The sequence below is a fragment of the Mycobacterium neumannii genome (assembly GCF_002245615.1).
Taxonomy (GTDB): domain Bacteria; phylum Actinomycetota; class Actinomycetes; order Mycobacteriales; family Mycobacteriaceae; genus Mycobacterium; species Mycobacterium neumannii_A.
The window spans coordinates 168,499-226,169 of record NZ_NKCO01000005.1; the positions used below are offsets into that span (position 1 = coordinate 168,499).

Consider the following 57,671-nt stretch of genomic DNA (forward strand, 5'->3'; position numbering starts at 1 on the left):
AAGCGCCAGCGATGCGGCGATCGTGGATTTGCCGGTGCCACCCTTGCCGGTGACGAAGTGCAGTCGAGCCTTGCTCAGCCGAGAGGGCCAGCCGACGGATCTACCGCCATTGGTAGTGGAAGCCACCCGTGCATGCTAGCCAACGCGGTTCCGTGCTCCGCAGATCCGCGGGCGCATAGCGGTCACCGATAAGCTCGGGCGCATGACCGAATCGACCCGTTGGGAATACGCCACCGTCCCGCTGCTGACCCACGCCACCAAGCAGATCCTCGATCAGTGGGGCGAGGACGGCTGGGAGTTGGTGTCTGTGCTGCCGGGGCCCACGGGTGAACAGCACGTCGCTTACCTCAAGCGTCCCAAGTGACACCGTCCGGGCGGCTGGCGGAGCTGGGCATCGAGTTGCCTCCAGTGGTCGCGCCGTTGGCGGCCTACGTGCCTGCAGTGCGCACCGGCAACCTCGTCTACACCGCGGGCCAGCTGCCGATTCGCGACGGCGAACTGGTGCTCACGGGCAAGGTCGGCGGCGGGGTCACCCCCGAGCGGGCCCACGAGCTGGCCCGGGTGTGCGCGCTCAACGCGCTGGCCGCGGTGCATTCGCTGGTCGGCATCGACGCGGTGACCCGCGTGGTCAAGGTGGTCGGGTTCGTCGCCTCCGCGCCGGGATTCCACGGTCAGCCGGGTGTGATCAACGGCGCGTCGGAACTCTTCGGGGAGGTGTTCGGGGAGGTAGGCGCGCATGCTCGCTCCGCAGTTGGGGTGTCCGAGTTGCCGAGGGACGCCCCGGTCGAGGTCGAAGTGATCTTGGAGGTCGCGTGACGCCGGAGCATCCGGCGTACGGACGGCTGCGTCCGGTCACCGACACTGCCTCGGTGCTGCTGTGCGACAACCCCGGCTTGTTGACGCTGGACGGCACCAACACCTGGGTGTTGCGCGGCCCCGGCAGCGACGAGATGGTCGTCGTCGACCCCGGGCCCGACGACGACGAGCACATCGGGCGGATCGCGGAGCTGGGAACGATTCCGTTGGTGCTGATCAGCCACAAACACGAGGACCACACCGGTGCCATCGACAAAATCGTCGACCGCACGGGCGCGGTGGTGCGTTCCGTGGGCAGCGGATTCCTGCGAGGCCTCGGCGGCCCGCTCACCGACGGCGAGGTCATCGAAGCCGCGGGGCTGCTTATCACCGTGATGGCCACCCCGGGCCACACCGTCGACTCGGTGTCGTTCCTGCTCGACGATGCGGTCCTGACGGCCGACACCGTGCTGGGCCGCGGGACGACCGTCATCGACAAGGAGGACGGCAGCCTCGCCGACTACCTGGAGTCACTGCAGCGGCTGCGGGGCCTCGGACCGCGCACCGTGTTGCCCGGGCACGGGCCCGATCTGGAGAACCTCGAAGCCGTGACCGACATGTACCTGGCGCACCGCGAGGAGCGGCTCGAGCAGGTGCGCGCGGCGCTGCGGGTGCTCGGCGACGACGCCACCGTGCGACAGGTCGTCGAGCACGTCTACACCGACGTCGATGAGAAGCTATGGGACGTAGCGGAATGGAGCGTCCAAGCACAGCTCGACTATCTGCGCACCTGAGTGATTTGTGCACATTCTGGAGCGCTCACCGCTCCTCGATGTGCACAATCACTATCGGGCTCGGCGCGCGAGCCGTTCCGAGTCGGAGATCAGAACGCTCTTGCCTTCCAAGCGAATCCACCCGCGATGGGCGAAATCGGCGAGCGCCTTGTTGACGGTCTCCCGCGATGCGCCGACGAGCTGGGCGATCTCCTCCTGAGTGAGGTCATGGGTCACCCGCAGCGCGCCGCCCTCCTGGGTGCCGAACCGCTGCGCCAGCTGAAGCAGCTGCTTGGCCACCCGGCCGGGAACGTCGGTGAAGATCAAGTCGGCGAGGTTGTTGTTGGTGCGGCGCAACCGGCGGGCGAGCACGCGCAACAGCTGCTCGGCGATCTCGGGGCGGTCGGCGATCCACGCCCGCAGCGCGTCGCGGTCCATCGACACCGCGCGAACCTCGGTGATGGTGGTCGCGCTCGACGTCCGCGGACCGGGGTCGAAGATCGAGAGCTCACCGAACATGTCCGACGGGCCCATGATCGTGAGCAGGTTCTCGCGGCCGTCCGGCGAGCGGCGTCCGATCTTGACCTTGCCGGAAATGATGATGTAGAGCCGATCGCCGGGCTCACCCTCGGCGAACACGGTGTGTCCACGGGGGAAGTCGACTGGCTGCAATTGCTTGGTCAGCGCGGTGACGGCGCTGGGTTCGACCCCCTGGAAGATTCCGGCCCGCGCCAGGATCTCGTCCACGTTGCCCCTCTTAAGCTGTTAGGTGAAGCCGACCTCTATCGGTAAGCGAGATAAGTCTAGAGGTACCCGATTTCGTGACCAGCCCACGCTACACACGATCGGCATGTCGGGTCTGCTGAAATTCCGGATTCATCCCGTGCTGGGGATATGGCCGTACCGGCAGATCCGTATCCCGAAAATGCGCCGCTGACCCGCTGGTGAACGCGTGAGCGACGTGCTGGCGATGGCGCAGACCGTCCAGTGCGCGGCTCATTCCGTCCCGCGCCAGCGTGTCGACGTCCAACGGCTCGGCCTGTTCGAAGAAGTGCGCCACATCGGTGGCTGAGACGGTGTCCTGGTGCAGGCCGGCCTCCAGGCGTTGCAGCCCGAGCGTCGCAGCCATCAGCAACCCCGGAATCAGGCCAACGAGCAACCACGACACAAGGCAGAAGTAAACACGCCGAAAGTCTCAGCGGGATCACGAAACGTCACCGGTCCGCAGCAGTTCGGCAGCGCGGTTCGCGGTGGCTTTGAGGTGGCTTTGTCTGGGCGTCTCAGTACCCTGGCATGCGTGACCGTAAGCGAGGCGTCGGCAAAGAACGCGGATAGGCCCAAGCGCGCCCGGAAGCGGGACGGCGAGACGCGGATTGGGCTCGTCCGTCGTGCGCGGCGAATGAATCGCACGCTGGCGCAGGCATTTCCGCACGTGTACTGCGAGCTGGACTTCACCAACCCGCTCGAGCTCACCGTCGCGACGATCCTGTCGGCCCAAAGCACCGACAAGCGGGTCAACCTGACGACACCGGCGCTGTTCAGGAAATATCGCACCGCCCTGGACTACGCGCAGGCCGACCGCACCGAGCTCGAAGAGCTCATCCGGCCCACCGGGTTCTATCGCAACAAGGCCAATTCGCTCATCCGGCTCGGTCAGGAACTCGTCGAGCGGTTCGACGGCGAGGTACCGGCCACCATGGAGGAGCTGGTCAGCCTGCCGGGGGTCGGCCGCAAGACCGCCAACGTCATCCTCGGCAACGCGTTCGGCGTCCCCGGCATCACGGTCGACACCCATTTCGGCAGGCTCGTGCGCCGCTGGGGGTGGACCACCGAAGAGGATCCGGTCAAGGTCGAGCACGCGGTCGGTGAGCTCATCGAGCGCAGCGAGTGGACCGACCTCAGCCATCGGGTGATCTTTCACGGCCGCCGCGTCTGCCACGCGCGCAAGCCGGCGTGTGGGGTCTGCGTGCTGGCCAACGACTGCCCCTCCTTCGGCATCGGGCCCACCGACCCGCTGATCGCCGCGCCGCTGGTCAAGGGACCCGAAACCGAGCATCTGCTGGCTATGGCCGGCCTGTAATCGACACGTCCCCCGAACGACTGTGAGTACCTCGACCCGTTGGACCGTCGTGGTGCTCGTGGTCCTCGTGGCGCTCGGGTGGGCGCTGTGGTCGCAGTTGGACCGTGACACCGACTCCACGGGGGCGCCGTCGCAACACAGCGCGCGCGACCGCCGTGCCGCCGACACCGCCGAAGCGCTGGCCGGCCCGCGGGCCGAGGCCGACCTGCCGCCGTGCCCCGCGCTGGGAGCCGGAGCGGGACCCGAGGCACTGCGCGGGATCACGCTGGAGTGCGCGGGTGACGGAGCGATGGTCGACGTGGCCAAGGCGCTGGCCGGCCGCGTCGTCGTGCTCAACCTGTGGGCGTACTGGTGTGCGCCGTGCGCGGCCGAACTCCCCGCGATGGCCGAATATCAGCAGCGCATGGGCTCGGCCGTGACCGTGCTGACCGTGCACCAGGACGAGAACGAGACGGCGGCGCTGCTGCGGCTGGCCGAACTCGGCGTGCGACTGCCCACCCTGCAGGACGGCAGGCGGTTGATCGCCGCCGCGCTCCGGGTGCCCAACGTCATGCCCGCAACCGTGGTGTTGCGCGCGGACGGTAGCGTTGCGCAGGTCCTACCGCGCTCTTTCACCAGCGCCGATGAGATCGCCGCAGCGGTGGGGCCGCAGGTCGGCGCGAGGACGGGAGAGCCGGGGTGAGCTGGGTCAGCGAGGGTAGCGGTCTGATGCCCGACGCCGCCCCGGCCTGGCTCAAACCGTTGCTGGACAACGCAGGCGACATCAAGCGGGCCTACCGCAGGCGAGTGCCACCCGAGCTGCTCGCGATGGTCACCAGCGAAGGAAAACCGGCGCAGGCCGACGCGCGGGAGGCGGCGGTGCTGGTGTTGTTCTCCGGACCCGCCGACTCCCCGACCGGCGCCGTGCCCGACGAGGCCGACCTTCTGGTCACAGTGCGCGCGGGCACCCTGCGCCACCACGCAGGTCAGGCCGCGTTTCCCGGAGGCGCCGTCGAACCCGGCGACCACAGCCCGGTGCAGACGGCGCTGCGCGAGGCCAACGAGGAGACCGGGATCGACGGGCAGCGGTTACATCCGCTCACCACGATGGAGCGGTTGTTCATCCCGCCGTCGGGGTTCCACGTCGTACCGGTGTTGGCCTACTCGCCGGACCCGGGCCCCGTGGGTGTCGTCGACGAAGCCGAGACCGCGCACGTCGCCCGAGTTCCGGTGCGCGCGTTCATCAACCCCGAGAACCGAATCATGGTGTACCGCAAGGCCAACACGCGGCGCTATGCGGGTCCGGCGTTCCTGCTCAACGAGATGCTGGTGTGGGGTTTCACCGGCCAGGTGATCTCGGCGATGCTCGATGTCGCGGGATGGGCAAAGCCGTGGAATACCGGCGACGTGCGCGAACTGGAGGACGCAATGGCGCTCGTCGGCCGCGGCGCCGGTTACGGTGATGCACAACCATGACATCGTCGCAGTGGGTGGACCTCATTGTCCTCGGCATCGCCTTCGTGGCGGGCATTTCGGGCTGGCGCTCGGGCGCGCTGGGCTCGATGCTGTCGTTCCTCGGGGTGGTCCTCGGCGCCGTGGCCGGGGTGCTGCTGGCGCCCCACTTGGTCGCCAACATCGACGGGCCGCGCACCAAGCTGTTCGTGACGCTGTTCTTGATCCTGGCGTTGGTCGTCGTGGGCGAGATCGCCGGCGTCGTGCTCGGCCGGGCGGTGCGCAGCGCCATCCGCAACCGCTCGCTGCGGACGGTCGACTCGCTGATCGGGGTGGCAATACAAACCTTGGCGGTCCTGGTGGCCGCGTGGATGCTGACGTACCCGCTGCAGTCGTCGGACCAGCCGAACCTCGCCGCGGCCGTGCGTGGCTCGCAGGTGCTCAAGGAAGTCAACGACCTGGCGCCTGCGTGGCTGCGCGAGGTGCCCAAGCGGCTCTCGGCGTTGCTGGACACCTCCGGCCTGCCCGACGTGCTGCAACCGTTCGGGCGTACCCCGATCGTCGCCGTCGACGCGCCCGACGCCGCGCTGGCCGCCGACCCGGTCGTGGCGTCGGCTCGGCCCAGCGTCGTCAAGATCCGCGGGGTCGCCCCCGGCTGCCAGAAGGTTCTCGAAGGGACCGGTTTCGTCGCCGCCAGCAACCGCGTGATCTCCAACGCGCACGTGGTCGCCGGATCGGAGAGCGTCACCGTCGAGGCCGACGGGCAGACCTACGACGCGTTCGTCGTGTCCTACGACCCGCAGGCCGATATCTCGATCCTCGACGTGCCGGACCTGCCGTCGGCGCCTCTGTCGTTCGCCGACACCCCGGCCACCACCGGTACCGACGCCGTGGTGATGGGGTATCCCGGCGGCGGAAACTTCGTCGCCACGCCGGCGCGTGTCCGCGAGATCATCGAGCTGAGCGGCCCCGACATCTATCGCACCACCACTGTCGAGCGCGAGGTCTACACCATCAGAGGCACTGTGCGCCAAGGTAATTCGGGCGGGCCGATGATCGACCGAGAGGGCCGGGTGCTGGGCGTGGTGTTCGGTGCCGCGGTCGACGACGCCGACACCGGTTTCGTGCTCACCGCCAACGAGGTGTCGCAGCAACTGGCCAAGCTCGGCAACACCGAACGGGTGCCCACCGGCGCCTGCGTCGCCTAGCCGTAGACCTGCCCCACGAAGCGAGACAACTGGTCGTTCACCGTGTCCGGCGCCTCCTCGTGGCTGAAATGTGCTGCGCCGTCGATGGATACGTACCTACCGTGCGGTGCGTAACGCTGCGTCCGGTACACCGGATCGGCGAGTACATACGGGTCGGCAACACCGCGCATGTGCAGCACCGGAACGCTGATCGGTCGCTTCATCTCGCGTATGAAGCGCCTGCCCTCACCGCGTAGCTGGCTGCGCACCGCCCACCGCTGGTACTCGAGGGCCGAGTGCGCGGCGCCGGGGATTTGAATGGCGCGGCGCATGTGCGCGATGGTCTCGGAGAAGTCTTCGGTGGCAAGCCATTTGTCGCCGGCGCGGCTGCGCACCAGGCGTTCGAGTTCGGCACCGTCGTTGCGGGTCAACGCCCGCTCGGGCCACATCGGCACCTGGTACCGCAGCATCCACGGCAGCAGCGCGCGGCCCTGGTCGCGACGGCGCAGCGCAGAAGCGCGCAGCGCCGCCGGATGCGGTGAGCTGACCACTGCGATCGCGCTTACGGCGCGCGGATGCAGCACGGCGGTGGCCCAGCACACCAGGCCGCCGTCGGCATGCCCGACCAGCGTCGCGCTCTTATGGCCCAGCGCGCGCACCAGGCCCGCGGTGTCACCGGCCAGCGTCCAGCCGTCGTAGCCTCGCGGCGGCTTGTCGCTGGCACCGTAACCGCGCAGGTCGACCGCGACCACCCGGGCGCCGGACAAGCCGCGCAGTTGGTGGCGCCAGGACCACCAGAACGACCCGAACCCGTGCAGCAGGATCACCAGCGGCCGCTCGGCGCCCGCAGCGGCGTCACCCTCCGCTTCGACCACATGGAAGCGAATTCCGTTGGCGTGCACCTTCAGATGCCGCCACGGTCCGTCGATGCGGACGACCGACGGGGCGGGTGGGGGCACTTACCAGCCCGACGGGTCGGCCGTCGACGCCGGCTTTCCGTCGCCCGAGGCGATCTCCTTGGTCCTGTCGTGGCCCGGCGTCAGCGCCTCGGGGATCTCCTTGACCGATTCGATCGTCTTCTGCGGGCCGCGGATGCGTCGCACCTTGAGATAACCGAGGAACGCGAAGATGGCGGTGACGACGACCATCAGGCCGAACACGATGAGGTACGCCGCCCACTTGACCAGCCACAGGTCGAGCAGCTCACCGAGGAAGAAGAAGAAAAAGAACGTCGAGTAGAACAGCACGACCAACGCGAGGACGAAGAAGACGCTGCCGGTCAGCCCCTTCTTGACGTCTCGCGTGATCTCGGCCTTGGCCAACTCGACCTCGGCGCGCACCAGCGTGGACACCTGCGCGGTCGCGTCCTTGACGAGGTCACCGATCGACGGGTCGGCCTTGGGCGCGTGCGGGTCGACCAGCGGTATCGACGTGACGGTGGTCGGCGCGCCATTCCTGCGATCGCTCACGACGGTTCCTCCCGCATAGGCCGGATCGCCGGATCCCCCGGCGATGGGACCCACTGCCGGCGCCGCCGGCGATGGTGTCGGTCGCGACTCATGTTGCCATGTGGCGTGCGCTCAAACGATCCCGGCCGACGATAGACTGGCCAGATCAGTGGCAGGGCAGGTCGGGGCGCGTCGATAGGGGAAACGTTCACGTGAAGACCAGCGGCCTCCGGCTGTGCCGTCTCGCCACGACCATCGTCGTCGCAGCAGCGGTACTCCTCTCGATGTCCGCCGCAGTGCACGCTCAGGGACCGGTCTCGTTGGGTGGCGGCTCGGGCCTCGTCGTCAACGGCGAGACACTGTGCACGCTCACCGCGATCGGCAACGACAACCGCGGGCGACTCGTGGGCTTCACCTCCGCGCACTGCGGCGGGCCCGGGGCCAAGGTCAGTGCCGAAGGCGTCGACGCCGCAGGCGTGGTGGGCACGATGGTCGCGGGCAACGACGCCCTGGACTACGCGGTCATCGAGTTCGATCCACAGAAGGTGCGCCCGGTCAACAACGTCGACGGGTTCCAGATCGACGGCCTGGGCCCCGATCCGGTAGCCGGCGACATCGCCTGCAAACTCGGCCGCACGACCGGCTACTCCTGCGGCGTGACGTGGGGGCCGGGCGAGGAGCCGGGCACCATCGTCAACCAGGTGTGTGGTCAGCCCGGCGATTCGGGCGCGCCGGTCACCGTCAACAACCGGCTGGTCGGCATGATCCACGGCGCCTTCTCCGAGGCCCTGCCGACGTGCGTCATCAAGTACATCCCGCTGCACACCCCCGCGGTGACCATGTCGTTCAACACGCAGTTGGCTGACATCACGGCCAAGAACCGGCCGGGGACGGGCTTCGTCCCCGTCGGCGCCGCCGCCTGATCCGCGGGGCGCTCGCCTAGCTTTCGGTCTTGCTGGCGCGGATCGCCTCGAACACGTCCGGATCGACCAGTGTCGACGTGTCGCCGAGTTCACGGCCTTCGGCCACGTCCCGCAGAAGCCGGCGCATGATCTTGCCGCTGCGCGTCTTGGGCAGTTCGGGTACGACGTGAATCTCCCTGGGCCGCGCGATCTTTCCGATCTCCTTGGCCACCTGTGCGGAAAGTTCCTGCACCATGTCGTCGCTGTCGTTGGCGTGCGACTCGAGGATGACGAATGCGCAGATACCCTGGCCGGTGGTCTCGTCGCTGGCGCCGACGACCGCGGCCTCGGCGACATGGGAGTGCCCGACCAACGCCGACTCGACCTCCGCGGTCGAAATGCGGTGTCCCGAAACGTTCATCACGTCATCGATGCGGCCGAGCACCCAGATGTCGCCGTCGGCGTCGAGCCTGGCGCCGTCGCCGGCGAAGTACCAACCCTGCTTCTCGAACCGCTTCCAGTAGGTCTCCTTGTACCGTTCCGGGTCCTTCCAGATGCCGCGCAGCATGGCCGGCCACGGTTGATCGAGGACGAGGTAACCGGTGACATGCTCGGCGCCTTCGGCTTCGGACGCCAGTTCCTTGCCCTCGTCGTCGACGATCTTGGCGGTGATACCCGGCAGTGGCGCCATCGCCGCACCCGGCTTGGCTGCCGTCACACCGGGCAGCGGGGAAATCATGATCGCCCCCGTCTCGGTCTGCCACCAGGTATCGACCACCGGAGTCCGGTCGCCGCCGACCACCTTGCGGTACCACCGCCAGGCCTCCGGGTTGATCGGCTCGCCCACCGACCCCAGCAGGCGCAAGCTGGACAGGTCGTGGGCATCGGGAATCTCACGGCCCCACTTCATGAAGGTGCGGATCAGGGTCGGGGCCGTGTAATAGATTGTCACACCGTACTTTTCGATGATCTCGAAGTGGCGGTGCTCGCTGGGCGAATTCGGAGTGCCCTCGTAGACCACCTGTGTGCACCCGTTGGACAGTGGGCCGAACACGATGTAGCTGTGGCCGGTGACCCAGCCGATGTCGGCGGTGCACCAGTACACGTCGGTTTCCGGCTTGGCGTCGAACACGTAGTAGTGGGTGTAGGACGACTGGGTGAGAAATCCGCCGGAGGTGTGCACGATGCCCTTGGGCTTGCCGGTGGTGCCCGACGTGTACAGCAGGAACAGCGGATGTTCGGAATCGAACGCCTCGGGAGTGTGTTCGGTGGAGGCGGCGTCGACGATGTCGTGCCACCAGATGTCGCGGCCCTCGGTCCACGGCACGTCGATGCCGGTGCGTTCCACCACCAGCACGTGTTCGACGGATGCTTGGCCCTGCACCGCTTCGTCGACGCCGGGTTTCAACGGCACCGCCTGACCGCGGCGGTACTGCCCGTCGGTGGTGATGACCAACTTGGCCTCGGCGTCCTCGATGCGGGCCGCCAGGGCCGAAGATGAGAATCCGGCGAAGACCACACTGTGCAGCACCCCGAGACGCGCGCACGCCAGCATCGCAACGATCGCCTCGGGAATCATCGGCATGTAGATGGCGGCCCGGTCCCCCGCACGGAGTCCGAGTTCGGTCAGCGCGTTGGCGGCCTTGCAGACCTCGTCTTTGAGTTGGGCGTAGGTCAGCGCGTGTGAGTCGCCGACCGGTTCGCCCTCCCAGTACAGGGCCACCCTGTCGCCGTGGCCGGCTTCGACGTGCCGGTCCACGCAGTTGTAGGCGACGTTGAGCTTTCCGCCGACGAACCACTTCGCGAACGGTGCATCCGACCAGTCGAGCACCTCGTTGAACGGTGTCTCCCAATCGAGCCGGTTGGCCTGCTCCGCCCAGAACGCCAACCGGTCCTTCTCGGCCTGACGGTAAAGCTCCTCGGTTGCGTTCGCCTGCTCGGCGAACTCCGGAGACGGGGGATAGACGGATGGACCGTGAGCGTGCTGCGCCGATGACTCTGCCATAGCTGTGAGGGTAGTCACCTTGCCGCGCTCATACATTGGCATGCCACAGTCCGCTCCGCCGCCGGCGCGTCTGCAGCGGTGAGCGTCGTGGCTTGCGGGGTCAGCGGTCGGCTAGCGTGTGCTGCCGTGACCGGTGGCTTCGCGAAGGACCCGTTGGCGCCGCTGGCTGACCTGCCCGGCGTCGCGGAGGCCGCCGAGGAGGCCCGTGAAGCGCTGGGCCGCGCACACCGTCACCGAACCAACCTGCGGGGCTGGCCGAAAAGCGCCGCCGAGGCCGCGCTGCGGGCCGCCCGAGCGTCCTCGGTGCTCGACGGCGGTGCGCTTGCGTTGTCCGACGACGGCACCCCGGACCCGGTGCTGGCAGGGGCGCTTCGGGTGTCCGAAGCCGTGGAAGGCGGGGCGACGACCTTGGTCGGCGTCTGGCAGCGGGCCCCGCTGCAGGCCATCGCCCGGCTGCACGCGCTGGCGGCGGCGGACATCGCCGACGACGAACGGTTGGGCCGCCCGCGTCAGGAGGCGCACGTGGGCACGCGGCTGACCCTGCTCGCCGACATCCTCACGGGAGGGACCCGGGTGCCCGCGCCCGTGCTCGCCGGCGTCGTGCACGGCGAACTGCTCACGCTCGCCCCGTTCGGCGCCGCCGACGGCGTGGTGGCGCGGGCGGCGTCGCGGTTGGTGACGATCACCAGCGGGCTCGATCCACACGGGCTCGGCGTGCCGGAGGTTCACTGGATGCGCCGCTCCGGTGACTACGACGCGGCGGCGCGGGGCTTCTCGTCCGGCACCCCCGACGGCCTGACGGCGTGGATCCTGTTGAGCTGCCGCGCATTGCGCGAGGGCGCCCGCGAGGCGCTGTCCATCGCGCAGGCGGCCCCGTCGTCCTGAGGCGTTGCTGAAAGGGGAGCCATCACGGGCCGTCACCCGGTCGCCAACGCGAAGCGGGCGACGCTCCGAACGTGGTTCGGCTCGTCGCCCGCTAACACGGAGACCGGTTACCAAGCGTGCTCTGGTGGGTTGCGTGGGTGGCCTCGGCGTCTTGTCGATGCGCTTCGACTGCAACCCCACCCAAAGGGTCGCTCTAGCCGTCCGCTCTTCGCAAATACGCAGGCCCGCAACACTTTTGCCTATTCCGCGGCATGTGCTCCGCGTGGGTGCCGGGTTCCGTGCTGGGGAGCCTGGAGCGGGAGATTCGAGCCTTCTCTTCCGACTCGATCTTGGCCTCTCCAAGCTTCCGTGACTCCTTTGTACCCCGTGACCGCGATCACATCAAGGGCCAAATCAGCCCTAGTCCGGATCGTTACGCGGAACCCGGGTTGGCGGGTGAGGAGTTGGCTAGAAGGCGAAGCGCCGCAACAGCGAATAGGTCAGCGCGCCGGCGGCCAGAGCGCTGATGCCGACCGCCGCGGTGGTGGCCATGGCCGCGCCTGATGGGGCCGGGATCCGATCCCGCAGCGACACCGGTTTAGAGAAGTCGAGCACGGGCCAACCCCGGGCCGCGGCTTCCTTGCGCAACGTGCGGTCGGGATTGACCACGTGCGGATGGCCGACGGCCTCGAGCATCGGGAGATCGGTGATCGAGTCGGAGTAGGCATAGGAATGCTCGAGCGCGTAACCCTCGCGTGCGGCCAGTTCCCGGATCGCGGCCACCTTCCCCTCGCCGTAGCAGTAGAAGGCGATCTCTCCGGTGTATTTGCCGTCCTCGACGACCATACGGGTGGCCATCGCGTGTGTGGCGCCCAGCGCTCGAGCGATCGGCGCGACGATCTCCTCCCCGGAAGCCGACACCATGACCACGTCACGGCCGCACAGTTTGTGGTCGGCGATCAACTCGGCCGCCTCCGCGAAAACCAACGGGGTGACGACGTCATGCAGGGTTTCGCCAACGATCGACTTCACCTGCTCCACGTCCCAGCCGGCGCACATGTTGGTGACGTACGCGCGCATGCGGTCCATCTGGTCGTGGTCGGCGCCGGACATGAGAAAGAGGAATTGGGCGTACGTGGACTTCAGCACGGCCCGCCGATTCATTAGTCCTTGCGCAAAAAAAGGTTTGCTGAAGGCCAGAGTGCTGCTTTTTGCGATGACCGTTTTATCGAGATCGAAGAAGGCGGCGGTTCGGACCGGACCGTCCGCCGGAGCGCCCGTCGCGGACGCATTCGGCGCCTCGGCCGCCGAACCAGATGCGCTCACGACGCCAGCATAGGGGCCCGCGCGTGACAATCGCCGGGAGAGTGTACAAAGTGGCAGGTTATGACAGGTGTCGGAGACAGGACACTTCCGCAGATTGGGCCACTTTTCTCAGTGCGCAGCACTTGCGCCGAAGCCGACCGGCGTGTGTATAGTGAGCCTTACCCGGCTTATGTCGGGTGTGTATCAGCCCGACCCCCCGGGGCTGATACACGACGACCTCCGCCTCCTCCCCCCCTGGCGGGGGTCGTCCCTTTTTCAGGACCTTTCGCAATCCGGATATGTGCTGCCATTCACATTGGTTGCGGAACGCCGTTTTCGTTTGCGGACTCTCACCTGGGCCATTCACAAGATCGCGTTTATCCACAGACGAGGCGTCGGCGGTAGCGTCGCCGCACGCCCAGGCCACAGGGTTGGAGGGTGGCTTCATCAAGTGGATACCTCGCGCTGATCGCCGACCCGGCACTTCGAGAGGACGTAGACCGGGTGTGCGCGGCCGCGGGTGTGCCGGTTGTCCACGCGTCGGAGCCCTCCAGCCGCAAGGTCTGGACCGAGGCGGCCGCCGTCGTGCTCGACATCACAGGCGCCCGCCGATGCGTGGCCCGCGCGTTGCCGCGGCGTACCCGCGTCGTCTTGGTGGGCCGCGTCGAACCCCGCGGAGCCGACTGGCAGGCGGCGATCGAGGTCGGTGCCCAGCGGGTCCTCACCCTGCCCGAGCAGGACGACGAGCTGATGGCGGAGTTGGCCGAGGCCGCGGAAGGGCTGCACGAGGCGGGCCGTCGCGGTGCGGTGGCGGCCGTCATCGCCGGCCGCGGTGGCGCAGGCGCATCGGTCTTCGCGACCGCGCTGGCGCTGACCGCACCCGAGGCGTTGTTGATCGACGTCGACCCGTGGAGCGGCGGGATCGATCTCGTCGTGGGCGGTGAAGCCGAATCCGGGCTGCGCTGGCCGGATCTGCGTCTGCAGGGCGGACGGTTGAACTACGCGGCGCTGCGGGATGCGTTGCCCCGGGTACGGGGCGTCACCGTGCTGTCCGGCAGCCGCGCCGGCTGCGACGTGGACCCGGTACCGCTCGGTGCCGTGATCGACGCGGGCAGTCGCGGGGGTGCGACCGTCGTTTGCGACGTTCCGAGGCGGTCGACCGCGGCAGCCGAGACCGCCCTGGCCTCCGCCGATCTCGCCGTCGTCGTGACACCTGCCGACGTACGGTCCTGCGCGGCGGCCGACACGGTCGCCCGGTGGGTGTCGACGCTCAATCCGAACTCGGGTGTGGTCGTGCGCGGTCCGGCACCGGGCGGGCTGCGGTCGGCGGAGGTCGCCGAGATCGTCGGGTTGCCTCTGCTGGCGGGGATGCGTCCGCAACCCGGTATGGCGGTCACCCTCGAGCGGGGCGGACTGCGGATCGGCCGTCGGTCGCCGCTTGGCCGCGCGGCGCGCAAGGTGTTGACGATTCTGCAGCAGCACCCGGCGGTCGCCGCATGAGCGACTCGTTGATCGACCGAGTGCGCGAGCGGCTCGCGACCGAATCAGCACCGCTGCGGCCGACGGTCGTGGCCGCGGCGATTCGCGCGGAGTCCGGTGGAGTGCTCGGCGACAGCGAAGTGCTCAGCGGGCTACGCCTGTTGGAGACCGAGCTGACCGGGGCGGGCGTGCTCGAACCGTTGCTGTCGGCCGACGGGACCACCGATGTTCTGGTCACGGCGCCCGACGCGGTGTGGGTGGATGACGGCAACGGGTTGCGCCGCACCGGAATTCGCTTTCCCGACGAGAGCTCCGTGCGCAGGCTCGCACAGCGGTTGGCGCTCGCCGCCGGACGTCGCCTCGACGAGGCGCAGCCATGGGTCGACGGCCAGTTGACCGGGCTCGGCACCGGCGCGTTCACGGTGCGCCTGCACGCGGTCCTGCCGCCGATCGCTTCCGCGGGAACGTGTCTGTCGCTGCGGGTGCTACGGCCCGCGACGCAGGACTTGGCGTCGCTGACCGCCACCGGCGCGATCGAACCGGCCGCGGCCACCCTCCTCGACGGCGTCGTGCGTGCACGGCTGGCGTTCCTGGTCTCGGGAGGCACCGGGGCGGGCAAGACCACCCTGTTGGCCGCCCTGCTCGGTGCGGTTCCCTCGATCGAACGCATCATCTGCGTCGAGGACGCCTCGGAACTCGCACCGCCTCATCCGCATCTGGTGAAGCTGGTGGCGCGCTGCGCCAACGTCGAAGGCGCGGGCGAGGTGGCGGTGCGGGACCTGGTGAGGCAGGCGCTCCGGATGAGGCCCGACCGCATCGTCGTCGGTGAGGTACGCGGCGCCGAGGTCGTCGATCTGCTCGGCGCGCTGAACACCGGTCACGATGGTGGCGCCGGAACCGTGCACGCCAACAGCCCGACGGAGGTGCCCGCGCGCCTCGAGGCGCTGGCCGCGCTCGGTGGGCTCGACCGGGCCGCGTTGCACAGCCAACTCGGCGCCGCTGTGCAAGTGGTGATCCACGTCGGCCGCGACCGGGCGGGCCTGCGCCGACTCGCCGAGATCGCGGTGTTGACCGCCGGGGCCGAGGGCCCGGTCCAAGCCTCCACAGCGTGGCGTCTCGGGCACGGCTTCGGCCCTGGCGCACAGCGGCTCGACGATCTGATCCGTGAGCGAGGTGGCTCGTGAGCGTCGCTGCGCTGGCTCTCGCGCTGGCGCTTCTCACCGCACCAGCTCCGCGGCGGCGCACCCCGGTGGCACGCTCACGCCGCCGGGCGCTACGGCTCCCGTCGCCTCTATGGCTGGTCGCCGTCCTGGTCGCCCTGATGGCCGTTGCGCCGCTCGGTGTCGTAGCGGCCGCGGTGATCGCGGCCGCCACCGTCGAAACCCGCAGCCGGCGCCGGCGCAGAGAGCGGCAGCGGACGAAGGAAGCCGCGGCACTGGAGGGTGCGCTCGACGTACTGGTCGGGGAACTGCGGATCGGCGCCCATCCGGTGACCGCGTTCGACACGGCAGCCAACGAGGCCGACGGTGCCGTCGCGGCAGCACTGCGCACGGTGGCGGCCAGGGCGCGGATGGGAGGCGATGTCGCGGCCGGGATGCTCAGCGTGGCACGGCGGTCGGCGCTGCCGACGTATTGGCAGCGGCTCGCCGTCTGCTGGAATCTGGCTCAGTCGCACGGCCTCGCCATCGCCGCGCTGATGCACACCGCACACCGCGATATCGTTGCGCGGGAGCGGTTCTCGACTCAGGTGAGCGCGGGTATGGCCGGTGCGCGGACCACCGCCACCGTGCTCGCCGTCCTGCCGTTGCTGGGCATCGGACTCGGCGAGATGATCGGCGCCCAACCGCTGCGATTCCTGTTGTCGACGGGCCAATGGCTCCTGGCCATCGGTGCGGCACTGACATGTCTGGGGTTGGTGTGGTCGGACCGGATCACCGGCGGGGTGGTCCGATGACGCTTGCCGCGCTGCTTCTCGCGATCGCTGTGCTTCTCGCAGGCACCGATGGCCGAGCCCGTGTGCGGACTGCCCACAGCCCAAATCCGAAGTCACACCACAAAGTCCGGGCGAACGATCCTCTGGCGTTCGCCTCGGCGCTCGACGTGCTGGCGGCCTGCCTCCATTCGGGTATGGCGGTGGCCGGCGCCGCGTCAGCCGCGGCGCCCTCGGCACCGCCGACGGTGGCCCGAGTGTTGGTCCGTGCCGCGGATCTGCTTGCCCTGGGCGCCGACCCTGCGACCGCGTGGGCCACTGCACCCGAGGGCGATCGCAGCGTCGATGCGTTGTTGCGGCTGGCACGACGGTCGGCGTCCTCGGGAACCGCACTCGCCCAAGGGGTCAGCGCGTTGGCAAGCCGGTCGCGCGACGACGCGGCAGACACCGCGCGCGCCGCGGCCGAACGCGCCTCCGTCTTGATCGCAGGCCCGCTGGGGGTGTGCTACCTGCCGGCGTTCTTCTGCCTGGGCGTCATCCCGGTCGTCGCGGGGCTGGCCTCAGACGTGCTGCAGTCGGGGATTCTGTGAAGGACAACGAGTGGGGAGAAAAGGTGATGGGCAACAGGATTCGAGCGCTTCAGACGCGGCTGACGATGCTGATCGTCGCCGACGAGGGAATGTCGACCGTCGAGTATGCGATCGGCACCATCGCGGCCGCCGCGTTCGGCGCGATCCTCTACACGGTCGTCACCGGCGACTCGATCGTCAGCGCGTTGACCAACATCATCAGCCGCGCCCTCAACACCAACGTCTGACCGGTGAACGTGGCGGCGCCACGATCGAAGCGGCGTTCGCGGTGGCAGCGCTGGTCGCGATCCTCGTCTTGTGTCTGGGCGGGCTCACGGCGGTGTCGATGCACATCAGGTGTGTCGACGCCGCGCGCGAGGCCGCGCGCCTTGCCGCCCGCGGCCACGACGGTAGTGCTGCGGCGCGCGATCTCGCCCCCGAGGGAGCCACCGTCGTCACCCGCCGCGAGGGACAGTTCGTCACCGCCACCGTGCGCGCGCGGTCACCGATACCGCCCGGATTCACCGTCGAGGCGCGCGCAGTGGCGGCGGTGGAACCGGGTGCGGGCTGAGCAGGGTTCGGCCACCCTCATCGCCGCTGCGATGATCGCGATCGTGGTGACGATCGCTATCGGTGCCGCTTGTCTCGGTGTGGCGGTGGCGGCGCGGCACCGCGCACAGGCGGCCGCAGACCTGGGCGCGCTGGCCGCCGCCCACCGGATTGCCGCCGGTGGCGATCAAGCGTGCTCGTGGGCGGCCGCGGTCACCGATGGCATGGACACCGAGATGGCGCGGTGCGAGGTCGACGAACTCGATATCGTTGTCGCCGTTGATGTCCCTGTCACCTTGGGCCGCTTCGGTGTGGGCGTTGCGCGTGCGGTGGCCCGCGCGGGCCCGGCCGATGTCAGCACCTAGGAATCGCGTCGGCCCGCTTCGGCGATCTCGGTGTCATTGGCGCGGCGCAGCGTCGCCAGCGCGGCATACACGTCGTCGTCGAGTTCGACCCGGTTCACCGTCACATGGACCGGTGCCCACTCCTGGCCGCCGACACCGGTCATCCGCAGTACACCGGACGCGATACCGGTCCTGAAATCCACGGCCATTTGCTCCATCTCGGCGCGGTCGTCGGGATGCACCGCGTGTTCGCCCGCCAGGCTGACCCGCCAGTCGAAGAACGGGGCCGGGTCGTCGAGCCACTTCAACAGGGTCCAGTTCGTCGGATCCACCAAGGCGCGGTGCACACCAGGCTGGGCCAGTCCGTTGAGGATCCGCTGGGCGAGGTGATCCTGCTCCGGGTGCTTTTGCTCCCGTTCGCTGCGCCAGTTCATCGCTCGGCACAGCAGCCGATCCGGTCCGTCGTCATCGGATTCCAGCACTGCCCGCGTCACGAACCCGACGCTGATCGCCTCGCCGCGGTGGTCGGTGACGTCCCACGTGCTGCAGAACGCGGCGCCCGGCTCGCGTTTGATCGCCATGGTCAACACCTTGGCTTCGCTGGGGTTGAGTTCACGCATGGGCAGGTCGTCGGCGAAAGTGCGGTTATGGGTCGGTTCCTGAGGCGCTTCCCACCCGCTGTTGGCCAGCGATTCCGGGGTCGCGGTGGCAATGCCGGTGTCGAGGTCCCAGACCAGCGGTCCGGGCACCGGGCGCTCCGGGGGTTCCATATCGGGCGGCCCGATCCACACGTGTACGCCGTGTATCCGACCGTCGGTCATCTGCACGACCTCCGTGCGGATGACACGGTCGTTCTTCGGGGTGATGCTGCTCAAGCCCTGATGCGCGCGCACCGTTTCGCCGATCGCCGTCTGGACCGCCATCAGATGCGGATTGCGCCGAAGGAATCCACTGATCGGGATCAGGTTCTGGGTCCGACGGCCCTGCGCGACCACCGCGGGCTCGCTGCCCAGCGTCTCCACGAGCAGCCAGTCGTGGGTCATGGGGCTACCTTACCGGCGCGCGTGCCCGCCATTCGGTGTGCTGCGCCAGCGGTTGCGACACCCTCAGCTTGAGCGTTGGGATATCTCGCGCAGAACCAACCGCAGCACCCGCACCGCACCCGCCTTGTCCAGCGGATCGTTCCCGTTGCCGCACTTGGGCGACTGCACGCACGACGGGCAGCCCGCCGGACACTCACACGCCTCGATCGCATCGGCCGTCGCGGCCCACCAGGTGGTGAGCCGGTGATAACCACGGTCGGCGAAACCCGCACCGCCCGGGTAGCCGTCGTACACGAAGATCGTCGGCAGCCCCTGCACGGGCCCGACCGCCGTTGACACACCGCCGATGTCGCCGCGATCGCAGCTGGCGACCAACGGCAGCAGGCCGATCGCGGCGTGCTCTGCGGCATGCAGCGCACCGGGCACCCGCAGCAAATCGATGCCGTTGTGCTGTAACGCCTCTGGTGTGATCGTGCACATCACGGCCATGGTGTCCAGTGTGCGGGTGGGCATCTCGAGTTCGACGAAGTCGATCACTTCACCCGTCAGGCGCCTGCGCAGATAACCGGTCACCGTATTGCTCACCGAAACCGGGACGAGCCCAATGGTGACCGCGCCGAACGTCTTTCGCTCACCGTGCCCGGTGACTGCGATGTCGGTGACCTCCCGCGCGGTGGTGGTGTAACCGGGATCGTCGGCGTGCACGAAGGCCACGCCGTCTTCGAAGTCGAGGGAGTCTACGACATAGGTCTCGCCCTGGTGCAGATACACCGCTCCGGGATGGACAGAAGAGGGCGCTTGGCCCGCCCCGGTGTTCCCGAGCATGCGTCCCGTGCCGGCCTCCAGGATCGCGATCTGACCGCCGGACGAGCCGCGAATATCGACAGCCGGATGCGGGTCCATGCCGGGTGTGGGGAAGTACCCGTTGGCCCGTCGCCGCAGCAGTCCGTCGTCGACGAGCGCCGCAGCCACGTCCTCGGCGTTCCACACCCGCACCTCGGCGTCGGTGAGCGGAAGTTCGGCGGCCGCACAGAGCAGTTGTGGCCCAAGCACATACGGGTTGGTCGGGTCGATGACGACGCGCTCGATCGGCTTGTCCAGCAGCGCCGACGGGTGGTGTACCAGGTAGGTGTCGAGTGGATCGTCGCGGGCGATCAGCACGATCAGCGCGCCCTGACCGCGCCGCCCCGAGCGGCCCGCCTGTTGCCAGAACGATGTCACGGTGCCCGGAAACCCGGCGAGGACAACGGCGTCCAGGCCGGCGATGTCGACACCCAACTCCAACGCGTTCGTCGTCGCCAGCCCCCGCAGTTCGCCGTCGGTCAGCGCGCGCTCGAGCGCGCGGCGGTCTTCCGACAGATAACCGGCGCGATACGAAGCCACCCGGTCGGCGAGATCGGGCGCCCTTTCCTGTAATCGGGCCCGCGCCCCCAACGCGGTCAGCTCGGCGCCGCGCCGTGACCGCACGAACGTCAACATTCGGGCGCCTTCGGCGACCAGGTCGGCCATCACGCTGGCGGCTTCGGCTCCCGCCGAACGCCTTACCGGGGCTCCGTTTTCACCCACCAGATCGTCAAGCAGCGGAGGTTCCCACAGCGCCACGGTGCGGGCGCCCTGCGGTGACCCGTCCTCGGTGACCTCGGCGACCGTTTGGCCGATCAGCTCGGAGGCGGTCTGAGCCGGCGAGGCCGTCGTGGCGCTGGCGAAGACCACGGTCGGCACCCCGCCGCTCGGCGAGTATCGGGCGCACAGCCGCAGAAGCCGACGCAGCACAAGAGCCACGTTCGAGCCAAAAATGCCGCGATAGTAATGGCATTCGTCGACGACGATGTAGCTCAGGTTGCGCAGGAACACCGCCCACCGGGCGTGGTTGCGCAGCAGTGACAGATGGATCATGTCGGGGTTGGAGAAGATCCAGCGCGACCGTTCCCGCGCGAACCGGCGCACGTCGCTGTGGCTGTCGCCGTCGTAGGCGCACGGTGCGACGTCGGACAACCCCACCGCCTCGGTGAGCGCGACCGCCGACCGGAGTTGGTCGTGGCCGAGCGCTTTGGTCGGCGAAAGATACAGCGCGCGCGACCGCGGATTCGCTTTCAGGTCTGTCAATATCGGCAACTGGTAGGCAAGCGACTTGCCCGACGCCGTGCCGGTGCACAGTACGACATGGCGTCCACCGTGTGCGAGGTCGGCGGCGGCGAGTTGATGTGACCACGGGGCCTCGATGCCCCGATCAACGAACGCCCGCACCACATCTGGGTCGGCCCAACACGGCCACCCCATCGGGCGACCTCGGCGCGGTGGGATGTCTGCGACGTGGCGCAGCGGATTCGGGCCGCCTGCAACCGTGCCTTCGACCGCGCACGCGAGCAGCTCGCGGCCGAAATCAGCCATCGATCATCCTTCCCGATACACCTCTTTAGGCGAATTGTTCCCCATTTGAAACGCCGAGACTGTCGCCGCAGCCACGAACGTGATTGACTTATCGCGGTCGCAGCTTCTGTGTTCGTGTATTAGCACTCGCAGGATCGACGTTGCGATCGCGGTTCCTGCGAGGGTTGTAGGTCGGGTTGAGTTCCGAGCTTCCACGAAGGAGAGCGGTCGGAACGGGCCCGGTGTACCGAAACACGGTGGACCGCACCCGGTGAATAAGAGAAGGAAACAACAGGAAATGCCACAGGGAACTGTGAAGTGGTTCAACGCGGAGAAGGGCTTCGGCTTCATCGCCCCGGAGGACGGCTCCGCTGACGTTTTTGTCCACTACACGGAGATTCAGGGCAGCGGCTTCCGCACCCTGGAGGAGAACCAGAAGGTCGAGTTCGAGGTTGGCCAGAGCCCCAAGGGGCCCCAGGCCACCGGTGTTCGGGCCGTCTAGCGCGACCAGCACGATCGAAAGGCAACACCCCGCGAGCGTCGAGAACCGACCGCCGCGGGGTGTTCGCTATTCCGGCGCGCTTCGGCACGGCCGCCACGGCTGAGGCCGGTACCTGGCTTACTGTCGATTTGTGAGCCAGCTGTCGTTCTTCTCGGCGGAGTCGGTGCCCCCCGCGGTGGCCGACCTCACCGGGCTGCTCGCCGGACCTGGCCAGGTTGTCCTGGTGGGTTCCGGCACCGAGCAGGGTGCGCGGCTGTCGGTCGTCGTCGACCGTCAATGGCGGGCCGAGGCGCTGGCCGAGATGATCGTCGAGGCCGGTCTGGAACCCGAGATCGCCCGCACCGACGAGAACACCCCGCTGGTGCGCACCGCGGTCGACACCCGACTGGTGGAGATCGCGGCGGGTTGGACCCGGGGCGCGGTCAAGACCGTCCCGCCGAACTGGTTGCCCGGGCCGCGCGAGCTTCGGGCCTGGACCCTGGCCGCGGGCACACCTGAAGCCGACCGTTATCTGCTCGGGCTGGACCCGCACGCGCCAGACACGCATTCGCCGCTCGCGTCGGCGATGATGCGGGTGGGAATCGCGCCGACGCTGATCGGTACCCGCGGGTCACGCCCGGCCCTGCGGATCAGCGGTCGACGCCGGCTATCGCGCCTGGTAGAGAACGTGGGGGAACCTCCTGGCAGTGTGGAGGCGTTGCAGGAATGGCCACGGGTCTGACGGCTGTTCACAGGGGGGTCAGTTTGCGTCGGTTGGCGCGGGGTGCGAAATTGTCAGTTGCCGACAGGGTTGATTCTCCGCCGGACGCGGAATTCTGCGCTGTGGGTGACCAAAGAAGTGGAGCGTAAGTAAAAGGTGGCTGATGGGGACCGCGGCAGCGGCCGTAACGGAAGCGTCCGGCGGCTCGTCATAGTCGAGTCGCCTACCAAGGCGCGCAAGATAGCGGGCTACCTGGGCTCCAATTACATCGTCGAGTCGTCCCGTGGGCATATCCGCGACCTGCCCCGCAACGCCGCCGACGTGCCCGCGAAGTACAAATCCGAGCCGTGGGCCCGCCTCGGGGTGGACGTCGACCACAACTTCGAGCCGCTCTACATCATCAGCCCCGAGAAGAAGAGCACGGTCGCCGAGCTGAAAGACCTGCTCAAGAACGTCGACGAGCTGTACCTGGCCACGGACGGCGACCGCGAGGGCGAGGCGATCGCCTGGCATCTGCTCGAGACGCTCAAGCCCCGCATCCCCGTCAAGCGGATGGTGTTCCACGAGATCACCGAACCGGCCATCCGCGCCGCCGCCGAGGACCCCCGCGACCTGGACAACGACCTGGTCGACGCGCAGGAGACACGCCGCATCCTGGACCGGTTGTACGGCTACGAGGTCAGCCCGGTCCTGTGGAAAAAGGTCGCGCCGAAGTTGTCGGCCGGCCGGGTGCAGTCGGTCGCGACGCGCATCATCGTGCAGCGCGAACGCGAACGGATGGCGTTCCGCAGCGCAGGGTACTGGGACGTCACCGCCGAACTCGACGCCAGTGTCTCCGACCCGCAGGCCTCGCCCCCGATGTTCACCGCCAAGCTGAACACGGTCGACGGGCGCCGCGTGGCCACCGGCCGCGACTTCGACTCGCTGGGCCAGGTCAAAAAGCCCGACGAGGTACTGGTGCTGGACCAGGCCGCGGCGACGGCGTTGGCGGGTGGTCTGCGCGGGGCGCAGCTGGCGGTCAGCTCGGTCGAGCAGAAGCCCTACACCCGCAGGCCGTACGCGCCGTTCATGACCTCGACGCTGCAGCAGGAGGCGGGCCGCAAGCTGCGGTTCTCCTCGGAGCGCACGATGAGCATCGCGCAGCGGCTCTACGAGAACGGCTACATCACCTATATGCGCACTGACTCGACGACGTTGTCGGCGAGTGCGGTCGAAGCAGCCCGCAACCAGGCCCGTCAGCTCTACGGCGAGGAGTATCTGCATCCGTCGCCGCGGCAGTACACCCGCAAGGTGAAGAACGCCCAGGAGGCGCACGAGGCCATCCGGCCCGCCGGTGACGTGTTCTCCACGCCGGGTCAGCTGCACGGCCAGCTCGACACCGACGAGTTCCGGCTCTACGAGCTGATCTGGCAGCGCACCGTGGCCTCCCAGATGGCCGACGCGCGTGGCACCACGCTAAGCCTGCGGATCTCCGGAACCGCGAGCTCGGGAGAGCAAGTCGTCTTCAACGCCAGCGGCCGGACCATCACCTTCGCCGGCTTTCTGAAGGCCTACGTCGAAAGCATCGACGATCAGGCAGGCGGCGAGGCCGACGACGCCGAGAGCCGGCTGCCGAATCTGGAGCAGGGCCAGCGCGTCGACGCCAAGGAGCTCACCGCCGACGGGCACAACACGGCGCCGCCCGCCCGCTATACCGAGGCTTCGCTGATCAAGGCTCTCGAGGACCTCGGCATCGGCAGGCCGTCGACGTACTCGTCGATCATCAAGACGATCCAGGACCGCGGTTACGTCGTGAAGCGGGGCAGCGCGCTGGTGCCGTCGTGGGTGGCGTTCGCCGTCATCGGGCTGCTCGAACAGCACTTCGGCCGCCTAGTCGACTACGGGTTCACCGCGGCGATGGAAGACGAACTCGACGAGATCGCCGCCGGTAACGAGCGACGGACCAACTGGCTCAACAACTTCTACTTCGGCGGCGATCACGGGGTCGAGGACTCGATCGCCCGCTCGGGTGGGCTCAAGAAGCTCGTCGGGGTGAACCTCGAGGAGATCGACGCCCGGCAGATTAACTCCATCAAACTGTTCGACGACGATCAGGGCCGGCCGATCCATGTGCGGGTGGGCAAGAACGGTGCGTACCTGGAGCGGATGGTCCCCGACGAGGACGGTGAGCCCGGCGAGCTCAAACCGCAGCGGGCCAACCTCAAGGACGATCTCACCCCCGACGAGCTGACCCTCGAGCTCGCCGAAAAGCTTTTCGCCACACCGCAAGAAGGCCGATCACTGGGCGTCGACCCCGAAACCGGGCACGAGATCGTCGCCAAGGATGGTCGTTACGGTCCGTATGTCACCGAGGTTCTGCCCGAACCGCCCGACGACGGCGAGGCCGGGTCGACGGCGAAGAAGGGCAAGAAGCCGACGGGTCCGAAGCCGCGCACCGGTTCGCTGTTGCGGTCGATGGATCTGGAGACGGTGACGCTGGAGGATGCGCTGCGACTGTTGTCTCTGCCGCGCGTCGTGGGCGTCGACCCGAACACCGGCGAGGAGATCACCGCACAGAACGGCCGCTACGGCCCATACCTTAAGCGCGGCACGGACTCTCGCTCGCTGGCCACCGAAGAGCAGATGTTCGACATCACGCTCGACGAGGCCTTGAAGATCTACGCCGAACCCAAGCGCCGTGGCGGGCAGCGGGCCGCGGCCCCGCCGTTGCGTGAACTCGGTGAGGATCCGGCGACCGGCAAGCCGATGGTGATCAAGGACGGCCGGTTCGGCCCGTATGTCACCGACGGGGAGACCAACGCCAGCCTGCGCAAGGGCGACGACGTCCTGTCGATCACCGACGAACGCGCCGCCGAACTGCTCGCCGACCGTCGCGCGCGCGGTCCGGTGAAGCGGACGAAGAAGGCAGGGGCGAAGAAGACTGCGAAGAAGGCCGGAGCGAAGAAAGCCGCCAAGAAGAGCTAGCCCACGAACGTGAGCTTGTGCTCGAGATCAGCGTGATTCTTCGGAAACAACTTCACGTTCGGCGCCTTGCTCAGCGTCGGCGTGATCTGTGTCGGTCTGCTCGGGGCGGGCGCCGTCGGAGCCGCGCAGGTTCAGCGGCCGCGCCAACTGTGTCGGGGCCACACGGCCACGGAGTTCGACGATCTCGCCGACGTCCCAGCACAGCGCTTCGGCGTCCAGAGCTCCGCTGACCGCGATCGCCGAGGCCAGGACGTGGCCCTCCTCCAGCTTGGCCAGCTCGGTCAGCCGCGCCGCTTCGTTGACCGGGTCACCGATCACGGTGTATTCGAAGCGGGCCTGGGCGCCGATGTGCCCGGCGATCGCCCGGCCGGCCGACACCCCGATACCGAATTCTGTCTGGCCCAGCACCTCGATCAGCTCGTCGTGCAGTTCGCGGGAGGCGGCGAGCGCGCCGCCGCACGCGTCGGGATGTTCGATCGGCGCGCCGAAGATGGCCAGCGCCGCATCGCCCTGGAACTTGTTGACGAACCCGCCGTGCCGGTTGACGGTGTCGACCACCACGCGGAAGAAGTCGTTGAGCAGGTTGACGACGTCGGCGGCGGGGATGGTCGACGCCAGCTGTGTGGATCCGACCAGGTCGACGAACAGCACCGCGACGTCGCGTTCCTGACCACCGAGTTCGGTGCCGCGTTCCAGTGCGCGCCGGGCCACGTCCTCGCCGACGTAGCGGCCGAACAGGTCGCGCAAGCGTTGCCGTTCGGCCAGGTCGCGCACCATGTCGTTGAAGCCCGCCTGCAGCAACCCCAGCTCGCTGGCGTCGTAGATCTGCATGTGGGCGTTGTAGTTACCGCGCTGCACCTCGCCGAGCGCCCAGCGCAACTGGCGCAGCGGGTCGGCGATCGACATCGCCACCAGCACGGTGCCTGCCAGGCCGACCACCAGTGCGGAGATCGACAGGATCAGGATCGGGGTGGTCAGCCGGTCGGCGGGAGCGGTCAGGATCTCGAACTTGCTTGCCACCACGGCCAGCACGATCGCGATGATCGGGACCGCGGTGGACAGCACCCACGTCATCACCTGACGCGCGATCACCCCGGGCGCGCGGAAGTTCTCGGGCACACCGCCGCGCAGGGCCGCCACCGCGACGGGCCGCAGCACCCGTTCGGACTGCAGGTAGCCGATGATCGCGGTCGCGGTGGCGCCCAGCCCCGTCGCGACGGCCACCACCGGCGCCGACTTACTGGCCACCGGCCAGCTGGCGACGATGAACACCACTGAGCCGAGGAACCAGTTCGCGACGTTGATCACCGACCGGTAGAACGGCATCTTCAACGCGCGGGTCCGCGCGACCTCGGTGTCGGCCGGGTCGCGGTCGCCGAGCAGCATGTCGCGGCGCTGCCAGCGCATGACCGGGATCAGCAGCCGCAGGCTCCAGTACGCGGCGACGGTGAAGGACACGAACAGGAAGCCGAGGAAGACCGCCAGGTTGAAGGCGGGCAGGTCCTGTAGCTGGATGCGGTCCTCGGGCGGCAGACCGAATCTCAGGAAGCTCAGGACCAACAGGGCGCCGATGATGTCGGCCTGGACCATGCCCAGCGTGAACACCGGCCACGGGGTGCGCGCGGCCCACCGGACGAATGCGCTGATCCGCCCGATCGGTCGATCTTCCATGGCCACGCGTCAACCGTATCGGGCCTCGGCGACGGGTACGGGTGCTGTGAGACGGACGTGTCGGTTCGCAGCACTACTGTTATCTCCGATGGGCGGTGTCTTCTCGCGTCTTGTGGGTCAACAGGCTGTTGAGGCCGAGTTGGTGGCTGCGGCACGCGCCGCACGTGGTGAGTCGGCTCACAGCGGGGCGGCAATCGGATCCATGACACATGCGTGGCTGATCACGGGCCCTCCCGGCTCGGGCCGGTCGGTGGCGGCGCTGTGCTTTGCCGCGGCGCTGCAGTGCACCTCCGACGGTGTGCCCGGGTGCGGCGAGTGCCGGGCCTGCACGACGACGATGGCCGGCACCCACGCAGATGTGCGGAGGATCATTCCCGAGGGGCTGTCGATCGGTGTCGACGACATGCGCGCGATCGTGCAGATCGCCTCGCGGCGGCCGGGCACCGGGCGCTGGCAGATCGTGCTGATCGAGGATGCCGACCGGCTGACCGAGGGAGCGGCGAACGCCCTGCTCAAGGTGGTCGAGGAGCCGCCGCCGTCGACGGTTTTCCTGCTGTGCGCGCCGTCGGTGGATCCCGAGGACATCGCGATCACGCTGCGCTCGCGCTGCAGGCACGTCGCGCTGGTCACCCCCACCGTGGACGCGATTGCGGGTGTGCTGATGGACAGCGACGGGCTTCCGGAGGCCGAGGCGCGGTGGGCGGCTTCGGTCAGCGGCGGCCATGTCGGGCGGGCCCGTCGGCTGGCCACCGACGAGTCGGCGCGGGAACGTCGGAAGCGGGCGCTGGGTCTGGCGCGCGACGCGGCGACGCCGTCCCGCGCCTATGCCGCGGCCGAGGAGTTGGTCAAGACGGCTGAGGACGAGGCCCTGGCGCTGACGGTGGACCGCAACGAGGCCGAGACCGAGGAACTGCGCACCGCGCTCGGTGCGGGTGGCACCGGAAAGGGGACGGCCGGTTCGCTGCGCGGAGCGGCAGGTGCCCTGAGTGCCCTTGAGCGACGGCAGAAGTCACGCAAGACGCGTGCCTCGCGTGATTCTCTGGACCGCGCGCTGATCGATCTGGCGACGTACTTCCGCGACGCGCTGCTGGTGGCCTCGGACGCCGGCGACGTTGCGCACAACCACCCCGATATGGCCGAGGAAATCGTCAGGCTGGCCGCGCATGCGCCGCCGGACAAACTGCTGCGCTGCATCGAAGCAGTCCTGGAGTGCCGCGAGGCGTTGGCCGTCAACGTCAAACCGAAGTTCGCGGTCGACGCGATGGTGGCCACGGTCGGACGGGCGCTGCGCGACTGAGTTGGGTCGGCGGCGGACCCTGCCGTAGACTCGTCCCGCCTGCCGGTGTCTTCAGCTCTTCGCGCAAGCGCTCATCGCGGGCACGCCACCTTAGCTCAGTCGGCAGAGCGGCTCACTCGTAATGAGCAGGTCAGGAGTTCGATTCTCCTAGGTGGCTCCACTTCGGTCCTCGGGTCAGGAAGTCAGAGACCAAGGGCACGACCTCGTCGAGGTGCGTTTCCAGCAGCCAGTGCCCGCCGCCGAGCAGGTGCAGGGGCGCGTCGGGCAGGTCGCGGTGGTAAGCCCGCGCCGACTCCTCGGGCATGTAGCCGTCATGCGGCCCCCAGACGATCAGTGTCGGCGGCCGATGCGTGCGCAGATAGGCCTGCTCCTGCGCGAACCAGTCGAGTGTCGAGGGTTGGTCCTCGAGCAGGTGGATGAGGTTGGCCAGCCGGTCCGGCGTGTTCATCAGCGACCAGTGCAGTGTCCACAGGTCGGGGCTGATGCGGTCGGACACCTCGGCCGGGAGCTCGCCGCGGAACTCGCTTTCGAACCCTGCGAGCGTCACATGCTCGGCGATGCGACGCCGCGACGCGGGCCCGGGGTTATCCCAAAGCTCGCGCAGGAACCCGTATTTCGGCCCGAACGCGTCGGCGTAGATGTCACCGTTCTGGATGACCAGGCCCGCGACGCGCTCGGGTTCGGCCAGGGCGAGGCGGAAACCGAACTGGGAGCCGTAGTCGTGCAACCAGATGACGTAGCGCCGAAGGTCGAGCGCGCCGACGAAGGACCGCAGAAACGCCGCGTAGGCGTCGAAGGTGTAGCCAAAGGCATCCGGTGAAGGTGTTGAGCTGTAACCGAAACCGGGCAGATCAGGGGCGACCAGGCGCCACCGGTCACCCAGTGCGGCCATCAGATTGCGGTAGACGTACGACGAGGCCGGATAGCCGTGGGGGAGCAGCACGACCGGGGCGTCGGGCGGTCCGGCTTGGCGGTAGAAGGTGTCGACGCCGTCGACGGTGACGCGGTGGTGGGTGACCGGTGCGATGCTCACGTCGGCTGCAACACCTCCTTGGCGATCTTCATTGCCGAGTTGGCGGCGGGGAAACCGGCGTAGCCGGTGCAGTGGTAGACGACCTCGGCGATCTCGTCGTCGGTGAGGCCGTTGGTGCGCGCGATCTGGACGTGGATCCGCAGTTCGTCTTCGGCGCGCAGCGCGATCAGGAGGCCCAGCGTCAGCAGGCTGCGGTCGCGACGGCTCAGGCCGTCCCGGGTCCACAGTCGCCCGAAGACGTTGTCCATGGCCAGGGGAAGCATCTCGCCGCCGAAGGAGTCGGTGGGCAGTTCGACGTCCCCGTCGGGAAGGACGCCGGGAAGCAGTTCGCGGAAAACCTTCAGGCCTTGGTCACGGATGTCGGTCACCCCGACAGCCTGACACGCCGGCCGCTATTTCGGTGCCACGAATCCGACGGGACCCGACGCGATGCACACCGACAACGCGGCGGTATTCGCGCGCACGTCGATCGCGCCGCCCGCACCGGGTAGCCGGACGAACACCTGGTTCAGGCCCGGTCGCACCGGCACCTTGACCTCGCGCCCCTCCGACAGCGACATCGTCATCGAGCCGTCGCTGTTGGCCAGATAGTTGATCTCGGCCGTCCAGTCGGCAGGTAGCAGCGGGCCGTCCAGCGGCATCCGGACCGGAACTTCGGGCTGCACCAGGTAACCGCAGTCCGGGTGCGGTCCAGGCGCGATGGCGCGCACCCAGGTGACCTTCGCGTCGACCACGCGGCCCTTGTGATCGAGCATGCGCAATTCGTCTGTGGCCGCGGAGAATTCGGGACGTTCACGCACCAGCGCGAACATGTGGCTGGCCCGGTTCTCGGGCCCGACGACCCGTTGCAGGACCATCGGGTCGACCTCCTGGTCGAGCATCGGCGCGTCCGACATCCGGCTCGCGTCGGCCAGGCCCGACAACGCGTTACGCAGATAGCCTTGTGCCGGATTGTCGCGCCACGTCGTCAAGAACGTCGCCGTCGAGTACACGCTGCTGGCCACGAACAGCGCTGTAAGCGAACAGATCACCACCGTTCGGGGCCGCGACGCGTCCAGCCACCGCGACCCCGCCCGGTTCGGGGCGCATAGCCCGACCGCCGCCAAGAGCGCCAGCACGATGACGAGGTCGGGCAGATAGCGCAGCGTCTGCGCCAATTCCAGGGCGGTGAACTGCGATGACCGCATGAGGTAGATCGGGATCTGGCAGGCCATCGCGTATCCCGCGGCCACCAACCACACCGCGGTGATCCGGCGCTTACGCAGCAGCGTCACCGCGACCACGGCGGCCAGGGCCACCCAGCCCAACACCATCACCGTCGCGGGTGGGGTCGCCCACGGCGAGGCCGGCGCCCACCGTTGCCAGTCCCACGGGCCGCCGACCAGCCCAGGCACGATCCCGTGCGTCACCGACCGCGCGAGCAGGTCCCACGTCATCGCCAGGTCGAAACTCCACCGCTTCTGGTCGACCACGACCAGGTACACGCCGACCCATCCCGCCGTGACCGCCAGCGACGGCACCCACAGGCGGATTCCTCTACGCCACATCGCTTTCAGTGGTCCGGTGCCGGTCACGTAGCACAAAAGAGCGGTCACCGCGAACGCGACGAACGGTATCACCGCCGCCTTCTCGAAGAACAGCAGACCGCCGATGTAGACCAAGAGAGCCGTCACCGCGTATCGCTTCTGACCGGTGCGCACCAATAGGATCGCGTCACCGCAGACCCACGCCATCGCCGCCAGCATCGGCAACGAGTTCAGTGCCGCCGCCCACCAGGAGAACCCGGGCACCGTCAGCGGTGTGAACAGCGCGAATATCAACGGCAGCAACAGGACTGGTCGCCACCCGAGGATGATGTTCAACGTCCGCAGTAATGCCAGCGACACCAGCAACTGCAAGACGAGCAGGCTGATCGCCGGGCCGATCCAGTTCAGCGGTGCCAATAAGGTGATGCCACCGGCGACGAGGAACGCGGCGGGCATGACGTGACCGTCGTGGTCGTCGAACAGGTACGCCGGCGAGAGCAGCGGTTGGGTACCCGCGCGGCCGATCAAAATCAGGTCGTCCCAGTAGAAGTAACCGCCGAACGCCAGCACCGCCCGGATCGCCAACTGCACGACGATCAGGACGATGGCGGCGCGCGCGACCCAGTTGCCCAGCGCGAAGTTACCGCGGATAGGCATCCCCTGCTTGCCGGCGAGCGATCCACGCCGAGCGCACCATCTCCTCTAGCGAATGCCGCATCCGCCAGTCGAGGTCGCGCGCGGCCAAGTCGCCCGATGCGACGATGCGGGCGGGGTCACCGGGCCGGCGCGGACCGACCACCGGCTCGAACTCGAATCCGGTCACATCGCGGATCGTGGTCATGGTCTCTCGCACCGAGGTGCCGCTACCGCTGCCGAGGTTATAGACGGGCTCGATTGCTTCGCCGGCTTCCAGCCGCCTCGCCGCGGCGACATGCGCCAGCGCGAGGTCCGACACGTGGACGTAGTCCCGCACACAGGTGCCGTCGGCAGTGGGGTAGTCGGCGCCGTTGATCCGCGGTGTCTCGTCGCGGCACAACATGTCGAACACCAGCGGGAAAAGGTTGTGCGGGCTGACGTCGAACAGATCCGCCGAACCCGATCCCACGACATTGAAGTAGCGCAGGCTGGTGTGCCGTAACCCGGACGCGCGTGCGGCGTCGCGAATCATCCACTCGCCCACCAGTTTACTGACGCCGTACGGGGATTCCGGCGAAGTGGGCGTCTGCTCTGTGACGGTGTCGACATCCGGGGTGCCGTACGTGGCGGCGCTGGAGGAGAACACCATCTTGTCGGTGCCTGCGGCCTCCATCGCCTTGAGCAGCGTGACCATCGCCGAGACGTTCTGCTCGTAGGTGTGAAGCGGGCGTTGCACCGAGACACCGGCGTACTTGAACCCTGCTATGTGGATGACGCCGCTGACGCGATGCTTGTCGAGCGTGCGTGCGACGAGGTCACCGTCGAGCAGGGTGCCGCGCACGAAGGGAACCGTCGGCGGAACGAATCGCTTCAGGCCGGTCGACAGATCGTCGAGCACCACCACCGGCATGTCGGCGTCCGACAGGGTACGCACCACATGGGAACCGATGTATCCGGCGCCGCCGGTCACCAGCCAAGTCATTCGCTCTTCCTCACCGTAGAACGGGGCCAGCATACGGATGGGCGACCTGGACTCCGAACCGGTGTCATGCCGCACGCCTGCGAGACAGCGCGAACAGGTGCACGGCGATACCGACCACCGGACCGCACACCAACGCGACCACCGTGCGCGTCTGTAGATCCAGCGGTAACAGCAGCAACAGCGTCGACGCGACGGTCGCCGAGACCCAGCCCAGTGAGTATGCGCGGTGCAGTGCGGCCGCCACCGCCGCAGCACCGGTGAGCGTGAGCAGCGAAACGGCGATCGCACCGCCCGTCAACCAGGCCAGCAGTGCACCGTCGGCGCGGTATTCGGCACCGAATGCGCTGCGTAACAGCCACGGTCCGGCCGCCCAAGCCACCAGCACACCGAGCAGGCCCACACCGGTGACGATCACCGTGGGCGCGACGAGAGCGCGCAACCGGTGCGTGCGCTGGTCGACGAAGTGGGCAACCAGGTTGCCCTGCATCGCCGTGAGCGGAACCAGGAGTGGGGCCCGCGTCAGCGTGACGGCCAGGATCACGATGCCGCCGACCGCGCCCAGGTCGTCGGAGGTCGCCTGCAACAGCACCGGAAAGCCCATGACCAGGATCGCGCTCGCGCCCGCCGCGGTGATCGAATGCGACGCGCCCCGTAGGAAATCCGCGGTGCCGACGGGGGTCGACAGACCCGCGGCGCGCCGGGTGGCGGACGAGACGATCAGCATGATCAGCCACGCCACCGAACCGGCCACGGTGGCCCACAGATAGCCGGCCAGGCCCCAGCCGACCAGGAAGGTCGCGACGGCCACGAGTAGCCGCAGGCTTGCGTCGGTCACCATCTGCGATCCGTACGCCGTCCACCGGTCCAGTCCGGCCGAGATGCCGAGAAGTGTGGAGTGCAGGCAGAACCCGGCGAGTCCGACAGACAGCAGCGTCACCGAAAGCCATCGGGACTCGACGAACACGTACTCGGACCACAGCGGTGAACTGAGCGCGATCGCAGCGGCCGACACGACGCCCACGAGAGCGCCCACCCACATCGGACGGCTGCGCGGGCCCTCGGTCACCTCGACGTGCGCTGCGGACCGGACCTCCCGGGTGGCCTCCTGCAGCAGCCCGCCCGTCGCCCCCGAGACCAGGCCGAACGCTCCCCAGAACACCGCGAACAACGAGAATCCGGCGGGCTCGAGGTCGCGGGCGGCCAGGTAGAGCACCGCATAACCGCACACCGCGATTGCGGCGGTGGCCACACCGACCCGGCCGACGCTGCCGCGCGCGGCGGGACCGGCCGGTGCCGGGCTGCTCGCGGTGACCGGATCGAAGGGCGCGCCCGCGTCGGTCACGGCGTGTCCAGGTCGGGTAACTGCGGGGAGTAAAGCCAGGCATCCCACAGCCATCGCAGCGACTCGTCGGCGTAATGCAATGCCAGCCCGGTGAAATCGTCGGTCACCACCGTGCTGTGCCGGTAGCGCGCAGTCCAGTCCCGCAGCAGCGCGAAGAAGTTGTCGTCGCCCAGGTGCCGCCGCAGCACGTGCAACGTCATCGCCCCGCGCTTGTACACCCGGTCGTCGAACATGTCGCGCGGGCCCGGGTCGGCCAGAAGCAGGTCGCGCGGCGAGTTGGCGAGCCGCTGATAATAGTGTCGCGCCCACTCATCGGCGCTGCGGCCGCCCGAGTTCTCCGACCACAACCACTCGGCGTAACAGGCGAACCCCTCGTGCAGCCAGATGTGGCGCCACCGCTTGGCTGTCACGGAGTTGCCGAACCACTGGTGTGCGAGTTCGTGCGCGATCAACCGCTCAGCCCGCCCCTTGCCGTCGCAGTGGTTGGCGCCGAAGATCGAAATTCCCTGTGCCTCAAGCGGTATCTCGAGGTCGTCGTCGGTGATCACGACGGTGTAGCCCTCGCTGAGCGGATAGTCGCCGAACAACGTGACGAACAGTTTCATCATCTGCGGTTGCGCGGCGAAGTCGTGTTCGAAGTTATCGCGCAGCCGGTCCGGAAGCGCCGCGTGGATCGGGACCCCGTTGTCGGCCAGCCGCCGGCGTTCGTACATGCCGATCTGCAGCGTGACCAGATAGGTCGAGGTGGGCTCGGGCAAGTCGTATGTCCACGTGGTCATCCCGGCCCGTGCGCGTCGGGACACCAACTCGCCGTTCGCGATCACCCGGTATGGGCTTTCGGCGGCGATCTGCAGACGGAAGCTGGCCTTTGCGCTCGGGTGGTCGTCGCACGGAAACCACGACTGCGCACCGTTCGGCTGGCCGGCGACCAGGGCGCCGTCGCTGAGTTCTTCGAAACCGACATCGCCCCACAGTGAACGGATCGGCCTGGGGGCGCCACCGTAGCGCACGACGATCGTCATCGCCGCGCCCGGAGCCAGCACATCGCGCAACGCGATGTGTAGCTTGCCCGAAGTGGTGCGGAACTGTTGGGGCCGTGCGCCGTTGACGGTCACCTTCGTCACCGACAGCGTGTCGGCGAGGTCGAGGGTGAAGGTGCGGAGCGAAGCGAGAGTCACCGCGGTGATCGTCGCGGTGCCCGTGAGCCGATTGATGGCGACCTTGTACTCGATGTCGAGTTCGTAGCGTGACACCCGGTAACCGAAGTTGCCGCTGGTGGGCAGGTACGGGTCGATGACCGGTGTCGACTTCTTCTTACCTCTCGTCACGCGGCGGTTTCTTCGGTCGATGGTGTCGACGTGCCCGCGCGCTTCTTGCGCGGCGCCTGCCACGGCGCGATCGGATTGCCCTGCCAGCGGGTCGACGGGGGTACCTCGTCGCCGCGCACGACCAGTGACGCCGGGCCGACCGTCGCACCGGCGCCGATGCGTGCGGCGGGCAGCGCGACGCTGTGCGCACCCAGTGTCGAACCCTGCTCCAGCACAACGGTGTCCATTCGCATGATCCTGTCGTGGAACAGATGCGTCTGCACCACGCAGCCGCGGTTGACGGTGGCACCTTCCTCGAGGGTCACCAGGTCGGCCTCGGGTAACCAGTACGTCTCGCACCAGACGCCGCGCCCGATCCCGGCGCCCAGCGCCCGCAACCACAGGTTCATCACCGGTGTCCCGCTGGCCGCGCGGGCGAACCACGGGGCCGCGACGGTCTCGACGAAGGTGTCGTAGACCTCGTTGCGCCAGACGAACGGAGACCAGAGCGGGTGTTCGCCGGCCTCGATGCGGCCGACCACAAGCCATTTCGCGATCACCGCGGCTGCTCCGGCAACGCCTCCGGCGACCAACAGCACCGCGCCGGCACTCAACGCGGCCCACCCCCAGCCGGCTTCCACGGCCAACCATTGCAGGGTGAGCAGCACCGCCACCCCGATTGCATACGTGACGATCAGCGGGACGATCCGGCAGGTCTCGACCAGACCCCGCAGCAGCTTCAGCCGCGCCGAGGGATGGAAGGTGCGCAGCGCGTCGGCCGCGGTCGGCTTGCGGCGCAACCGGACCGGTGGACTGCCCAGCCAGGAGGAACCGGCCTTGGCTTTGGGCGGGGCGGCCGACAATACCGCCACCAAGCCGTCGTCGGGTACTTTACGACCCGGTTGGGTGATGCCGGAGTTACCGAGGAACGCCCTCTTGCCGATCGTCGCCTTCGCGACATGGATCCAGCCGCCACCCAACTCGTAGGACGCCACCATGGTGTCGTCGGCGAGGAAGGCGCCGTCCTCGATGACGGTGAACTTGGGTGTGAACAGTGCGGTCGAAATCTCGGTTCCGCGACCGACTTTGGCGCCGAGCACCCGGAACCACACCGGGGTGAGCAGGCTCGCGTAGATCGGAAACAGGTAGGTGCGCGCGGCATCCATCAGCCGTTCGGTGGTCCAGATCTGCCACCCCGTGCGGCTGCGCACCGGGTGATACCCCTCGCGCAGCCCCAACGAGAGCAGCCGGACTCCGGCCACCGTCAGCGCCGCGTATATGAGTGCGGCGGCCAGTGTCGCGGCCGGAGTCCACAGCGCCGCGGGGGCGATCGCGTCCACCACCGAATTCGTCTCGCGCACACCGTATCCGATCACGGCCAGCCCGGTCGCGATCGCCAGCAACGGCAGTCCTGCGAGCACGATCGAGGAGACGCCGTAGACCGCCACCCACCCCGGCGCCCGCGGCGGGCGGTGTTCGGGCCAGGGGTGACGGGCCTTGCCGGACTTCACCGCGGCCGAACCCTTCCAGTACTGGCCGTTCTTCACCTTGCCGACGACGCCGGAACCGGGGGCCACATCGGCGTTCTTGCCGACGACGGCACCGGGCAGCAGTGTCGTGCGTGCGCCGATCGTCGCGTCGTTGCCGACAGTGATCGGCCCGACGTGGAAGAGGTCGCCGTCGACCCAGTGGCCGGACAGGTCGACTTCGGGTTCGACCGAACTTCGGTGCCCGAGCTTGAGCATGCCGGTCACCGGGGGTGTGGAGTGCAGATCCACGCCCTTGCCGACCTTGTTGCCCAGTGCGCGGGCGTAGTACACCAACCATGGTGCGCCCGCGAGGTTTTCGGCACCGCTGGCCTCGGCGAGCCGCTCGGCGAGCCATACCCGCAGGTGCTCGGACCCGCCTCGGAAGTAGGTGCCCGGCGCCAGCCCGTCGAGGAGAAGGCGGGCGCACACCGCCGCGATGCCCATCCGGCCCAGCGGGGTGACGAACAGGACGAAACCCACGCCGACCCACCACCAGTTCAGCGGTGCGGTCCAGGGAACGAACCCGGCCAGGACGTTGTTGGCCAATGCCAGCCACACCACCCACTGCAGTCCGGTCAGCGTGGCCAGCGGCAGCGACAACGCCACCTGCACGGCCTGCGTCATGCGCGACGTCGGCTTCACCGTGCGCGGATGCACCTGCGGCGGCGGATCGAGCTCGTCGAGGAAACCCGCGAGCGACCCGAGCCGCGGGTGGTCGTACAGGTCGGCAACCGTGACCTGCGGGTGGCGCCGACGCAGAGCGGCGACCAGTTGCGCTGCCGACAGCGAGCCGCCACCGAGCGCGAAGAAGTCGGCTTCGGGACCGTCGACCGGCGCGGCCAGCACGTCGCGCCACAGCCCGGCGAGCCAGCCCATCGTCCCCGTCAGCCCGGCGCCGTCGTCGTCGCCGACGTCGACCGGCCACGGCAGCGCGTCGCGGTCGACCTTGCCCGAGATGCGGGTCGGGAGTTCGTCGACCAGGACCAGCCGGGGGACCAGCGCCGCGGGCAACGTCTCGGCCAGCGACACCCGCGCCTTGGCCAGGTCGAACGTGGGATCTGCGCTGGCGATGTAGCCGACCAACAGCGGTGTGCCACCGGTCGTGCGGCGGACGGCGGCCGCGCCGCCGCTCACCCCGGGCAGGTTGACGAGCGCGGTGTCGACCTCGCCGAGCTCGATGCGCCGCCCGCCGACCTTGACCTGGTCGTCGGCGCGGCCCACGAAGTAGAGCCCGTCGGATTCCAGCCGCACCAGGTCCCCGCTGCGGTATGCACGCTTCCACCCGAGCGTCGGCATCGCCGCGTACTTCTCCGCGTCCTTCTCCGGGTCGAGGTAGCGCGCCAGCCCCACGCCGCCGATGACCAGCTCGCCGACGGCGCCGTACGGCACCGGCTCACCTTCGGAGTCGACCACGGCCAGGTCCCACCCGGGCAGCGGCAACCCGATGGCCACCGGGCCACCTCCCGACAACCGGGCGGCGCACGCCACCACGGTCGCCTCCGTCGGCCCGTAGGTGTTCCACACCTCCCGGCCCTCGACAGCGAGCCGGTCGGCCAACTCGGGTGAGCAGGCTTCGCCGCCGAAGATCAGCAGCCGCACCGCCTCGAGCGCCTCGGCGGGCCACAACGCGGCCAGCGTCGGCACCGTCGACACCACCGTGATGTCGCGCGCCACCAGCCACGGCCCGAGGTCCATACCGCTGCGCACCATTGACCGCGGTGCGGGCACCAGGCAGGCGCCGTGGCGCCACGCCAGCCACATCTCCTCGCACGACGCGTCGAAGGCCACCGACAAACCGGCCAGCACCCGGTCGCCCGGTCCGATCGGATTGTCCTGAACGAACAACCGTGCCTCCGCGTCGACGAACGCGGCCGCGCTGCGGTGGGTGACCGCCACGCCCTTCGGTGTGCCGGTGGAGCCGGACGTGAAAATGATCCACGCATCGTCGCGGCCCAGAGGCGCCGCTGCCCGCCAGCCCCGCGAAGACCCCGGCCAGCGCGACAGGCCGGCTTCGGTGATGACGGCCACCACGTTGGCCTCGGTGAACACCAGCTCCGCCCGTTCTTCGGGGTCGTCGGCGTCCACGGGTACATAGGCGGCGCCGGTGGCCAGCACGGCGAGGATCGCGACGTAGAGCGCGTAGCTGCCCGACGGCATGCGGATGCCGATCCGGTCGCCGCGGCCGATGCCCCGCGCGGCGAGCCAAGCGACGCTGTCCTCGATGTCGGTGATCAGTTCGGCGTACGTGAGCTGGACGTCGCCGTCGTCGATCGCGGGCGCCTCCGGGTAGCGCTTCGCGGTCTCATAGAGGATGTCGATGAGCGTGCGCGGCTCCGGCGCGAGCGGGGACAACAGATATTGAGGTGGGATCTCCTGCCGCAACTCCCCGGTCACGGCTACAAAGCTACTCAGCCCACCCCCGGTGACGCCCGAGCCGCACGCGGCGTCGCGATCACGATTGCGATACTGGCCGCCGGGCACCGAAAAGGGCCGCGGCGGAGGTTTGATTTGCCCCGCTACCGGTCATTCGCCAGTACCTGGCAGAATCGCCTGCGGAGGGGAGTATTCCTTCGCCGCGGTGTCGTCATCACGTCGGCCGTCATCGGACGACCGGTGCTGCGGGCCGACACGTTTGATCGTGGCGGTGGAAGAGACCTCCGGCGTTTTGACGACCGGAGGTTAAGTGAACGTTTCCACCCTCGAATGGATCATCACGCTGAGCGTGACGATGGCCATCCTGCTGTTCGACGTCATCGTGATCGGCCGCCGGCCGCACGAACCGTCGAAGCGGGAGACCGGGACCGCGCTGACGATCTACGTCAGCCTGGCGATCGCCTTCGGGATCTGGACCTGGTTCTTCCACGGCAGCCAGTACGGCGTCGAGTTCTTCGCGGGCTGGCTGACCGAGTACAGCTTGTCGGTGGACAACCTGTTCGTCTTCCTGATCATCATGGCCAGCTTCAATGTGCCCAGGAAGTACCAGCAGCAGGCGCTTCTCGTCGGCATCATCCTGGCGCTGATCTTCCGAGGCATTTTCATCGCGCTCGGCGCCGTGGCCATCAACCAGTTCTCGTGGGTCTTCTACATCTTCGCCGCGTTCCTCATCTACACGGCGATCAAACTCGCCCGCGACACCGACCACGAGGACGACGGCGACAACGTCGTGGTCAGGTTCGCCCGCAACCACCTGAGCATGACCGACACGTGGGACGGCCTGAAGCTGTGGGTGAAGGAGAACGGCAAGCGGTTGATGACGCCGATGTTCCTCGTCATCGTGGCGCTGGGCACCACGGACCTGATCTTCGCGCTCGACTCGATCCCCGCCATCTACGGGCTCACCCAGGAGCCGTACCTGGTCTTCACCGCCAACGTCTTCGCGTTGATGGGCCTGCGGCAGCTCTACTTCCTGCTGGGCGACCTGCTCAAACGGCTGGTGTACCTGTCGCAGGGCCTGGCCTTCATCCTGGGGTTCATCGGCGTGAAGCTGCTTCTGCACGCGCTGCACGAGAACGAGGTGCCGTTCATCAACGGCGGTGAGCACGTCCCGGTGCCCGAGATCCCGACCCTGCTGTCGCTGGGCGTGATCATCGTGACGTTGCTCATCACCACCGCGGCGAGCCTCTACAAGACCCGGGTGCACGATGTGAAGAACGCGGCCAACGACAACTCCAAATTGGATTCGCGCTGAGCGCAAGGCTCGGCCCGCCGCGGGCCGTCTTCTAGCCTTGCCGGGTGCGCCTCTTCGTGACCGATACCTCGGGCAGCTGGGATGAACTGACCGACGGTGGCCAACCGCCCGTCCGCGTCGCGGCCACGGACCTGCAACATGCGCGGCGGGTCCGCGCGCGGGTGCGGGTCGACGGCGACGTCGCAGTCATCCTCGACGTCACGGTCGCCGTCGCGGCCGACTTCCGGTCCGCGCGCGACGCCCTGGAACCGGCCGACGGCGTGCGCTACGCGGGCACCGTCGACGGTCTGGCCGGCCTGATCGCCGACATCGAATCGGCCGACGTCGCCGACGGCGTCACGCTCGTACCCGTGTCGCCGCGTGACGACGTGCACGCGCTGGGCCACGCAGTGCTGCGAAGCCTCGAATTACGCGGTCAAGCGAAGGCGTCGTAGGCCGGCGCTCAGCGGTGCCTGGCCGCCTCCTGTGCGAGCTGCACCCGAGAGGTCAGTCCGAGCTTGGTGTACACGTGGGTGAGGTGGGCCTGCACGGTCCGTGGTGAGACGAACAACCGCGCGGCGACCTCCTTGTTGCCCAGGCCCTCGCTGACCAGCTTGACGACGTCGAGTTCGGCCCGGGTCAACGACTCCCACCCGCTTCCGGCGCGCTTACGCTCACCGCGACCACGTTGCGCATAGGCGAGCGCTTCGTCGACGGACAGTGCCGCGCCTTCGGCCCGCGCGGTATCAAACCCCTGCTCGCCCAACGCTTCCCGAAGCATATCCGCCGCCTGTCCGACAACGGAGTCGAGGACCTTGAAGCGCACGACGCCCATGTGATCGAACGCGGCGTCCGCAGCGCCGAGCAACCGCGCGCCCGCAAGATGGTTGCCGCTCATGGCTGCGACGGAGGCGAGGCCCTCCAGTGCGAAGGGCACAACGAGGTGGCAGCCGAGGCGGACGGCCAGGTCGAGCGCGTCGTCGACGTCGCGCTCCGCCGCCCCGAGTTCACCTGCGGCGACCTTCACGTATGCCCGGGCAACCAACGCAAGCGATCGGCCAACGCCCGTCGTCTGCGTGACCACCTCATCGGCACAACGACGCGCAGCATCGAGGTCACCGCACGCAACCGGGCCCAGCGGTGTCCAGGCATAGGTGGAGGCGACTCGGGTATCGACGCCTGTGAGGGCACGGGCCATTTCGCGCGCCTGCCACGCCGCTGGCGCGTCGCCGGCGGCGAGGTGGACGTGAGCAAACGCGGTGTAGACCGCACCCTTGTAGTAGTCGAAGAGCTCGGAAGCATGACGGAGGGCCTGCTGCGCGGTCATCAGGGCGCGGTCCAGCTCGCCTGTGTAAGCCAGGGCGTAGCTCTGCACCACCAACGTGTACATCGAGAACATCGCATCGCGGTTGGCCGAACATTCGTCGACCAGCTCGGTCAACCGCCGGATTGCTCCCCGCACGTCGCCGATCATGAGCTCCCTCCACGCCAGTGCGAAGCGACACTGCCGTGAGACGAAATCGTCGCCGATGTCGGTGGCGATTCGAAGACCCTCCTCGGCGGCGTGCTGCACCACCGCGGCCGAACGGTCACCGATGAAGGCGGCCAGCGCCTCCTGCGCCCGGATCTGGCCCAGAATCCACGAATCACCCAGGTCTTGGGCCAGTTCGGCCGCCTCCGTGAAGTACTGCCGGGCCGATTCGTCGCCGGCGGCGAACATTCCGCAGGCGGTCAAGGCTCGCGCCAGCTGTGCGGGATCGCCGAGCTCTCTGGCCAGTTCGAGGACTTGGTGCACCTCGCGCACATTGTCGTTGGTGGCGAGAAACGCCAGCAGCATAGCCTTGTTCGCAGACGCCCTCACTCGTGACGGCGAAGCGCCGCAGGACTGCACGTCCGCGTCGGCGAGCGCGGTGCTCAGCCAGCTGATCCCCTCCTGGATGCGGCCGCGCGTCAACCACAACGGTTGCAGCGAGGACGCCAAGGTGAGCGCTCGCTCGGCATCGCCGCCCTCTCGACTCCACGCGAAAGCTGCCCGAAGATTGTCGATTTCGGCTTCGGCCCAGTCGACGCGCCGTTCGTGGTCGGTATCGGGCGGCCTGTCGAGAAGCGCGGCCGTCGCACTGTAATGATCGCGGTGCCGTGCGCGTATGACGTCACCCTCGCGTGATTCGTGCAGTTTCTCCTGGGCGTACTGGCGCACGGTCTCCAGCAGCCGGTAGCGGGTGCCCCAACCGGTGTCGTCGGCAACGACGAGAGACTTGTCCACCAGGAGGGTGAGTTGATCGAGCACCTGATAGCGCTCAGCGTCGTCATCGCCGGCGACGGCGTGCGCGGCGTCGAGGTCGAAGCCGCCGAAAAACACTGCCAGCCTTCGGAACAACGTCTGCTCCGGCTCGCTCAGCAACGCGTGCGACCAGTCCACCGATGCGCGCAACGTCTGCTGGCGGCGCACAGAGGTACGCGCTCCACCCGTCAGGAGACGGAACTGGTCGTGCAGGCTGTCGAGGATCTCGTCGGGTGACAGCGCCCGCACCCGGGCCGCGGCGAGTTCGATCGCGAGCGGAAGCCCGTCGAGCCTGCGGCATATCTCGGTGACGGTTCCCGAGTTCTGCGCCGAGATTCGGAAATCGGGTTTGGTTCTGCGGGCGCGGTCGGAAAACAGCTCGAGCGCTTCGTCGGCCAGCGACAGCGAGGGGACCCGCCAGCTCACCTCGCCCGTTACACCGATCGGTTCGCGACTCGTGGTCAGCAACGTCAAGGTCGAAGAGGCACCCAGCAGCGCGATGACCATTTCAGCGGTCGCGTCGAGCAGGTGTTCGCAGTTGTCGAGCACGATCAGCATTCGGCGGTCGCGAACGAACCGCAGCACCACGTCGGTGGTCGGCTGCCCGGGCTGGTCGGGCAGGCCCAATGCGCGCGCGGTCGCCACGGGCACCACGTCGGGATCGGTGATCGGTGCCAGGTCGACGTACCAGACGCCGTCGGCGAAGTCGGTGGCGATTTCGACGGCGACCTGTATCGCGAGCCGGGTCTTGCCCGCCCCGCCCGCACCGGTCAGCGTGACCATGCGGTTGGTCTCGAGCGCCTCACGGATGTCACGGATCTCGGTCTTGCGTCCGATGAAACTCGACAGCTGAACCGGAAGGTTTTCGGCAGCAGGGACATTCGACATGTGCGCCGTGCGCAGCGGTGGGAACTGATTGGGCAGATCGGGGTGGCAGAGTTGTACAACCCGTTCGGGGCGCGGCAGGTCACGCAGCGGGTGACTACCGAGATCGTAGAGCGTGATGTCGGCGGGCAGTTGGTCGACGACGAGCGGTTCGGTCGCACCCGAGAGCACGGTTTGGCCGCCGTGCGCGAGGTCACGCAACCGGGCGGCGCGGTTGATCGTCGGTCCGATGTAGTTGCCCTCATCTCGCAGACGAACGTCGCCAGTGTGGATCCCGATCCGCAGCTTGATCGGCGCCAGCGCTGCCCCCTGCAACGTCAAGGCGCAGGCCACCGCATCGGCGGCGCGGGCGAACGCGACGACGAAGCTGTCGCCTTCGCCCTGCTCGACGGGCCGTACGCCGCCATGAGCGGTGACCGCGTCGCCCAGTGTCCGGTCGAGACGCTCGACGGCAGTCCGCATCGCTTCCGGCTGGGTCTCCCACAGCCGAGTCGACCCTTCGACATCAGCCAGCAGCAGCGTGACCGTTCCAGTAGGAAGCTCGCCCATGCTCACGTCGCTCCAGCTAGTTTCGCTCATGCTAGCCAGCATGCGACCGGGGATATCGCGGAAACATCAGCGAAAATGCCGATAGTTCCGGCGCCGGAATGCGTAGGCGCGCTTCCACGGGAACGCGTGCAGCGCGGCTCAGGGGTCCGGCGTCACCAGTTGTCGTAGCCGCCTTCGGGACCCAGCATGCGTTCGAGCCGGGTGCGATTGATGCGGGCCAACTCGTTGCGGACGACCTTGCGCTCGGTCTCGATGTCGTTGTGCATCCGGTCGAGCATCGCTGCGAGCACCCGCCCCGCGTCGAAGCCGTTGACGAACATCACGAACCCGAAGCCGAAGTGCTCGAGGTATCGCTTCGACGCTTGACTCAGGCGTTCCATCAGCTCGGGTTGGTCGCACCAGATCGCGCACTGCTCAGCGGCCGACTTCTCGCTGCCCGGTCGCCGCCCGACGTCGGGGTAGGCCTGCAGGATGGTGTCGATGGAGTCCTCGCCGAGGCCGAACAGCAGCGCATCGGCTTCCCGGAACAGCGAGTCGTGGTCGGCGTACGGCCGTCCGCGCGCCAGATCGGCGGCCAGCGGCACGCTGTAACAGCATTCGTACACGGCGTGTACGGCCCTGCGCATCGGCATGGCGTTGAACGCTTCGAGGCCGATCCCCTGATGCATCAACACGACAGCAATGATCGACCGCGAGGGGAACGTCCCGGTTACGCCGTGTTACGGCGAGGAAAAATCAGCGCGCCCGTAAATCGGGCTCAGTGGTCCTTCTGGAACCGCTCGACCGACGCCTGGACTTCGGCCTCGGCCTCGGCGCGACCGACCCAGTCGGCGGCCTTCACATACTTGCCCGGTTCGAGATCCTTGTAGTGCACGAAGAAGTGCTTGATCGCCTCGAGCTCATAGGAAGGCACGTCGCCGAGGTCCTGGATGTGTTCCCAGCGCGGGTCGTCGGCAGGCACGCACAGGACCTTGTCGTCGCCGCCGGCCTCGTCGGTCATCCGGAACATCGCCACCGGCCGCACATCGACGATGCAGCCGGGGAACACGGATTCGGGCAGCAGCACCAGGGCGTCCAGCGGGTCGCCGTCCTCACCGAGGGTGTCCTCGAAGAATCCGTAATCGGTCGGGTAGGCCATCGACGTGTACAGGTAGCGGTCCAGCTTCACCCGGCCGCTCTCGTGGTCCACCTCGTATTTGTTGCGGGAACCCTTGGGGATCTCAATCACTACCTCGAACTGCACGGCCGCGGCTCCTTGCCCTGTGCTCTGGTCTGGGGTCGTCCGGTGATAACGCGGGTCAACCTTAATGGAGGGATACGCTGCTTGTACGGGGGCGGTCCAGGTTGAGCAGGAGGGTTATGCGGCCCAGTCAGTGGCGGCGATCCACGCACGTGGCGGTTTCGGTGGCGGTGTTGCTGCTGGTTGCCGTGGTCGTGGCGGTGGCCGCGATGCTCACCACAGGTCGGTCGACCGAAGCCTCGGCGGGGAAGCCGACGCCGCCGGCCGCGACCGCGAACCCCGGTGTCGTGCCGGTCGCCGACTCGGCGCCCAAGCCTGTCCCGGACCGGCTGGCCGCCAAGCTCGCGCCCGTACTGGCCGACCCGAACCTCGGCGACCTCACCGGCCGGATCACCGACGCGCTGACCGGGGCCGAGTTGTGGGCGCAACGCGCCGACGTGCCGATGCAGCCGGCGTCGACCAACAAGTCGCTGACGGCCGCGGCCGCGCTGCTGACGCTGGACCGCGACGCGCGGTTGACCACCCGCGTGCTGCGCGGCAGCCAGCCCGGGGTGGTGGTGCTCAAAGGTGGCGGAGATCCGACGCTGTCGGCGGCACCGCCCGGTGAGGACACCTGGTACCGCGACGCGGCACGCATCAGCGACCTGGCCGAGCGGGTCCGCGGCAGCGGTATGGAGGTCACCCGGGTGGCGGTCGACGTCAGCACCTACAGCGGACCGACGCTGGCGCCGGGCTGGGATCCGCTCGACATCGACTACGGCGACATCGCGCCGATGGAGTCGGTGATGCTCGACGGCGGCCGCACCCAGCCGGTGAGCTACGACTCGGTGCGTTCGCACACGCCGGCGCTGGATGCCGGGCGAGCGCTGGCGGTGGCGTTGAAGGTCGACCCGGCGACGGTGACCGTGCTGCCGGGCGCGGCCAGCGGTGAGGAGATCGCCGCTGTCGAGTCACCGCCGTTGATCTCGCGGCTACGCGACATGATGTACGCCTCAGACAACGTGATGGCCGAGGCGATCGGCCGTGAGGTCGCCGCGCAGGCGAGCAGGCCGCAGAGTTTCGACGGCGCGACGCGCGCGACGCTGAGCGCGCTCGCCGACGCCGGCATCGACACGGCCGGGGCGCGGCTGCTCGACTCCAGCGGGCTGTCGGTCGACGACCGGCTCACCGCGAAGACGCTCGACGAGGTGGCCCAAGCCGCGGCCGGTGACGAGCATCCGGCGTTGCGACCGCTGGTCGACCTGCTGCCGGTGGCCGGCGGCAGCGGCACCCTGTCCAACCGTTATCTCGAGGGGGCGCACAAGGATTCGGCCGGCTTTCTGCGGGCCAAGACCGGCTCGCTGACCGGCACCAATTCGCTGTCGGGCATCGTCACTGACGAGGACGGACGGGTGCTCACGTTCGCGCTGATCTCCAACAACGCAGGCCCGACTGGACGCATCGCGCTCGACAACGTGGCCGCCACACTGCGAGCCTGCGGGTGCAGCGCGTGAGCCCCTCGACCAAATCCTCGCTGTCGGTCGGTCGCGCCGTCGACTGGGACTTCGCCGCCGCCGTGGGGGAGAAGCTCGCCCGGCCCGGCCCGGCGTCGACCGACTACACGCGCAAGCAGGTGATCGAGCAGTTGGCCGAGGCGTCGCGCTCCGCCGAACTGCCGGTGCGCGAGGTCACCGGTATGACCGAAGGCGGTGAGATCCCCGAGGCCCGAATCGTGGACCGCCCGCAGTGGATTCGCGCGGCCACCAGGTCCATGCGCGTGATGACGGGCGGATCGGACAAGCCGGCCGGTGCCATCAGCGGGCGCATCACGGGTGCGCAGACCGGAGCGGTGCTGGCGTTCATCTCCTCGGGCATCCTCGGCCAGTACGACCCGTTCGGCCCCGGCGGTGGCGAACTGCTGCTGATCTACCCGAACGTGATCGCCGTTGAGCGCCAGTTGCAGGTGCAGCCCTACGACTTCCGGCTGTGGGTCTGCCTGCACGAGGTCACCCACCGGGTGCAGTTCCGCGCCAACCCGTGGCTTGCCGAACACATGTCCGGTGCACTCGCCGTGCTCACCGAAGAAAGCTCCGACGACATCGCCGAGATGGTCTCCAGGCTCGCCTCGTTCGTGCGCAGCCGCCGCGACGAGACGAACGGCGGTGTGGCAGATGTCAATTCGAATGGGATGATCGGGCTGTTGCGGGCAGTGCAGTCCGAACCTCAGCGTGAGGCCCTCGACAAACTGCTCGTGCTCGGCACGCTGCTGGAAGGCCACGCGGACCACGTGATGGACGCCGTCGGTCCCGCTGTGGTGCCGTCGGTCGCCACGATCCGCAAGCGGTTCGACGAGCGTCGTCAGCGCAAACAGTCGCCGCTGCAGCGGGTGGTGCGGATGCTACTGGGCATCGACGCCAAGCTCAGCCAGTACACCCGCGGCAAGGCGTTCGTCGACCACGTGGTGTCCGCTGTCGGCATGGACCGGTTCAACGCCGTGTGGACGGGACCCGAAACACTGCCTCTGCCAGCCGAAATCGACGAGCCTCAACGATGGATCGACAGGGTGCTGTAGCCGGGCTTCGGGCGGCGGTCGAGGCGTTCGACCGCGACTTCGGCATCGGCGACCGCTGGTGCGTCGCTCTGTCTGGAGGCCCCGACTCGCTGGCATTGACCGCGGTCGCGGCGCGGCTCAAACCGACGACCGCCCTGGTCGTCGACCATCAGTTGCAGCCGGACTCCGCCGCCGTGGCGGAGAACGCGCGCAAACAGGGTATGTCTGTGGGATGCGTTGCAGCGCAGGTGATCATTGTCGACGTCGGCACGGTGGGGGGTCCCGAAGCCGCCGCGCGCACCGCGCGATACCGCGCGTTGGACGCGGCGCGGGACGGGATGCCCGTGCTGCTGGGCCACACGCTGGACGACCAGGCCGAGACGGTGCTGCTGGGTTTGGGCCGCGGTTCCGGGCCGCGGTCGATCGCAGGCATGCGGCCGTGGGATCCGCCGTGGGGCCGGCCCCTGCTGGGTGTGCGGCGGGCGGCGACGGAGGCCGCGTGCGTCGAGCTCGGTCTGTCGCCGTGGCAGGACCCGCACAACGCGGAGCGCAGGTTCACCAGGGTTCGCCTGCGTGAGGAGGTGCTACCGCTGCTCGAAGACGTTCTCGGCGGAGGCGTCGCGGAGGCGCTGGCCCGCACCGCAGGCGCGTTGCGCGCCGACACCGACACCCTCGACGAGCTGGCCGACCGCGCACTGACCGGGCTGCGTCGCGACGATGCGCTCGACGGCGACGAGCTCGCTCTTCTCCCAGAAGCACTGCGGCGCAGGGTGATTCGCAGATGGTTGCTCGACGGCGGTGCCGCCGGGCTGACCGACAAGCAGATCCGCGCCGTCGACGCCCTCGTCACGGCGTGGCGAGGCCAGGGCGGGGTCGCGGTCGGATCCCCCCTGCGGAAGCGACGGCTGATCGCGGGCCGCCGGGACGGCATGCTGACCCTGCACACGGAGCCGGTGCGAACCATGAAAAACTGTGCCCGTGCCTGAGCGATCCGCCGAGTTGTATACCGGTGACATCAAGTCGGTGCTGCTGTCGTCCGACGAGATCCAGGCGAAGATCGCCGAGCTCGGCACCCTGATCGGCGAGGAGTACCGCGACACCGTCGCCGAAAACGGCCAAGATCTCCTGCTGGTGACCGTGCTCAAGGGCGCGGTCTTCTTCGTCACGGACCTGGCGCGCGCGATCCCGCTGCCGACGCAGCTGGAGTTCATGGCGGTCAGCTCCTACGGTTCGTCGACGTCGTCGTCCGGTGTGGTGCGCATCCTCAAAGACCTCGACCGCGACATCAACGGCCGCGACGTGCTCATCGTCGAGGACATCGTCGACTCCGGGCTGACCCTGTCGTGGTTGCTGCGCAACCTCGCCACCCGCCACCCCCGCTCGCTGCGGGTATGCGCGCTGCTGCGCAAGCCCGACGCGGTGCGCGCCGACGTCGAGATCGCGCACGTCGGATTCGACATCCCCAACGAGTTCGTCGTCGGCTACGGCCTGGACTACGCCGAGCGTTACCGCGACCTCGACTACATCGGCACGCTGGACCCGAAGGTGTACGAGCAGCACTGAACGGCGCAAGATGAGGGGCATGCGCGAAACAGCCCTTCGCATCTGCCCCCTGTGCGAGGCCACCTGCGGCCTGGTCCTCACCATCGACGACGGTCGCGTCACCGGCGCCCGCGGCGACCGCGACGACGTGTTCAGCCACGGCTTCATCTGCCCGAAGGGCGCCAGCTTCGGCGAACTCGACAACGATCCCGACCGGTTGGCCAGGCCGATGATACGGCGTGACGGTGTGCTGACCGAGGCGACCTGGGAGGAGGCGTTCGCCGCGGCCGCGGAGGGGCTCGGCGGTGTCATCGCCCAGCACGGCGGTGCGGCCGTCGGCGTGTACCTGGGCAATCCGAACGCCCACACCATCGCCGGCGGGTTGTACACGCCGCTGGTCGTGAAGGCGCTGGGCACCCGGCAGGTGTACTCGGCGAGCACCCTCGACCAGATGCCCAAGCACGTCGCGCTGGGCCTGATGTTCGGCAGCCCCGTCGCGTTCACCGTGCCCGACCTCGACCGCACCGACTACCTCGTGATCATCGGCGCAAACCCCCTTGTCTCCAACGGCAGCCTCGCGACCGCCGCCGACTTTCCCGGCAAGCTGCGCGCGCTGCGCAGACGCGGCGGGCGCCTCGTGGTCATCGACCCCGCCCGCACCCGTACCGCCGAACTCGCCGACCGCCACCTGGCTCCGCGGCCCGGCACCGACGCGGCGCTGCTGCTGGGCATCGTGCACGTGCTGTTCGACGAGGACCTCGCCGACCTGAAGGACCTCTTCGGCCACGTCGACGGTGTCGACCTGGTGCGTGCTCTCGCCGCCGACTTCTCACCGGACACGGTCGAGGCGTACTGCGGGGTGCCCGCCGACGACATCCGCACGCTGGCACGCGAACTCGCGGCGGCGCCGTCGGCCGCGGTGTACGGCCGGATCGGCACGTCCACCGTTGAATTCGGCACCTTGGGCAGCTGGCTCGTCGACGTCGTGAACATTCTCACCGGCAACCTGGATCGCCCCGGCGGCGCGATGTTCCCGCAATCGCCGATCGCGCCCGCGGCGCGGCCACCGAAGCGAGGCCGAGGCTTTTCCACCGGGCGTTGGCACAGCCGCGTATCGGGTTATCCCGAAGTGCTGTCGGAGTTTCCGGCTGCGGCGTTGGCCGAGGAGATCGACACCCCCGGCGACGGGCAGATCAAGGCCATGATCACGATCGCGGGCAACCCGGTGCTGTCGGCGCCCGACGGCGATCGACTCGACAAGGCGCTCGACAGCGTCGAGTTCATGCTGAGCATCGACCCGTACCTCAACGAGACCACCCGGCACGCCGACGTCATCCTGCCGCCGCCTCCGCCGTCGCGCAGCGCGCACTTCGACGTCGCGCTCAACGGCCTGGCGGTGCGCAACAACGCGCGGTACTCACCGCCCGCGCTCCCGCTGACCGACCGACCGGACGAAGCCGAGATCCTCGCGCGCATCGCCCTGATCCTCTACGGTCTGGGCCCCGGCGCCGATCCGATGCTGGTCGACGATCAGGTGATCGCCGCAACGCTGGCCAAGGAGACCGCCGACCCCGACTCGCCGGTCGCCGGGCGATCCGTCGACGAGATGACCGCAATGCTGCCGACGGCTCCCGGCTACGAACGGCGCCTCGACATGATGCTGCGCCTCGGTGCCTACGGAGATGCGTTCGGAGCCAATTCCGACGGCCTCACTCTGGGCAAGCTCAAGGCCGCACCGCACGGCATCGACCTCGGTCCGCTGCGTCCGCGCCTGGCCGAGGTGCTGCGGACGCCGTCCGGGCGGATCGAACTCGCACCGCCCGAGTTGACCGCCGACGTCGCGCGGCTGCGGGATGCGCTCGGTGTGCGCGCCGACGGGTTCGTGCTCATCGGGCGACGGCACCTGCGTTCCAACAACAGCTGGATGCACAACCTGCCCGCGCTTTCGGGCGGGTCCAACCAGTGCACGCTGCGGATCCATCCCGACGACGCCGCCGAGCTCGGCCTCACCGACACGGCCGTCGTCAAGGGGCCGGGAGGTGAGCTGCTGGCGCCGGTCGAGATCACGCCCGAGATGCGGCGGGGCGTGGTGTCGTTACCGCACGGCTGGGGCCACGATCGCGACGGCACGGGTCAACGGGTGGCGGCCGGTGCGCCGGGCGTGAACGTCAACCAGCTCAACGACGGCAACCGTCTGGATCCGCTGTCGGGGACCGCGGTGCTCAACGGGATCCCGGTGGATATTGCGCCCGCGGGTTAGGTCAGCTCGTAGACCACGGTGACGTTGAAGCCGACGGCCTGCTGGCCCGGCTCGAACGGCACCGTCGCCATTTCCGCGGCCTGCCCGCGCGGACCCGGATACGGCGTCGGGGGCGACGAGGAAGGCACCTCGGATATCGAGAGGACCTTGCCGAGGTCCAATTCGGCCAGCAGCGCGTACTGTTCGGCGCGGCTCTTGGCGTCGTTGAAGGCCCGGGCGCGCGCTTCGCGCACCAGTTGTGAGTCGTCCTCGATTGCGAGGGTGACGTTGTTGATCCTCGTCGCGTTGCCGCCCCTGCTCGCGATGATCCCGAACACCTGTGGCGCCGTGTTGAGCGCGCGGACCTTGATGTCGATCGTGTTCGTCGCCCGGTAGCCATTGATGGTCGTGGTGTCGCCGCCGGCGTACTGCGGCTGCACGCTCACCTCGGAGGTGTTGATGTCCTTGCGGTCGATGCCCGAGTCGACGAGCGCGTCGATGACACCGCGCTGCAGTTGGCTGGTCTGGTTCAGGGCGCCGGCGGCGTCGGCGGCGACGACCTCCATCCCCGCGTTGATCGTCAGTGTGTCGGGTGTGCCGAGCACCTCACCGGAGCCGACGACCGTCACCTGGCGTTGTGTGCTGTTGTCGTCGTTGGTGAGGACGGGGGCGGCCGTCGCGTCACAGCCCGAGAGCAGGGCGATCAACCCGGCCGCCGCGGCCGCGAGGATTCGGGTGGGCGTCTTCGCCCGGGCAGCGATTGGCATGGCTGGCACCCTACCGTCAGGGGGTCACCATGATCTTGCAGTGCGTGTCGGGGTCGGCGAGTTCGTCGAACGCGGCGCCGACGCCTTCTAGTCCCACCTCGCCGGTGATCAGCGGCGAGACATCGATTCGCCCGTCGGCGATGGCGCGCAACGTCTCCGCGAACTCGTTGTGGTCATAGGAGTTGACGAACTGGACGTTGATCTCCTTGGCGATGCCGAACAACGGCGTGACCGTGTCGGGCTGCATGCACACTCCGGCCACCACCAGGCGGCTGCCCAACGGAGCCCTGCGCATCACGTCGTCGATGATCCCGGGGATGCCGACGGCCTCGAAGGTCACCGCGGGTGTCGCGCCGTCGAACGGAGAACCCTGCGCGGGATCGAGGGTCACGTGCGCGCCCATCGTCGCGGCGAGTTCCCGCCGGCGCACCGAGAAGTCCGCCGCCGCAACGTGTTCGATGCCCTTGAGGCGCAGGGCGGCGATGATCGCGATGCCGATCGGACCGCAGCCGATCACCAGCGCGGCCTCGCCGGGGGCGATGTTGGATTTGTTGACGGCGTGCAACCCGACGGCCAACGGTTCGGTCAGCGCGGCGTGCCGAGGGTCGACACCGTCGGGCACGCTCAGCAGTAGCGGCACCGACAGCAGCATCCTCTCGGCGTATCCACCGAGCACGGTGTTGCTGGACATGATCGGCTCGAAGCCCTTGGGCGACAACAATACCGGTAGCGACGTGACAAGAGTTCCTGCAGCGGGCGCATCGGTGCCCGGACCGGCCTCGAGGATTTCAGCGCTGAATTCGTGGCCCATGAACACGTCATTGCCGAGGTCGACGGGCAGGCCACCTTGCACCGGCATACCGGTGATCTCGCGAGTCAGCCGCACCATCTGGTCGCCGTGTTTGGCGAAGTGCAGATCCGAACCGCAGATCCCGCAAGCCTTGACCGCGACCAGCACCTGACCCTCTTGGGGAACCGGTTCGGGCACGTCGTCGCGGACCACCATCTGTCCGCCTCGCAGTACGGCAGCGCGCATTCACCAATCCAATCGGTTCAAGAACCCCAGCAACGCGGCGTTGACCGCCGCGGGCCGCTCCTGCGGCAGCCAGTGCCCCCCGTCGATCATCACCTCGCGGTAGTCGCCCGAAACCACCTCGCGGGCGCGGTCCCGCCGGGCGAAGGCCTGGGTCGGATCCTCTGTGGCGCCGACGAACAACGCAGGCACGCCGATGGTCGTCGCCGGGGTGTTCGCCGTCAGCTCCCAGTTGCGGTCGAAGCAGCGGTACCAGTTGAGCGCACCGGTGAAGCCCGTGCGGGTGAACTCCTCGACGTAGTGGTCGAGTTCGCGCTCGTTGATCCAGTCGGGCAGGCCGTCGGGCTCGGGGATACGGGACAAGAGCCCAGCCGGTCCCTGCGCGATCATCCGGTCGCCGACGAGTCCGCCCTTCGACGAGGCCGTCGACGCGAGCAGCTTGCGGATCGACGTGGCGGGGTCTCGGTTGAGCTCCGCGTCGGCCGGACCCGGCTCCTGGAAGTAGAGGATGTAGAAGAACTTCTCGCCGAAGATGCGCCGGAACGCCTGCGTCGTGGGCACCCGCGAGCGCGGCACCGGCGGTGTGCAGACACCGACTACCCCGGCGAAGCGGTCCGGATGCAGCAGCGGCGAAGCCCACGCCACCACCCCGCCGAAGTCGTGGCCGACGATGACCGCGCGGTCGGCGCCGACGTCGTCGAGCAGGCCGACGATGTCGGCGCTCAGCTCCACGATGGTGTAGGCGTCGACGGCCTCGGGTTTGGACGACTGCCCGTAGCCGCGCTGATCGGGAGCGAGCACGTGATAGCCCGCCTTGGCCAATGCGGGCAGCTGGTGGCGCCAGGAGAACCCCAGTTCGGGAAAACCGTGGGCGAGTACCACCAGCGGAGCGCCCGGTTCGCCCGCCTCGAGCACACGCAGGTGGACGCCGTTGGTGTCGACGAACCGCTCGGTCCAGGTGATCACGATCCCCACCCAAGCACAGTCCTGGGCGCGCGAGTGTGTAGTTGAAGCACGCCGCCGCGGCCGGCAGCGTGCGGGTAACCCACGTTCGCCGGGACGTCGGGAGAACCGTCGGGAACCTTGGTTCGTTGGTCTAGCGGTAGCCTGAACTATTCCAACCGCGTACTTGTTGGAGAGGTTTCGACGGCTTGAAAAGGCATTGGAAGGCAGGAGTGGTCGCTGACGGCCGGGGACAACGGCCCGCCACGCGGCCGGACGACGACGGATAGTTGATGAATCGGAAAAATGTCATCCGCACGCTGAGCGTGATAGCGGTCGTGCTGTTGCTGGGGTGGTCCTTCTACTACTTCAGCGACGACACGCGGGGTTACAAGCCCATCGACACGTCGGTGGCGGTCGCCCAGATCACCGGCGACAACGTCAAGAGCGCGCAGATCGACGACCGGGAACAGCAGCTGCGGCTCGAACTCAAGAGCGGCAACGGCGACACCGAGAACAGCGACAAGATCCTCACCAAGTATCCGACCGGGTACGGGGTCACGCTGTTCGAGGCGCTTCAGGACAAGAACGTCAAGACCAACACGGTCGTCAACCAGGGCAGCATGCTCGGCTCGCTGCTGATCTACCTGCTGCCGCTGTTGCTGCTGGTCGGACTGTTCGTGATGTTCTCCCGCATGCAGACCGGCGGCCGGATGGGCTTCGGGTTCGGCAAGTCCAAAGCCAAGATGCTCAACAAGGACATGCCGAGCACCACCTTCGCCGACGTCGCCGGCGTCGACGAGGCCGTCGAAGAGCTCTACGAGATCAAGGACTTCCTGCAGAACCCGTCGCGGTATCAGGCGCTGGGCGCCAAGATCCCCAAGGGCGTGTTGCTGTTCGGCCCGCCCGGCACCGGTAAGACGCTGCTGGCGCGCGCCGTGGCCGGCGAGGCCGGGGTGCCGTTCTTCACGATCTCGGGCTCGGACTTCGTCGAGATGTTTGTCGGCGTCGGCGCCTCCCGCGTGCGCGACCTGTTCGAGCAGGCCAAGCAGAACAGCCCCTGCATCATCTTCGTCGACGAGATCGACGCCGTCGGCCGTCAGCGCGGCGCCGGCCTGGGCGGTGGCCACGACGAACGCGAGCAGACACTCAACCAGCTGCTGGTCGAGATGGACGGCTTCGGCGACCGTCAGGGCGTCATCCTGATCGCGGCCACGAACCGGCCCGACATCCTCGACCCGGCCCTGCTGCGACCGGGCCGCTTCGACCGCCAGATCCCGGTCTCCAACCCCGACCTTGCCGGCCGTCGCGCCGTGCTCAAGGTGCACTCCGCGGGTAAGCCGATCGCCCCCGACGCCGACCTCGACGGGCTGGCCAAGCGCACCGTCGGCATGTCCGGCGCCGACCTGGCCAACGTCATCAACGAGGCCGCACTGCTGACCGCCCGCGAGAACGGCACGGTGATCACCGGCCCGGCGCTGGAGGAGGCCGTCGACCGCGTCGTGGGCGGGCCCCGGCGTAAGAGCCGCATCATCAGCGAGCAGGAGAAGAAGATCACCGCCTATCACGAGGGCGGGCACACGCTCGCCGCGTGGGCGATGCCGGACATCGACCCGATCTACAAGGTGACGATCCTGGCCCGCGGCCGCACCGGCGGCCACGCAATGGCGGTCCCCGAGGACGACAAGGGCCTGATGACCCGCTCGGAGATGATCGCGCGGCTGGTGTTCGCGATGGGTGGACGCGCGGCCGAGGAACTGGTGTTCCGGGAGCCGACCACCGGCGCGGTGTCCGACATCGAGCAGGCCACCAAGATCGCCCGCGCGATGGTCACCGAGTACGGCATGAGCTCCAAGCTCGGCGCGGTGCGCTACGGCACCGAGCACGGCGATCCGTTCCTGGGCCGCACCATGGGCACCCAGGCTGACTACAGCCACGAGGTCGCTCAAATCATCGACGACGAGATTCGCAAGCTCATCGAGGCCGCCCACACCGAGGCCTGGGAGATCCTGACCGAGTACCGCGACGTGCTCGACACCCTCGCCGGCGAGCTGTTGGAGAAGGAGACGCTGCACCGCCGTGAGCTCGAGGAGATCTTCGGCGACGTGAAGAAGCGCCCGCGGCTGACCATGTTCGACGACTTCGGCGGGCGGGTGCCATCCGACAAGCCGCCGATCAAGACCCCTGGCGAGCTGGCGATCGAGCGCGGCGAGGAATGGCCGAAACCGGTGCCCGAACCCGCGTTCAAGGCCGCGATCGCCGCGGCCACCAAGGCCGCCGAAGCCACCAAGGTGGCCGAGGGCGGGCCCAACGGCGCCAACGGCAGCGGTAACGGTTCCTCCGGTCCGACACAGCCGGACTACGGCGCCCCCGCGGGATGGCACGCACCGGGCTGGCCGCCGCCGCCACAGCAGCAGCAACAGCCCCCCGTCCAGCAGCCGCACGGCTACTGGTATCCGCCGCCGCACCAGGGTTGGCAACAGCAGCAGCCCTATCCGCCGTATCCGGCGTATCCGCAGCAGGGGCCACCGCAGCAACAGGGTGGGCCACCCCAACCGCACGAGGACAAGGGTCAGGACAACAGCCGGCGTAACGGCTGACAGACCGACCGGCTCACAGGAGGCTCCATTGGCGCAGTCCCAGCACAACTCTGTCACCTTCAGCCCCGCGAACTTCGACCAGGCGCGCGCTGAGGCGGCGGTCCGCGAACTGCTGCTCGCGGTGGGGGAGGACCCAAACCGGCACGGCCTGGAGTCCACGCCCGCGCGGGTCGCGCGGGCGTACAAGGAGCTGTTCGCCGGCCTCTACATCGATCCGGATTCGGTGCTGGACACCACCTTCGACGAGCAGCACGACGAGCTTGTGTTGGTCAAGCAGATCCCGATGTACTCGACGTGCGAACACCACCTGGTGTCGTTCCACGGCGTCGCGCACGTGGGCTACATCCCAGGCCAGGACGGCCGCGTCACCGGGTTGTCCAAGATCGCCCGGCTGGTCGATCTCTACGCCAAGCGACCGCAGGTGCAGGAACGGCTCACCGGTCAGATCGCGGACGCGATGATGCGCAAACTCGATCCGCGGGGTGTGATCGTCGTGGTCGAGGCCGAGCACCTGTGCATGGCGATGCGTGGGGTGCGCAAGCCGGGCGCGGTGACGACCACATCGGCCGTGCGCGGACAGTTCAAGGTCGACGCGGCATCGAGGGCCGAGGCGCTGGACCTGATATTGCGCAAGTGAACTCGACACGGGTGCGAGTCATGGGGGTCGTGAACGTCACCGACGACTCCTTCTCCGACGGAGGGCTGTTCCTCGACCGCGACCGCGCTGTAGAGCACGGGCTCGAGCTGGTCGGCCAAGGCGCTGCGATCGTCGACGTGGGCGGTGAGTCCACTCGCCCCGGGGCGACGCGCATCGACCCCGACGTCGAGAA

53 protein-coding genes and 1 tRNA gene (2 of these 54 only partly in view) are annotated in these 57,671 nt (G+C 68.4%); 31 read left to right on the plus strand and 23 right to left on the minus strand.

All coding sequences use genetic code 11. From position 1 onward, the window contains the following. Positions 1–126, minus strand: the 5' portion of a protein-coding gene (bagA, locus tag CEX88_RS09000; RefSeq protein WP_094293217.1) for an ATPase BagA. Its footprint begins 894 nt before the window's first position; only the first 126 of its 1,020 coding nucleotides appear in the window; the start codon lies at positions 124–126; its stop codon lies beyond the left edge, outside the window. A 76-nt stretch (positions 127–202) separates the two neighbouring features. Between bagA and CEX88_RS09005 the strand changes: the two genes are divergently transcribed. Genes CEX88_RS09005 through CEX88_RS09015 form a run of 3 tightly spaced genes read left to right on the plus strand, consistent with a single transcriptional unit; the run spans position 203 to position 1,589 of the window. Further along, complete coding sequence (locus CEX88_RS09005; RefSeq protein WP_094288127.1) at positions 203–364, plus strand: Sp36 family protein; 162 nt, start codon at positions 203–205, stop codon at positions 362–364. Further along, on the plus strand, positions 361–816 hold the full coding sequence (locus tag CEX88_RS09010; RefSeq protein ID WP_094293218.1) for a RidA family protein: 456 nt from the start codon (positions 361–363) through the stop codon (positions 814–816). Before CEX88_RS09005 ends, CEX88_RS09010 begins: the two co-directional genes overlap by 4 nt. Beyond that, positions 813–1,589: an MBL fold metallo-hydrolase gene (locus tag CEX88_RS09015; RefSeq protein WP_094293219.1), complete on the plus strand. Its 777-nt coding sequence runs from the start codon at positions 813–815 to the stop codon at positions 1,587–1,589. Before CEX88_RS09010 ends, CEX88_RS09015 begins: the two co-directional genes overlap by 4 nt. A gap of 51 nt (positions 1,590–1,640) precedes the next feature. Here the strand turns inward: CEX88_RS09015 and crp are convergent, their stop codons facing one another. Continuing rightward, a complete protein-coding gene (crp, locus tag CEX88_RS09020; RefSeq protein WP_064347819.1) occupies positions 1,641–2,315 on the minus strand; it encodes a cAMP-activated global transcriptional regulator CRP in 675 nt (224 codons plus the stop codon). 88 nt (positions 2,316–2,403) lie between these two features. After that, positions 2,404–2,697 (minus strand): hypothetical protein, encoded by a 294-nt coding sequence (locus CEX88_RS09025; protein WP_066847225.1) that lies wholly within the window; start codon positions 2,695–2,697, stop codon positions 2,404–2,406. A 270-nt stretch (positions 2,698–2,967) separates the two neighbouring features. Between CEX88_RS09025 and nth the strand changes: the two genes are divergently transcribed. The 4 genes from nth to marP are packed head-to-tail and all read left to right on the plus strand — an operon-like array spanning position 2,968 to position 6,287. Continuing rightward, positions 2,968–3,648, plus strand: a complete 681-nt coding sequence (gene nth, locus CEX88_RS09030; protein ID WP_202931429.1) for an endonuclease III — start codon at positions 2,968–2,970, stop codon at positions 3,646–3,648. 22 nt (positions 3,649–3,670) lie between these two features. Further along, on the plus strand, positions 3,671–4,330 hold the full coding sequence (locus CEX88_RS09035; protein WP_094293222.1) for a TlpA family protein disulfide reductase: 660 nt from the start codon (positions 3,671–3,673) through the stop codon (positions 4,328–4,330). A gap of 26 nt (positions 4,331–4,356) precedes the next feature. Continuing rightward, positions 4,357–5,103 carry an NUDIX hydrolase gene (locus tag CEX88_RS09040; protein ID WP_094293272.1) on the plus strand — a complete coding sequence of 249 codons (747 nt, stop codon included), beginning with the start codon at positions 4,357–4,359 and terminating at the stop codon, positions 5,101–5,103. Next, a complete protein-coding gene (gene marP / locus CEX88_RS09045) occupies positions 5,100–6,287 on the plus strand; it encodes an acid resistance serine protease MarP (RefSeq protein WP_066810241.1) in 1,188 nt (395 codons plus the stop codon). The genes CEX88_RS09040 and marP overlap by 4 nt, the downstream gene beginning before the upstream one ends. Here the strand turns inward: marP and CEX88_RS09050 are convergent. Further along, on the minus strand, positions 6,284–7,225 hold the full coding sequence (locus CEX88_RS09050; RefSeq protein WP_094293223.1) for an alpha/beta fold hydrolase: 942 nt from the start codon (positions 7,223–7,225) through the stop codon (positions 6,284–6,286). The genes marP and CEX88_RS09050 overlap by 4 nt on opposite strands. Continuing rightward, positions 7,226–7,735, minus strand: a complete 510-nt coding sequence (locus CEX88_RS09055; RefSeq protein WP_064399325.1) for a phage holin family protein — start codon at positions 7,733–7,735, stop codon at positions 7,226–7,228. Between the two features lie 233 nt (positions 7,736–7,968). On the opposite strand from CEX88_RS09055, the gene CEX88_RS09060 reads away from it, so the two are divergent. Beyond that, the gene (locus CEX88_RS09060; protein WP_094293273.1) at positions 7,969–8,637 is read left to right on the plus strand and encodes a S1 family peptidase; all 669 of its coding nucleotides are present in this window, start codon (positions 7,969–7,971) and stop codon (positions 8,635–8,637) included. Positions 8,638–8,653: 16 nt separating this feature from the next. Here the strand turns inward: CEX88_RS09060 and acs are convergent, their stop codons facing one another. After that, a complete protein-coding gene (gene acs, locus CEX88_RS09065; RefSeq protein ID WP_094293224.1) occupies positions 8,654–10,621 on the minus strand; it encodes an acetate--CoA ligase in 1,968 nt (655 codons plus the stop codon). Positions 10,622–10,747: 126 nt separating this feature from the next. Between acs and CEX88_RS09070 the strand changes: the two genes are divergently transcribed. Continuing rightward, positions 10,748–11,506, plus strand: coding sequence for a Fic family protein (locus CEX88_RS09070; protein ID WP_094293225.1), 759 nt, complete (start codon positions 10,748–10,750; stop codon positions 11,504–11,506). Positions 11,507–11,953: 447 nt separating this feature from the next. Here CEX88_RS09070 and CEX88_RS09080 read toward each other — a convergent pair whose 3' ends face one another. Next, entirely contained in the window at positions 11,954–12,811 is an 858-nt protein-coding gene (locus tag CEX88_RS09080) for an HAD-IB family hydrolase (RefSeq protein ID WP_094293226.1), read from the minus strand. Positions 12,812–13,228: 417 nt separating this feature from the next. Here CEX88_RS09080 and ssd point away from each other — a divergent pair, with 417 nt between their 5' ends. Genes ssd through CEX88_RS09115 form a run of 7 tightly spaced genes read left to right on the plus strand, consistent with a single transcriptional unit; the run spans position 13,229 to position 17,682 of the window. Beyond that, positions 13,229–14,290 carry a septum site-determining protein Ssd gene (gene ssd, locus CEX88_RS09085; protein ID WP_094293227.1) on the plus strand — a complete coding sequence of 354 codons (1,062 nt, stop codon included), beginning with the start codon at positions 13,229–13,231 and terminating at the stop codon, positions 14,288–14,290. Then, a complete protein-coding gene (locus CEX88_RS09090; protein ID WP_066847062.1) occupies positions 14,287–15,453 on the plus strand; it encodes a TadA family conjugal transfer-associated ATPase in 1,167 nt (388 codons plus the stop codon). Before ssd ends, CEX88_RS09090 begins: the two co-directional genes overlap by 4 nt. Further along, complete coding sequence (locus CEX88_RS09095) at positions 15,450–16,223, plus strand: type II secretion system F family protein (RefSeq protein WP_066847065.1); 774 nt, start codon at positions 15,450–15,452, stop codon at positions 16,221–16,223. Before CEX88_RS09090 ends, CEX88_RS09095 begins: the two co-directional genes overlap by 4 nt. Next, positions 16,220–16,789: a type II secretion system F family protein gene (locus CEX88_RS09100; RefSeq protein WP_094293274.1), complete on the plus strand. Its 570-nt coding sequence runs from the start codon at positions 16,220–16,222 to the stop codon at positions 16,787–16,789. The genes CEX88_RS09095 and CEX88_RS09100 overlap by 4 nt, the downstream gene beginning before the upstream one ends. A gap of 26 nt (positions 16,790–16,815) precedes the next feature. After that, positions 16,816–17,016 (plus strand): DUF4244 domain-containing protein, encoded by a 201-nt coding sequence (locus tag CEX88_RS09105; protein WP_066847236.1) that lies wholly within the window; start codon positions 16,816–16,818, stop codon positions 17,014–17,016. 41 nt (positions 17,017–17,057) lie between these two features. Then, complete coding sequence (locus CEX88_RS09110) at positions 17,058–17,339, plus strand: TadE family type IV pilus minor pilin (RefSeq protein ID WP_238382009.1); 282 nt, start codon at positions 17,058–17,060, stop codon at positions 17,337–17,339. Then, positions 17,329–17,682 (plus strand): Rv3654c family TadE-like protein, encoded by a 354-nt coding sequence (locus CEX88_RS09115; RefSeq protein WP_238382010.1) that lies wholly within the window; start codon positions 17,329–17,331, stop codon positions 17,680–17,682. Before CEX88_RS09110 ends, CEX88_RS09115 begins: the two co-directional genes overlap by 11 nt. Here the strand turns inward: CEX88_RS09115 and CEX88_RS09120 are convergent. Then, positions 17,679–18,704, minus strand: a complete 1,026-nt coding sequence (locus CEX88_RS09120) for a PAS domain-containing protein (RefSeq protein WP_094293228.1) — start codon at positions 18,702–18,704, stop codon at positions 17,679–17,681. The two genes, CEX88_RS09115 and CEX88_RS09120, sit on opposite strands and share 4 nt — an antisense overlap. Positions 18,705–18,767: 63 nt before the next feature. Then, on the minus strand, positions 18,768–21,095 hold the full coding sequence (locus tag CEX88_RS09125; RefSeq protein ID WP_094293229.1) for a DEAD/DEAH box helicase: 2,328 nt from the start codon (positions 21,093–21,095) through the stop codon (positions 18,768–18,770). 277 nt (positions 21,096–21,372) lie between these two features. On the opposite strand from CEX88_RS09125, the gene CEX88_RS09130 reads away from it, so the two are divergent. From CEX88_RS09130 to topA, 3 genes are all read left to right on the plus strand, one after another. Then, positions 21,373–21,576: a cold-shock protein gene (locus CEX88_RS09130; RefSeq protein ID WP_006243848.1), complete on the plus strand. Its 204-nt coding sequence runs from the start codon at positions 21,373–21,375 to the stop codon at positions 21,574–21,576. Between the two features lie 130 nt (positions 21,577–21,706). After that, a complete protein-coding gene (locus CEX88_RS09135) occupies positions 21,707–22,297 on the plus strand; it encodes a hypothetical protein (protein ID WP_066847074.1) in 591 nt (196 codons plus the stop codon). A gap of 135 nt (positions 22,298–22,432) precedes the next feature. Continuing rightward, a complete protein-coding gene (topA, locus tag CEX88_RS09140; protein WP_094293230.1) occupies positions 22,433–25,240 on the plus strand; it encodes a type I DNA topoisomerase in 2,808 nt (935 codons plus the stop codon). Positions 25,241–25,267: 27 nt separating this feature from the next. Here the strand turns inward: topA and CEX88_RS09145 are convergent, their stop codons facing one another. Continuing rightward, positions 25,268–26,911 carry an adenylate/guanylate cyclase domain-containing protein gene (locus CEX88_RS09145; protein ID WP_066847081.1) on the minus strand — a complete coding sequence of 548 codons (1,644 nt, stop codon included), beginning with the start codon at positions 26,909–26,911 and terminating at the stop codon, positions 25,268–25,270. A gap of 88 nt (positions 26,912–26,999) precedes the next feature. On the opposite strand from CEX88_RS09145, the gene CEX88_RS09150 reads away from it, so the two are divergent. Both CEX88_RS09150 and CEX88_RS09155 read left to right on the plus strand, forming a co-directional pair. Continuing rightward, complete coding sequence (locus tag CEX88_RS09150) at positions 27,000–28,208, plus strand: DNA polymerase III subunit delta' (protein WP_094293231.1); 1,209 nt, start codon at positions 27,000–27,002, stop codon at positions 28,206–28,208. 84 nt (positions 28,209–28,292) lie between these two features. Then, positions 28,293–28,368, plus strand: a tRNA-Thr gene (locus tag CEX88_RS09155). Here the strand turns inward: CEX88_RS09155 and CEX88_RS09160 are convergent. The 7 genes from CEX88_RS09160 to CEX88_RS09190 all read right to left on the minus strand — a co-directional run bounded on the left by CEX88_RS09160 (position 28,339) and on the right by CEX88_RS09190 (position 38,957). Further along, positions 28,339–29,241, minus strand: coding sequence for an alpha/beta fold hydrolase (locus CEX88_RS09160; RefSeq protein WP_238382011.1), 903 nt, complete (start codon positions 29,239–29,241; stop codon positions 28,339–28,341). The genes CEX88_RS09155 and CEX88_RS09160 overlap by 30 nt on opposite strands. After that, positions 29,238–29,609 carry a carboxymuconolactone decarboxylase family protein gene (locus CEX88_RS09165; RefSeq protein WP_094293232.1) on the minus strand — a complete coding sequence of 124 codons (372 nt, stop codon included), beginning with the start codon at positions 29,607–29,609 and terminating at the stop codon, positions 29,238–29,240. The genes CEX88_RS09160 and CEX88_RS09165 overlap by 4 nt, the downstream gene beginning before the upstream one ends. Before the next feature lie 24 nt (positions 29,610–29,633). Next, on the minus strand, positions 29,634–31,424 hold the full coding sequence (locus CEX88_RS09170; RefSeq protein WP_202931422.1) for a hypothetical protein: 1,791 nt from the start codon (positions 31,422–31,424) through the stop codon (positions 29,634–29,636). Continuing rightward, positions 31,408–32,385, minus strand: coding sequence for a UDP-glucose 4-epimerase GalE (gene galE, locus CEX88_RS09175; protein WP_066847243.1), 978 nt, complete (start codon positions 32,383–32,385; stop codon positions 31,408–31,410). The genes CEX88_RS09170 and galE overlap by 17 nt, the downstream gene beginning before the upstream one ends. A 64-nt stretch (positions 32,386–32,449) precedes the next feature. Next, positions 32,450–33,781, minus strand: coding sequence for a lipopolysaccharide biosynthesis protein (locus tag CEX88_RS09180; RefSeq protein ID WP_369829792.1), 1,332 nt, complete (start codon positions 33,779–33,781; stop codon positions 32,450–32,452). Continuing rightward, positions 33,724–35,055 (minus strand): M1 family metallopeptidase, encoded by a 1,332-nt coding sequence (locus CEX88_RS09185; RefSeq protein ID WP_066847249.1) that lies wholly within the window; start codon positions 35,053–35,055, stop codon positions 33,724–33,726. Before CEX88_RS09185 ends, CEX88_RS09180 begins: the two co-directional genes overlap by 58 nt. Beyond that, positions 35,052–38,957 (minus strand): Pls/PosA family non-ribosomal peptide synthetase, encoded by a 3,906-nt coding sequence (locus CEX88_RS09190; RefSeq protein ID WP_094293233.1) that lies wholly within the window; start codon positions 38,955–38,957, stop codon positions 35,052–35,054. The genes CEX88_RS09185 and CEX88_RS09190 overlap by 4 nt, the downstream gene beginning before the upstream one ends. A 289-nt stretch (positions 38,958–39,246) precedes the next feature. Here CEX88_RS09190 and CEX88_RS09195 point away from each other — a divergent pair, with 289 nt between their 5' ends. Both CEX88_RS09195 and CEX88_RS09200 read left to right on the plus strand, forming a co-directional pair. Then, positions 39,247–40,251 (plus strand): TerC family protein, encoded by a 1,005-nt coding sequence (locus CEX88_RS09195; protein ID WP_066847094.1) that lies wholly within the window; start codon positions 39,247–39,249, stop codon positions 40,249–40,251. A gap of 44 nt (positions 40,252–40,295) precedes the next feature. Further along, entirely contained in the window at positions 40,296–40,685 is a 390-nt protein-coding gene (locus tag CEX88_RS09200) for a hypothetical protein (protein ID WP_094293234.1), read from the plus strand. Positions 40,686–40,693: 8 nt separating this feature from the next. On the opposite strand, the gene CEX88_RS09205 is transcribed toward CEX88_RS09200, so the two are convergent. From CEX88_RS09205 to CEX88_RS09215, 3 genes are all read right to left on the minus strand, one after another. After that, complete coding sequence (locus CEX88_RS09205; RefSeq protein ID WP_238382012.1) at positions 40,694–43,978, minus strand: LuxR family transcriptional regulator; 3,285 nt, start codon at positions 43,976–43,978, stop codon at positions 40,694–40,696. A gap of 122 nt (positions 43,979–44,100) precedes the next feature. Then, the gene (locus CEX88_RS09210; RefSeq protein ID WP_066847251.1) at positions 44,101–44,616 is read right to left on the minus strand and encodes a 2-oxo-4-hydroxy-4-carboxy-5-ureidoimidazoline decarboxylase; all 516 of its coding nucleotides are present in this window, start codon (positions 44,614–44,616) and stop codon (positions 44,101–44,103) included. An 89-nt stretch (positions 44,617–44,705) separates the two neighbouring features. Further along, positions 44,706–45,191 carry an inorganic diphosphatase gene (locus CEX88_RS09215; protein WP_064399302.1) on the minus strand — a complete coding sequence of 162 codons (486 nt, stop codon included), beginning with the start codon at positions 45,189–45,191 and terminating at the stop codon, positions 44,706–44,708. A 116-nt stretch (positions 45,192–45,307) separates the two neighbouring features. On the opposite strand from CEX88_RS09215, the gene dacB reads away from it, so the two are divergent. From dacB to CEX88_RS09240, 5 genes are read left to right on the plus strand one after another with little or no spacing between them, the layout of a single operon-like run. Further along, positions 45,308–46,681 (plus strand): D-alanyl-D-alanine carboxypeptidase/D-alanyl-D-alanine endopeptidase, encoded by a 1,374-nt coding sequence (gene dacB / locus CEX88_RS09220; RefSeq protein ID WP_066847102.1) that lies wholly within the window; start codon positions 45,308–45,310, stop codon positions 46,679–46,681. Beyond that, on the plus strand, positions 46,678–47,739 hold the full coding sequence (locus CEX88_RS09225) for a zinc-dependent metalloprotease (protein ID WP_420799205.1): 1,062 nt from the start codon (positions 46,678–46,680) through the stop codon (positions 47,737–47,739). Before dacB ends, CEX88_RS09225 begins: the two co-directional genes overlap by 4 nt. Continuing rightward, positions 47,718–48,704: a tRNA lysidine(34) synthetase TilS gene (tilS, locus tag CEX88_RS09230; protein ID WP_094293237.1), complete on the plus strand. Its 987-nt coding sequence runs from the start codon at positions 47,718–47,720 to the stop codon at positions 48,702–48,704. The genes CEX88_RS09225 and tilS overlap by 22 nt, the downstream gene beginning before the upstream one ends. Next, entirely contained in the window at positions 48,691–49,281 is a 591-nt protein-coding gene (gene hpt / locus CEX88_RS09235; protein ID WP_066847108.1) for a hypoxanthine phosphoribosyltransferase, read from the plus strand. The genes tilS and hpt overlap by 14 nt, the downstream gene beginning before the upstream one ends. Before the next feature lie 19 nt (positions 49,282–49,300). Beyond that, positions 49,301–51,520, plus strand: a complete 2,220-nt coding sequence (locus tag CEX88_RS09240) for a molybdopterin-dependent oxidoreductase (RefSeq protein WP_094293238.1) — start codon at positions 49,301–49,303, stop codon at positions 51,518–51,520. Here CEX88_RS09240 and CEX88_RS09245 read toward each other — a convergent pair. Genes CEX88_RS09245 through CEX88_RS09255 form a run of 3 tightly spaced genes read right to left on the minus strand, consistent with a single transcriptional unit; the run spans position 51,517 to position 54,268 of the window. Next, the gene (locus CEX88_RS09245; protein WP_094293239.1) at positions 51,517–52,266 is read right to left on the minus strand and encodes an SIMPL domain-containing protein; all 750 of its coding nucleotides are present in this window, start codon (positions 52,264–52,266) and stop codon (positions 51,517–51,519) included. The genes CEX88_RS09240 and CEX88_RS09245 overlap by 4 nt on opposite strands. A gap of 16 nt (positions 52,267–52,282) precedes the next feature. After that, positions 52,283–53,302, minus strand: coding sequence for a zinc-binding dehydrogenase (locus tag CEX88_RS09250; RefSeq protein ID WP_066847114.1), 1,020 nt, complete (start codon positions 53,300–53,302; stop codon positions 52,283–52,285). After that, positions 53,303–54,268: an alpha/beta fold hydrolase gene (locus tag CEX88_RS09255; protein WP_420799208.1), complete on the minus strand. Its 966-nt coding sequence runs from the start codon at positions 54,266–54,268 to the stop codon at positions 53,303–53,305. A 266-nt stretch (positions 54,269–54,534) separates the two neighbouring features. Here CEX88_RS09255 and ftsH point away from each other — a divergent pair, with 266 nt between their 5' ends. The 3 genes in view from ftsH to folP are tightly spaced (at most 28 nt apart) and all read left to right on the plus strand, a layout consistent with a single transcriptional unit that may run on beyond the window. Continuing rightward, entirely contained in the window at positions 54,535–56,841 is a 2,307-nt protein-coding gene (gene ftsH / locus CEX88_RS09260) for an ATP-dependent zinc metalloprotease FtsH (protein ID WP_094293240.1), read from the plus strand. A gap of 28 nt (positions 56,842–56,869) precedes the next feature. Next, positions 56,870–57,478 carry a GTP cyclohydrolase I FolE gene (folE, locus tag CEX88_RS09265; protein WP_066847126.1) on the plus strand — a complete coding sequence of 203 codons (609 nt, stop codon included), beginning with the start codon at positions 56,870–56,872 and terminating at the stop codon, positions 57,476–57,478. Positions 57,479–57,498: 20 nt separating this feature from the next. Beyond that, positions 57,499–57,671, plus strand: the start of a protein-coding gene (folP, locus tag CEX88_RS09270; RefSeq protein WP_066847128.1) for a dihydropteroate synthase. 625 nt of this gene lie beyond the right edge of the window; 173 of the gene's 798 nt are visible here — the first part of the coding sequence; the start codon lies at positions 57,499–57,501; its stop codon lies beyond the right edge, outside the window.

Bases quoted from the DNA above. Each gene is read 5' to 3' on its own strand.
- CEX88_RS09040 (WP_094293272.1), top strand. From the start codon at position 4,357: ATGCCCGACGCCGCCCCGGCCTGGCTCAAACCGTTGCTGGACAACGCA.
- nth (WP_202931429.1), top strand. From the start codon at position 2,968: ATGAATCGCACGCTGGCGCAGGCATTTCCGCACGTGTACTGCGAGCTG.
- CEX88_RS09025 (WP_066847225.1), bottom strand. From the start codon at position 2,697: ATGGCTGCGACGCTCGGGCTGCAACGCCTGGAGGCCGGCCTGCACCAG.
- CEX88_RS09145 (WP_066847081.1), bottom strand. From the start codon at position 26,911: ATGGAAGATCGACCGATCGGGCGGATCAGCGCATTCGTCCGGTGGGCC.
- CEX88_RS09205 (WP_238382012.1), bottom strand. From the start codon at position 43,978: ATGAGCGAAACTAGCTGGAGCGACGTGAGCATGGGCGAGCTTCCTACT.
- CEX88_RS09105 (WP_066847236.1), top strand. From the start codon at position 16,816: ATGGGCAACAGGATTCGAGCGCTTCAGACGCGGCTGACGATGCTGATC.
- acs (WP_094293224.1), bottom strand. From the start codon at position 10,621: ATGGCAGAGTCATCGGCGCAGCACGCTCACGGTCCATCCGTCTATCCC.
- CEX88_RS09090 (WP_066847062.1), top strand. From the start codon at position 14,287: ATGAGCGACTCGTTGATCGACCGAGTGCGCGAGCGGCTCGCGACCGAA.
- CEX88_RS09120 (WP_094293228.1), bottom strand. From the start codon at position 18,704: ATGACCCACGACTGGCTGCTCGTGGAGACGCTGGGCAGCGAGCCCGCG.
- CEX88_RS09245 (WP_094293239.1), bottom strand. From the start codon at position 52,266: ATGCCAATCGCTGCCCGGGCGAAGACGCCCACCCGAATCCTCGCGGCC.
- CEX88_RS09150 (WP_094293231.1), top strand. From the start codon at position 27,000: ATGGGCGGTGTCTTCTCGCGTCTTGTGGGTCAACAGGCTGTTGAGGCC.
- CEX88_RS09180 (WP_369829792.1), bottom strand. From the start codon at position 33,781: ATGGCTGTGGGATGCCTGGCTTTACTCCCCGCAGTTACCCGACCTGGA.
- CEX88_RS09210 (WP_066847251.1), bottom strand. From the start codon at position 44,616: ATGCATCAGGGGATCGGCCTCGAAGCGTTCAACGCCATGCCGATGCGC.
- CEX88_RS09005 (WP_094288127.1), top strand. From the start codon at position 203: ATGACCGAATCGACCCGTTGGGAATACGCCACCGTCCCGCTGCTGACC.
- CEX88_RS09130 (WP_006243848.1), top strand. From the start codon at position 21,373: ATGCCACAGGGAACTGTGAAGTGGTTCAACGCGGAGAAGGGCTTCGGC.
- CEX88_RS09100 (WP_094293274.1), top strand. From the start codon at position 16,220: ATGACGCTTGCCGCGCTGCTTCTCGCGATCGCTGTGCTTCTCGCAGGC.
- CEX88_RS09170 (WP_202931422.1), bottom strand. From the start codon at position 31,424: ATGCCTATCCGCGGTAACTTCGCGCTGGGCAACTGGGTCGCGCGCGCC.
- CEX88_RS09250 (WP_066847114.1), bottom strand. From the start codon at position 53,302: ATGCGCGCTGCCGTACTGCGAGGCGGACAGATGGTGGTCCGCGACGAC.
- tilS (WP_094293237.1), top strand. From the start codon at position 47,718: ATGGATCGACAGGGTGCTGTAGCCGGGCTTCGGGCGGCGGTCGAGGCG.
- galE (WP_066847243.1), bottom strand. From the start codon at position 32,385: ATGACTTGGCTGGTGACCGGCGGCGCCGGATACATCGGTTCCCATGTG.
- CEX88_RS09240 (WP_094293238.1), top strand. From the start codon at position 49,301: ATGCGCGAAACAGCCCTTCGCATCTGCCCCCTGTGCGAGGCCACCTGC.
- marP (WP_066810241.1), top strand. From the start codon at position 5,100: ATGACATCGTCGCAGTGGGTGGACCTCATTGTCCTCGGCATCGCCTTC.
- CEX88_RS09125 (WP_094293229.1), bottom strand. From the start codon at position 21,095: ATGGCTGATTTCGGCCGCGAGCTGCTCGCGTGCGCGGTCGAAGGCACG.
- dacB (WP_066847102.1), top strand. From the start codon at position 45,308: ATGCGGCCCAGTCAGTGGCGGCGATCCACGCACGTGGCGGTTTCGGTG.
- ftsH (WP_094293240.1), top strand. From the start codon at position 54,535: ATGAATCGGAAAAATGTCATCCGCACGCTGAGCGTGATAGCGGTCGTG.